Raw genomic sequence first — 56,423 nt, 5'->3', positions numbered from 1 at the left:
GCGGCAGCCCGGCCTCGACGTGCGTCGCGGTGACGTGCAGGACCCCGTCGAAACCCATCTCGAAGCCGACCCGCACCTCGGCGCCCTCGTCGTAGCCGGGCGGGATGCCGGTGATCTCGCCGGCGACCAGCACCTTCGCGTCCTCCGCCCGCGACGACTCGACCTGCCCCTGCTGCTCGACGACGGTGAGCGCGATGACGGACTGGTCGGCGCGCATCGTGCCGAAGCTGCGGCTGGTCCGGATCGGGAGGCGGTCGTTGCGGTGCACGAGCCAGGTCGGCTCCAGCCGCCCCGCGGCCGAGTTGACCGCGAGCACCCCGAACCCCCGGGACACCACGGTGTCGACGCGGACCTCCACCGCGCGCCGCACCTGAGCGAGCGGCACGGCGTAGGCGTCGGCCACGCGGCGGGCGGCGTCGTCGAGGTCGGCGGGGGCGGCGTCCTCCAGCGGGGCCCCGTCGCGCAGCCGCCCGCGCGTGCGCAGGTCGGCCGCCACCATCCGCTCCAGCTCCTTCTTCTCCCCGTACAGCGCGGCGCCGCGGGCGACGGCGAGGTCGGGGTCGTGCAGCCGCGCCTCCAGGTCGAGCTCGGTGAGCAACGCGTCGGCGACGGCGGGCATCCGGGACGACCCGCCGACCAGCAGGACCCGGTCGACGCGGGGCACGCCGCGGCGGGCGGCCTCGGCCAGGCACGAGCGGGTGAGGTCGACGGTGCGGCGCAGCAGCGACGCCGTCATCGCCTCCAGCTCGGCCCGGGTGAGGGTGACGGTGGCGCGGGCGCCGTCGTGGGTGACGACCACGTCGGTGCTGGTGGCGTCGGAGAGCCGGTGCTTCGCCCGCTCGGCCGCCAGCACGAGCGCCTGGGTGCCCGCGGCGTCGTCCATCGGGTCCTCGGCGTCGGGGTTCTGCTCGCAGAACCGCCGGGCCAGGTGCAGCGCGACGCGCTCGTCCCAGTCGGCCCCGCCGAGCTGGTGGTCGCCCTCCACGGCGAGCACCGAGATGCGCCGGTCGGCCAGCTCGATGACGGTGGCGTCGAACGTGCCGCCGCCCAGGTCGTAGACCAGGACGGTCTCGTGTCTCTGCTTGGAGAGGCCGGGCGAACCGTCGAGGCGGGCGAACCCGTAGGCCAGCGCGGCGGCGATCGGCTCGGAGAGCACGTCGACGACGTCGAGGCCGGCGTAGGTGCCGGCGAGCACGGTGGCGCGGCGCTCCTCGTCGCCGAACCAGGCGGGGACCGTGATCACCGCGGCGGTGGGGGTCTCGCCGGAGGCGAACGCCGCGTCGGCCACCAGCGACTTCAGGATCAGCGAGGACACCGCGGGCGCCGACCAGCCGGTGCCGTGCGCGACGAAGCGCCACTCCGCGTCACCCATCCGGCGTTTGACCAGCGCGCACACGTGCTCGGGGTCGAGCCGGGCCTCGCGCCGCGCCCCCTCCCCCACGACGTGCTCGGTGCCGGAGGCGAACAGCACCACCGACGGCGTCGTCGGCTCCCCGGCCATCCCGGCCAGCACCTCGGGCCGCCCGTCCGGGCCGGTCCGGGCGATGGCGGAGTTCGTGGTGCCGAGATCGATCCCGTGGACGGCCACGGCCGCGAGACTAGCGATACCGTCGGCCGGTGCCCACGGTGCAGGACCTCGCAGACAAGATCGATGACGTGACCCGGCTGCTGGCCCGCCAGTCCGCCGCGATCGCCGCCCTCGCCGACACCCCGGCCGCCTCCGGGCCGGACGTCGCGCTGCTCGTCGACCTGCACGCCCTGTACTGCGACGCCCGCGCCTGCGCCGCCACCGCCCGCTCCCGCCGCGAGCGCGCCGCCTTCACCGCCGTGGCCGCCGGACTGGAGCGGCTGGTCGTCGGGCGCGGGGGCGCGCTGGTGGCCCCGGAGCCCGGAACCGCGTTCCGCGGAACGCAGATGGAGGCGGTGGAGGTGATGCCCACCGACGACCCGGCGGCCGACCGCACGGTGGCCGCCCTGCTGGAGCCCGGCCTCGACGCCGCGGGCCGCTCCGTCCGCCCGGCCCGGGTGGCGGTCCACCGCATCCGCTGACCACCGGGTCGAGCGGAACACCATCGCTGCTCAGGTGCAGGTGACGAGCCCCGCCGCGACGGCGTCCGAACCACGGAACACCCACGGCCACCCCGTGACACCCATGAGCGGCAGGCTCTCGCACCCCGCCCGCCGCCCGTGCCCGTTTCGCCGAACTCGCCGAGGTGGGCTCAGCCCACCTCGGCCATCACGTCGTCGCTCACGTCGAAGTTCGCGTAGACGTTCTGCACCTCGTCGCTGTCCTCCAGCGCCTCGATGAGCCGGAACACCTTGCGGGCCCCCTCGGCGTCGAGCTCGATGGTCATCGACGGGACGAAGGTCGGGTCGGCGGAGTCGTAGTCGATCCCGGCGTCGACCAGCGCGGTGCGCACGGCGATCAGGTCGGTGGGCTCGGAGACCACCTCGAAGCTCTCGCCGAGGTCGTTGACCTCCTCGGCGCCCGCGTCGAGCACGGCCAGGAGCAGGTCGTCCTCGGACAGGTCGCCCTTGGGCACGATCACCACGCCCTTGCGGGTGAACAGGTAGGCCACCGAGCCCGGGTCGGCCATCGCGCCGCCGTTGCGCGTCATCGCCACGCGGACCTCGGTGGCGGCGCGGTTGCGGTTGTCGGACAGGCACTCGATCAGCAGCGCCACGCCGTTGGGGCCGTAGCCCTCGTAGGTGATCGACTGGTAGTCGGCCCCGCCCGCGTCCTGGCCCGAACCACGCTTGAGGGCGCGGTCGATGTTGTCGTTGGGCACCGAGCTCTTCTTCGCCTTCTGGACGGCGTCGTAGAGCGTGGGGTTGCCGTCGAGGTCACCGCCGCCGGTGCGCGCGGCCACCTCGATGTTCTTGATCAGCTTGGCGAACATCTTGCCGCGCCGGGCGTCGATGACGGCCTTCTTGTGCTTCGTCGTCGCCCACTTGGAGTGCCCACTCATCCACGAACCCCTTCCGGATCCCGACGATCCTATCCCCGCCGGTGGACGGGGATAGGATCCGCGGGGTGTCACCCGCTCGTCTGAGGCTGCGCCTGCTCGGGACCTTCGACGTCCAGGGCGACCTCGACGAGCCCCTTCCCGCCGGCCAGGCCCAGCGGCTGCTCAAGGTCCTGGCCACGCACGACGGGCGGTTCGTGCCCGTCGACGTGTTGATCGACGTCCTGTGGTCGCGCCCGCCGGGGCACGCCGAGCGCAACATCGCGGTGCTGGTCAGCCGATTGCGCCGCGCACTGGGGCGTGACCGCCTCGAGGGCGGACCCGCGGGCTACCGGCTCGTCGTCGACGAGCGCACCGGCGTCGACCTGTTCGAGGCGCGCGATCTCGTCGTCGACGCCGAGCACGAGCTCGCCGGCAGGCGCTGGGCCCGGGCGGCCGACGCGGCCGGTCGGGCCACCGCGCTGCTCACCGCGGGGCGCCCGCTCACCGAGGAGCGCGACGCGCCGTGGACGGCGGAGGTGCGGCTGCTCGCCGAGCACCTGCTGCGCCGCGCCCGCCGCTGCTGGTGGACCGCCGCACTGGAACTGGGCGAGCACCGCGCCGCGGTCGAGGCCGCCGACGCGGCCCTGCGCGCCGACCCGCTCGACGAGGAGGCGGCCCGGGCGGCGATGACGGCGCACCGGCGGGCCGGGGAGTCCGGGCGGGCGCTGCTGGTCTACCGGACGCTGCGCGCGGTGCTCGCCGAACAGCTCGGCGCCGACCCCTCCCCGGCCACCCAGGCGCTGTTCCTGTCCGTGCTGCGGGCCGGCAACGCCCCGCCGCGCCCGGTCGCCGCGGCCGACGAGCCCGCCCCGCTCGTCGGGCGCGACGCCGAGCTCGGCGCGCTGCTGGACCGCTGGGCCGACGCCCGGGCGGGCGGCGCCGGGCCCGTGCTGGTCACCGGCGAGGCGGGCATCGGCAAGAGCGCGCTGGTGGAGGCCCTCGCTGCGCACGCCCGCCGCGACGGCGCGCTGGTGCTCACCGGCTGGTGCCGGGAGGCGGAGCGCTCGCTCTACCTGCAGCCGCTGCTGGAGGCCGTCCGCGGTGGCGTCGCCGGGCTCGACGGCGACGAGCTGCGCGCCATGGCCGGTGAGTGGCTGGGCACCCTGATCGAGCTGGTCCCGGAGATCGCGGCGAGCACCGGGCCCGAGCCCTACGAGCGGGTCGGGTCCGAGCTGGAGCACCGGCGCAGCCTGGAGGCGCTCGCGATGCTGCTCGGCGGGCTCGCCGCGCGGGGGCCGGTGCTGCTGGTGATCGAGGACCTGCAGCACGCGGGCGCGTCCACCGTCGAGGCGCTGCACTTCCTCGCCACCCACCCGGGGCCGACCGGGCGCGGGCCCGGGCCGGTCCTCGTCGTCGTCACCGAGCGCACCGGGGAGGACCCGTCCGTCGCCGCCGCCCTGCGCGACGTCGCCGCGCTGCACGAGCTCGGCCCGCTCGCCGAACCCGCCGTCGCCGAGCTGGTGCGCGAGTCCGGGCTGGCCTACGACGTCGCGAAGCTCTACGCCTGGACGGGCGGCTCACCGCTGTTCGTGACCGAGCTGCTGCGCCACCCCGGCGCGGGCCCCGGCACGCTCGCCATCCCCGGCTCCCTGCACGAGGCCGTGGCGCAGCGGCTGGAGCACGCGGGCGAGGACGTCACGACGCTGCTCGCGCTCGGCTCGGTGCTGGGCGGGTCGTTCACCCTCGACGACGTGGCCGCGGTGAGCGGGCTCGACGTGGAGGACTGCGCCGCCCGCGCCGCCCGGGCCCTGCGCGCGGGACTGCTCGCCACCGACGGCGAGCGGTTCCGGTTCCCCAACGACATCGTCCGCACCGTCGCCTACGACTCCGTGCCCGAGCCGATCCGGGTCAGCAGGCACCGGCGCGCCGCCCGGCTGGCCGGTGGCCGGCCCGAGGCCGCGGCCCGGCACCTCGCCGCGGCGCACGACTGGGCGGAGGCCGCGCGGGCCTGGCAGCTCGCCGCGCACGCCGCACACCTGGCGTTCGCCAACGACGAGGCGCAGCGCCTGCTCACCGACGCCCTCGACGCGGCCGGGCGCAGCGGCGACCGCGCGCTGCGGGCCGTGGTGCACCTGCGCCGCGGGGAGGTCCGCACCGAGCTGGGCCGACACGACGAGGCGCGCGACGACCACGAGCACGCGCTCGTGCTGGCCCGCGAGCTCGACGACGAGGAGCTCGAAGCCCGGGTGCTGGAGCAGCTCGGCTGGACCGCGCTCTACGCCCGCGACGTGCTCGGTGCGGTCGACCTCGCCGAGCGCGCCACCCAGCTCGCCGAGTCGGCCGCGGCCGCCAAGGGCGCGCTGCCCAGCGCCACCCTGCTGCTGGGCCGGGTGCGGCACTGGGACGGCGACTACGCCGCGGCCGGCGCGGCCTACGAGCAGGTGCTGCGCGCGGCGCCCGAGGAGTCCGGCACCGCCACCACGGCGGTCGCGCTGGCCTACCGGGGCGCGCTGCTGCAGCACCAGGACCGCTTCACCGAGGCCCGTGCCGTGCTGGAACGGGCCGCGGTGCTGTGCCGGCGCACCGGGCAGTTCCGCCCGCTGCTGCAGACGCTGTTCTTCATCGGGCTGGCCCGCGGCGACGTCGGCGACTTCGCGGGCGCGCTGCGCTCACTGGACCGCGCCCGCGCCCTGATCGACGGCTACGGCGTGAGCTTCTACCGCGCCGGGATCGAGACCACCACGTCGTGGCTGTGGCAGGAGCTGGGTGACGTCGGTCGCGCCAGGGGGCACGCCGAGCTGGCCGTCGACCTGGCCCACCGCGGCGGCGGCGCCCTGGAGCTGGAGCAGGAGCTGCACGCGCTGCTGGCGCTGGCCGACTGCGACCTGCTCGCCGGGCGCACCGACGACGCCGGGGCCCGCGTGGAGGCGGCCGCGCCGATGCTGGAGCGCTCGCTGCCCTTCCGCCCGCGGGCGGCGATGCGGCTGCTGGAGATGCGGGCCCGGTTCGACCGCACCTGGGCCGAGGCGCTGTTCGAGGAGGCCCGCACCCACGACTCCCCCAAGTACCAGGCGCTCGCGCTCGCGCACCTGGGCCGCGAGGAGGCCGCGGCGCGCGTCGCCGGGCGGATCGGGTCGGACCTGCTGGTGGGCCGGCTCGGCACCCCGGTCGACCGGCGCGCGGCCCGCGCCCGCATCGCGCGGGCCCTGCCCGCCGGGATGCGGGAGTCCTACTCCCGGCTGCCCTGACCCGGGGGCGTCAGCGGGATCTCCATCCGGACGTGCGGGTGCCCGACGTAGTCGACGTCGGCGATCCGGGTCCAGCCCAGCCGCAGGAAGAACCGCTCGTTGGCCGCCTGGACGTAGGCGGTCATCCGCCGCCCGCCCGCCGCCCCGGCGGTGGCGACGGCGAAGCGCACCAGCGGCGCACCGAGCCCGGACGTGCGGTGCGCGGCGAGCACGGCGAGCCGGTCGCCCTTCCACATGCCGTCGCCGACCGGGTAGAGCCGCACGGTGCCGGCCGGTTCGCCGTCGACGAGCCCGAGCACGTGCCGCGTCGCCGGGTCGTCGTCGTGGGCGTCGCGGTCGGAGGTGTCGAAGATCCGCTGCTCGTCCACGAACACGGTGTGCCGGACGCGGTGGTGCGCGGCGCGGTCGCCGGCGTCACCGGCGAGCCGGCAGGACACCTGCGCACCGACGACGCTGGTCATCCCCGGAAGCCGATCTGCAGCAGCGGCTTGCCGCCGCTGAGCTCGTTCTGCAGCCCGTTGATGCCCGAGCACGCCTGGCAGCGGGCGCAGCCGGCGACCGCGGTGTCGGCCCCGATCCCGCGCTCCTCCAGGTAGCCCGCGACCTTGCGGTAGACCCGCTCGGTGTACTCCGCCGTCGGCGGCGCCACCTCCTCCATCAGCGAGCCCGCGACCGGTCGCAGCGGCACGACGAACGGGTACACCCCGATCTCGACGGCCCGCTTGCACGCGGCGATCGTCAGGTCCGGGTCCTCGCCCATGCCGAGGATGACGTACGTCGACACCCGGCCCGGGCCCCACAGCTCGACGGCCCGCTCCCAGGTGGCGAAGTAGGTCTCGATGCCGGTGCGGAACTTGCCGGGGGCGACGTGGGCGAGCACCTTCGGGTCGAAGGACTCCACGTGGATCCCGACGGCGTCGACACCCGAGCCGTGCACGCGGTCGAGCACGGCCAGGTCGTGCGGCGGCTCGAACTGCACCTCCACGGGCAGGCCGGAGGCCTCCTTCACCGCCCGGCCGCACTCGGCCACGTAGTACGCGCCGCGGTCGGGGGCCCGGGTGCTGCCGGTGGTGAGCGTGGCGTCGACGGCCCCGTCGAGGTCGCGGGCGGCGACGGCCACCTCGGCCAGCTGCGCGGGCGTCTTCTTCGCGATCGTGCGCCCGGAGTCGAGCGAGACGCCGATCCCGCAGAACCGGCACTGGTCGGAGTTGCCCCAGTAGTTGCAGGTCTGCAGCACGGTGCTGGCCAGCGAGTCCAGGTGCAGCAGCGCGATCTTCCAGTACGGCACGCCGTCGGCGGTGGTCATGTCGTAGAAGCGGGGCCGGTGGCTGTTCGCGACCGAGGCGAGCTTGACGCCGTCACGGTAGATGCCCTGGCCGTCGTCCTCCGCCTTGAGGACGTAGGGGGAGTCCCGGGAGTCGGTGGGGACGGTGGCGGCGACGCCCTCGATCCACAACATCCCCGAGTCCGACGGGCCCGCTCCCCCGCGGCGCGCCTCGACGGGCACCTCGACCCGCAGGCCGACGCTCTGCAGGTCGATGATCAGGGAGGTGACGTCCGGACGCCGCCCCGTGGACGAGGGTTCACTATAGGGAGCGGTCATGTCGTATAGGAGACCTTCCGTGCGGTGATTGGTCAAGAGGACTCGATCTCCTCACGCCGCCGGTCGCGCTCGGCGACCCATGCGGCCGCGTCGGCGAACCGGTGCTCCGGGCCCGGCCGGCCCTCCGGGTCGAACTCCTGCAGCAGGTAGGGCTCCCCGCCCGCGTACGGGTCGACGGCGGCGAGCAGGGTCCGGCCGGTGTCCAGGTGGGTGGCGACGGTCGAGCCGCCGTAGAGCTCCTCGATGCGTTCGGGACCCTGCAGCACCGCCCAGGCGCGGCCCTGCGACCGGGCGTCGGCGACCACCGCGGCCCGCCGCCGCGCCTCGTCCTCGGCCAGGACCTCCCGCGCCCGGGCCCCGCACGCCGCGGCGACCAGCAGGTCGGCGGGCAGCGCGGGGCCGCCCGCGGGCAGCGCGGCCAGCAGGGCGGCGGGATCGGCCTCCACCGCGACGAGGTCGTCGAGGGTGTGGGCGGTGCCGCGCAGGTGCGCGACGAGGTCGCGCACCGCCTCCAGCCCCCTGCGGTAGCCGTCGGGATCGCTCATCGCCACCGGGTAGAGGCGGTCCTCCGCGGCACGCCAGCGGGCCTGCGCCGCCGCCGCGCCGCCGTGGTCGGGCCCTGCCGTTGGGTGCACGCCGCTCCTCCGCTCGCTGGCTCGCCGCCAAGTCCGTCTACTATAGTTGATTGTCCATCATCATCCTGTACGGCTGGAGTGCGTAACATGCCGAGGACCGCGGTCGTCGCCCTCGGGGGCAATGCCATCATCCGGGCCGGTCAGGCCGGGACGCACGCCGAGCAGGCGGCCAACGCCCGGAGCATGGCCCGGGCCATCTGCGAGCTGCGCGACGCCGGCTGGGTGGTCGTCGTCGTGCACGGCAACGGCCCGCAGGTGGGCAACCTCGCGATCCAGCAGCACGAGGCGGCCGAGGAGGTGCCCGCGCTCCCGCTGTTCGTCCAGGGCGCGATGACGCAGGGACAGCTGGGCACGCTGCTCGTCGTCGCCCTGCACGAGGTCGTCAGCGAGTCCCCGCCGGTGGTCGCGATGGTCACCCACGTCGTGGTCGACGCCGCGGACCCCGCCTTCGGGCACCCCACCAAGCCGATCGGGCCGTTCTTCGAGGAGGACGAGGCGCGGCGGCTGGCCGCCGAGCGCGGCTGGACGATCGTCGAGGACTCCGGGCGCGGCTACCGCCAGATCGTGGCCTCCCCCGCCCCCCGGCGGATCCTGGAGATCGACGCCGTCCGCGCGCTGGTCGAGCGGGGCATGATCGTGATCACCTGCGGCGGCGGCGGCGTGCCCGTGGTCGAGCACCCGGACGGCTACCAGGGCGTCGACGGGGTGATCGACAAGGACCTCACCGCCCGGCTGGTCGCGACCGAGCTGGGCGCCGACGCACTGGTGCTGATCACCGACATCGACCGCGTGGCGCTGGACTTCGGCACCGACCGGCAGCGCGCCCTCACCGACGTCGGCGTGGAGGAGGCCCAGCGCCACCACGACGAGGGCCAGTTCCCGCCCGGCAGCATGGGCCCCAAGATGGCGGCCGCGATCGACTTCGTCCGCCGCGGCGGGCAGGTCGCGGTGATCACCGACGTGGCGCACGTCCGCGCCTCCCTCGACCCCGGGGACGACGGCGAGACCGGCACCCGGATCGTCGCGACCCCGATCGGAGCCGTCCTGTGAGTGCACGCAAGGTCACGCTGTTCCGCGACACCTATCTCGACTCCGTCGTCCAGCTCTCCGGCACCCGCACGATGCGCCAGGTCGACGGCGTCGAGTGGGCCTCGGCGGCGATGGCCACCCCGGCCAACCTCGACACCCTGGGCGCGGAGGGCTTCGACGCCGCCGAGTGGTCCGGCGCGGGGGCCGGCGACCTGTTCATCGCGGTGCGGGGGGAGTCCGACGACGCGGTGGCCGCGGGCACCGCGGCGGGCGAGGAGGCGCTGTTCACCCGCACCGCCTCGTCCGACGACGGGCCCGCGCGCAGCACCCGCACCGTCCGCGAGGCGACGCAGGTCGCACCCGCCAGCACGGTGGCCGTGGTCTCGGTGCCCGGTGACTACGCCGCGCTGGAGGCCCACCAGGCCCTCAGCGCGGGGCTGCACGTGCTGCTGTTCAGCGACAACGTGTCCGTCGACGACGAGGTGGCGCTCAAGGAACGCGCCGCCGGTCTGGGTCTGCTGGTCATGGGCCCGGGCGCGGGCACGGCGATGCTGGGCGGCACCTGCCTGGGCTTCTCCAACGTCGTGACGCCGGGACCGGTCGCCGTCGTCGCCGCGGCGGGCACCGGTGCGCAGGAGGCCATGACGCTGCTCGACCGCTGGGGCGTCGGCGTCTCGCACGTGATCGGGCTCGGCGGGCGCGACATGACCGCGGACGTCGGCGGCATCATGGCGCGCGAGGCGCTGGCCGCGCTGCGCGCCGACGACGCCACCGAGGTCATCCTCGTCGTCTCCAAGCCGCCGGACGCGGACGTCGCCCGCTCGGTGCTGGCCGCCGCGGCCGGGAAGCCGGTGGTCGCCTCGCTCATCGGGCTCGAACCGGGCGCGATCGAGGTGCCCGAGGGCGTCGTGCTCGCCGGGTCGCTGGAGACCGGCGTCGTGCGGGCGCTGGAGGCGCTGGGCCGCACCGCCCCCGACCCGGCCGAGGGGCTGCGCGGGTCCGTCGCCGCCGCGATCGCGGAGCTGCCCGCCGAGCGCACGCTGCTGCGCGGGCTCTACTCCGGCGGCACGCTCTGCTACGAGGCGCTGGTGATCCTGGCCGGCGCGCTCGGCGACGTGCACTCCAACACCCCCGTCGACAAGACGCTCGGCCTGCCCGCCCCCGCCGGGGCCCACACCTGTCTCGATCTCGGCGAGGAGGAGTACACCCGGGGCCGCCCGCACCCGATGATCGACCCGGAGGCCCGCATCGCGATGCTGCGCTCCGACGGCGCCGACCCCGAGGTCGCGGTGATCGTGCTCGACGTCGTGCTCGGCCACGGCGCGCACCCCGACCCGGCCGCCGAGCTGGCCCCCGTCTGCGCCGACATCATCGCCGGCGGCGGGCCGCGGGTCGTCGTGTACGTGCTCGGCTCCGACCAGGACCCCCAGGGCCTCGAGGCCCAGCGCCGCGCCTTCACCGAGGCCGGGTGCGTGGTCACCGCCACCGCCGCCCGGGCCGCACTGGCCGCGGCGGCGATCGTCGCGCGCGACCCGTCGATCGTCGGGCGGGCCGTGTGAGCGTCGCGCTGCTGACGTACTCGACCAAGCCGCGCGGCGGCGTCGTCCACACGCTGTGCCTGGCCGAGGAGCTGCACCGGCAGGGCTACCCGGTGCACGTGGTGACCCTCGGCGACCCCGACGTCGGCTTCTTCCGCCCCGTCGAGGTGCCGCACACGATCGTGCCGGTGCGCGAGCGCGCCGGCACGCTGGACGAGCGCGTGTTCGCCGCGATCGCGGCCCTCACCGAGGGGCTGCGCGGGATCGCGGGCGGGTTCGACATCCTGCACCCGCAGGACTGCATCTCCGCCCGCGCGGCGGTCGCGGTCCGCGACGAGGGATCGCCGGTCACCGTCGTGCGCACGGTGCACCACGTCGACGACTTCACCACCCCGGCCCTGGTCGAGTGCCAGGCGAAGGCCATCCACGAGCCCGACCGGGTGCTGGTCGTGTCCGAGCAGTGGCGCGGGATCCTGCGCGACGAGTACGGCGTGAGCGCCGAGATCGTGCCCAACGGCGTCGACACGACCCGGTTCCCGCCGGTGTCCGCGGCGCAGCGGGCGGCGCTGCGCGACCGGGTGGGCGCGCGGGACCGGTTCCTGCTGCTCGCCGTCGGCGGTGTGGAGCCGCGCAAGGGCACCCACCACCTGTTCGAGGCCCTCGGCGCGCTGCGCGGCGAGCGGCCGGTGCTCGCGGTCGTCGGGGGGCACTCGTTCCAGGACTACACCGCCTACCGCGACGCCGCGCTGGCCTCGCTGCCCGGTCTGGGCCTGGAGCTGGGCGTCGACGTCGTGCCGGTCGGCACGGTCGACGAGGCCGAGCTCGCCGGCTGGTACGCCACGGCCGACGCACTGGCGTTCCCGTCGGTCAAGGAGGGCTGGGGCCTGGTCGTGCTGGAGGCGCTGAGCATGGGGCTGCCGGTGGTCGCCAGCGACCTGCCGGTGTTCGGCGAGTACCTCACCGACGGCGTCGACGCCCTGCTCCCCGCGGTCGGCGACAGCGACGCGCTGGCCGCCGCGCTGCGCCGCATCCTCACCGACAAGGCGTTGCGGGAGCGGCTGCGCACCGGGGGGCACGCGGTGGCGCAGCGCTACACCTGGGCCGCGAGCGCGCAGCGGCACCGCGAGGTCTACGCCGACATCCGCACCGCCCGCCGCTGAGCCGACCCGGACGAACGGCACCCCCGCCCGACGTGGCTGGGCGGGAGTGCCGTTCGTCCGGGGCCTCGTTGCCCGCGTCGGTGGTCCGGGTCCTGGTCAGTGGCCGTGCCCGTGGCCGTGTCCGTGGCCCTCGGCGTGCTCGTGGTCGTGGCCCGCGGGACGCTGCGCCAGCGCCCCCGCCCGGTCGGCCACCTCGTCGGCGCCGACCAGGCCGCGCTCGGCCACGACCGACTCCAGCGCGTCGAGCCAGCAGCGGTAGTAGCTGTAGCACTCGCCCTCCGGGTGCGAGCGCTCCCAGTCGGCGATCCGGGCGACCAGGTGGTCGCGGAAGTCGTCCCAGGTGAACGAGCCGGCGTCGTGCAGCGTGACCGCCAGCCCGAACGCGCGGCTCTCCCACGGCTCGGCGAACACCAGCTCGCCGTTGTCGCGCGGCGGCGCCGCGGGCCCGTCGATCTCCAGGACCGGGGAGGTCACCGCGCCACACCCACCATCATGTCGCGGGTGACGTGGCCGGCCAGCTCCTCCTCCGAGGCGTCCTCGGTGCCCTCGGGGCGCAGCGGCAGCACCAGGTACCGCACCTCGCTGCTGGAGTCCCAGACCTTGACCTCGACGTCGTCGGGCAGCGTCAGCCCCATCTCGGCCAGCACCGCGCGCGGCTCGCGCACGATCCGGGCCCGGTAGGCGGGGTCCTTGTACCAGCCCGGCGGCAGCCCGAGCACCGGCCACGGGTAGCAGGAGCACAGCGTGCAGGTGACGACGTGGTGCACCGTGTCGGTGTTCTCCAGCACGACGATGTGCTCGCCCTGCGGCCCGGCGAAGCCGAGCTCCTTGATCGCGGAGGTGCCCTCGGCCAGCAGCCGCGCCCGGTACTCGGGGTCGGTCCACGCCTTCGCGACGACCTTGGCCCCGTTGAGCGGGCCCACGTCGTTCTCGTAGGTGCTGATGAACTTGTCCATCACCGCGGGGTCGACGAGGCCGCGCTCGGTGAGCAGCTGCTCCAGCGCCTCGGTGCGCAGCGCCGGGGAGAGGCGGTCGGGGTTGATCGAGGCACTCATGAGGCCGGCTCCAGGTAGCTGTCGAACAGGTCCGCGGTGAGGGTGAAGGACTCCGCGTCGGGACCCCACAGGTCCCGGGAGTCGAACTCCACCGCGTACACGTGCTGGGGGTTCTCGCCCAGGAAGTGCGCGTGGGTGTCGGGCAGCAGCGCGGCCGGCTGGACGATCGAGACGACGCCGGTGCGACCGCGCAGGTAGGCCACGAGCTGGGTGTGCCCGGAGGGGTCGACGTCCTTCGCCGTCACCCGGTCGCCGACGGCGAACCGCGGCGGCTCCTCGACGGTGCGCAGCGAACCGGCGGCGGTCGGCTTGTAGTCGGGCTTGGCGTCCTGTTCCGGAGCGGGCGGCTGCGCGACGTCCTCGCCCCGGTTGGCGCGGGCACGCGCGTCGACGGCGCCGGGGGCCAGGATCGCGCTCTCGGTGAGCATCAGCTCGGCGGCGTTGAGCCAGCGGCCGTAGTAGCCGTCGTCGAGGTAGGCGCCCCGGTCCAGGCTGCCCAGCGCGTGGCGGAACGCGTCGAGGTTGCGGCCGGAGATCCGGCCCATCGTCAGCAGGGTCAACGCGAACGCGCGGCCCTCCCACGGCTCGGCGAACACCGGCTCGTCCGGGGTCGGTGCCGTCGTGCGGCCCCAGCCCTCGGTGCCGCCGATGTTGGCGATGCTGCTCATCGTCTCCCTCTCCTCCAGGATGACCGGCGGGGCGGGCGTCCCACGGGCCGCCCGCCCCACGGGGGCCGAACGGTCAGAGCGTCCAGGTCTGGAGGACGAGGGCGCCCTCACGGCGGGCCGTGAGCGTCGCGTCCAGCACGTCGAGGGGGTGCATCGGCTTGACGCCCTCGATCAGGTCGGCCTCACGCATGCCGTAGAGGGCCGCCATGGCGAAGCGGCAGGCGTAGACCTTGCCGCCCTCCTTCATGAACGTCTTGAGCTGGTTGTTGAAGTTCATGTGGCCGGGGAAGGCCTCGGCCCCGACGGTGGGGAACCCGCGGGTGCCCGACGCCATCAGCACGCCCGGGCCGTAGAGCACCATCGAGGTGTCGAAGCCCTTGCGGTTGATCCGGGTGGCGGTGAGCATGTTGACGAAGCCGACCGAGCCCTCGTAGGGCACGGTGTGCATGAAGATGTAGGCCTTCTCACCCTCGTTGGCCTGGATGTCGTCGAAGAGCTTCTCGTCGTAGTCGACGATGATGTCGCCCTCGGCGGGACGCTCACCCTTGATTTGAGCCACGTGCTTCTCCTTCGTACGGGTGGATACCTGACGCGGTCAGACCGCGGGTCCTTGAGGTCGGGGTGGATCGGCCCACTGCTGACGGTGGCTCCCGGGCATCGCCCGCATGATCCGGCTGCGCAACGACCAGGGCAGCAGCGCGTAGGTGGGGGCGAAGACCTTCAGCCAGAAGATCTCCTTGGCGCCCTTGGGCGGGCGCGGGGCCGGGGCGCCCTGGGTCCGCGCCAGCTTCCGGTGGGCGGCGATGAGGAGGTAGTGCTCGGAGTTGCTGCGCAGCCAGCCGAAGAAGCCCGTTCCCGCCATGTCAGGCCTTCGGCTTCCGGGACTCGGCGACGCCGTTGGTGGCCGCCACCACGATGGGCTCGTTCAGCGCCCCGATGGCGGGCGAGTAGACGTTCTCCATCGTCGACAGGTCGTGCAGCGTCATCCCGAAGCGGATGGCCTGGGCGAGGAAGTCGGCCCGCTCCTTGATCCCCTCACCCCCACCGACCATCTGCGCCCCGATCAGCCGCAGCGTGCCCGGCTCGGCCAGCAGCTTGACCCGCACCGGCTGCACCCCGGGGTAGTAGCGGGCGCGGGAGATGCCCTGCGCCTCGCCCTTGACGTACGGGATGCCCAGCGCCGTCGCCGTCGCCTCGCCGAAGGACGCGCCGCCGATGACCCACTTGCCCGCGGGCGTACCCCACGGGACGAACACCGCCCGGTAGGCGCGGTCGCCGCCGCCTGCGTTGGTGCCCGCCGTCTTGCCCTGCGCGTAGGCGTGCGACCCGGTGAGCCCCTGCAGCGGGGTCCGGGTCAGGCCGTGCGGGATCTCCACGACGTCGCCGGCGGCCCACACGTCCGGGGCCGAGGTCTTCATGCGCTCGTCGACGATGATCGCCCCGGTGGAGCCGAGCTTGATGCCGGCCGCCTTCGCCAGGGTGTTCTCGGGCGTCTTGTGCGTGGAGATGACGACCAGGTCGGCCGCGATCTCGCCGCCGGAGGTCTGCACGGCGCGGACCTTGCCGTCGGCGTCGCCGAGGAAGGCCTCGAGCGTGGTGTTGAAGTGCAGGTGCACCCCGAGCTCGCGCCAGGAGTCCTCGACCGGCTTCATGATGTCGGCGTCGGCCATCATCGCGAGCGCGTAGGGGTTCGGGTCGATCAGGTGGGTCTCGACGCCGCGGTGCGCGAGCGCGGTGACCATCTCCAGCCCGAGCGGGCCGGCCTCGACGACCACCGCGCTCTTCGTCTCGGAGATGACCTTGTCCCACTCCATGGCCCGGCGGATGTTCTTGACGTAGTACAGCCCGCCCAGGTCGCCGCCCGGCACCCCGGGGTCGGCGTAGTTCCAGCCGGTGGCGATGATGAGCTGGTCGTAGGCGACCGCGCCCTCGCCGGTGACCGTCACCGTCTTCGCGGCGGTGTCGATCGCCGTGACCGCGGTCTCGTAGTGGACGTCGATGCCGGCGTCGACGTAGGCCTGCTTGCCCGCCAGGAACAACCGCTCGAAGTCGGGAATCTCACCGCCGTGGACGTAGGGGATGCCGCACGGGCTGTAGGCGACGTCCTCGTTCTCGGTATAGACGACGACGTCGGCACCCGGATCGGCCGCCTTGACCCCGCCCGCGGACCCGAGCCCGGCCGCGCCGCCGCCGATGATCACCGTCTTGCGAGGCAATGCAGAACCCGCTTCCGTTGGCTGTGACGGGAGGTGGACCGCTGTCTTTGTCCACCATAAGTAATGAGAAATCTACTATACTGAACGTGATCACCGTGTCAAGGAGGGTCGACATGACCGCAGCCCTGCCCGGGACCGACCGATCGGGCGACCCCGCGGCATGGGAGCCGATCGTCGGCGCGATCGGCCCGAAGGTGCGCGACCTGCGCCAGCAGCTCGCGCTGTCGCTCCAGCAGCTCGCCCAGCGTTCGGGCGTCTCGGCGGCCGCGATCCACAAGGTGGAGCGCGGTGAAATGGTCCCCACCATCACGACCCTGCTCAAGCTCGCGGCCGCCCTGGAGCGGCCGATCGGGCACTTCGTGGAGGGCGCGGACGCCGCCCCGGTGGCGTCCTACGTGCCGGCCGCGGCCCGTCCCGCCGTCCGCGCGGAGGCCGACGGGGTGGAGCTGGGCGGGATCAGCGGCCCGCCCGAACGGTTCCGTGCGGCCGGCGCCGTAGCCACGATCGCCGCGGGCGCCGGAGGTCGCGCCCGGCCGCGGCCCGGGGAGGAGCTGGTCCTCGTCCTGGAGGGCGCGCTCGAGTTCGAGGTGGCGGGTGAGCGCTACACGCTGCGCGACGGCGACTCCCTGCACTACCCCACCGACCGTCCCCACAGCTGGTCCGGCTCCGGGCCGGGGCCGACCCGCGCGGTCTGGATGTCGGTGCCCGACGCCTGACCGGCGCCCGTCCGCAGGCCGCGCACCAGCGCGGCGCCCGAGCTGGCCCCGACCGCCCGCAGCCGCCGCTCGGCGCGGAGGCGGGCGGCGCCGTCCGCGGCGGTGAGCCAGTCGTGCGCGGGCTCGATGCACTGCCCGCGCGCGGCCCACGCCAGGAACGCCGCCGCAGGCTCCGTCGTACGGACCGACGCGGCCACGGCCCGCAGCCCCGGCTCGGCCGCCGGGCCGCGGGCGGCGCGGACGGCCAGCAGCATCCCGGCGAGCACGTCGTCGCCCTCGGGGGTGAGCCCGGGCCCGCGGCCGCCCAGCCGGGCGGCCCACTCCCCCAGCTCGCACACGGGTCCGGGGGCCGGCACACAGGTCCGGCCTCGTGTGCGACCCCCGGGAGGTGTGTGCGGGCCGCCGGGGAGGGCGCCGGTCCAGGTGGGCGCGGCCAGGGACCGCGACCACCTCGTGCCGTGCAGCGTCGTGCCGTAGAGCGCCGTGCCGTCGGTGGTGACCCGCTCCCCCGGCCGCAGCGCGGGGAGCCCGGCCACGCGCAGGTGCAGCGGGCCGCGTGGGGCGAGCCCGCTGGTCAGGGCCACGAGCCCGGCCGGGAAGCGCAGGTAGGCCGCGACGCGGTAGGTACCGACCACGCGTCCCTCCGCCGGCGTCGAGAGCACCTCACGCGCCCCGAGCCCCACGTCGAGCGTGGTCGCCGGCCCCATCTCAGCCCGCCAGCTCCCGCAGCGCCGCCTCGAAGCAGGCCGCGGGCGCCGTCGCCACCCCGGCGCCGACCTGGCCGCTGCCGTCGCTGGCGTGCAGGATGCCCGTCGTGACCTGCGGGCGGATGCCCAGCTCGACGACCCGCCGGACGTCGACGCCCAGCGGCGTGCCGACGAACCCCATCGGCGGCAGCGTGAAGCGGCTGCTGCGCCCCGAGCTGATCCGGGCGAACCGGTCGGTGGCCTCCGCGGCGGCGGCCATCGTCCCCCCGAGGAACCCGGCGACGGCGGGCGAGCCGCCCGCCGCGGGCCCGCCGAGCCCGGTCAGCTCCAGCACGGCGCTGTCGCCGATGTCCGGGGCGGCGTCGTCGGGGCCCATGCCGGCGTTGTAGAGCGCGTCGCCGACCGGCGGGGAGTCGGTGACGTGCCAGGTGTCGGACCCGGCGAGCCGGATGCCGAAGTCGGTGCCGTTGCGGCTCATCGTGGTGACGATGCTCGACCCCGGCACCTGGCCGGCCCACGCCGTCAGCGACCGGGCCCCGGCCATGGCGATCGTCAGGAAGAACAGGTGGTTGCCGGCCAGGAAGCGCGCCACCTGCTCGCGCTCGGGCGAGGGCAGCGCCGCGAGCTGCGGCAGCCAGGTTCGGATCAGCAGGTTGGTGGTCGCCTGGGTGCGCATGTGCAGGTCGTCGCCCATCGCGACGCCCTGCTTGGCCAGGGCGAACACGTCCAGCGGACCCGCCTCGCCGACCACGCGGCCCAGCGCGGGCCCGGCGACGTCGCGCAGGAACCGCAGCCGCTCGATCGCGGCGGGGGTCTCCCGGCCGAACCAGGGCACCTCGCCCGGGCCCTGGTTGACCGGGGCGTACGCGCGGGTGCCGCCCTGGGGGCAGTCGACGACCCACACCGGGGTCGACGGCCCGACCGCGCTGGCCATCGGCACCACCGCGTCGTGCGCGTTGGCCGGGGCCAGGGTCACCGACCCGTCGGCGAGCAGCCGGCCGGCCGCCTCGACGTCGGACGCCCAGCCCTCGGCGACGACCGCGGCCCGCATCGAGCGGCGCAGCGGGTCGCACACCCGCTCCCAGGTGATCGAGGGCCCGCAGTGCAGCAGCGTGCGCTCGCCGAGGCCGGGCAGCACCTCGTCGACCCGGGACACCCCGACCAGGCTCGGCACCCCCTCGTCGAGGCGGCGGACGACCTCGGCGTTGGCGGCGTCGATCTCCGCCGCGCGCGGGCCGAAGACCGTCGTCAGCGCCGCGACCAGTGCGGGGTCGCCACCCGCGGGGGGCGACCAGTCCACCTGCTGGACGGGCACGCCCTGCTCGCGGACGGAGTCGGCGAACATCGGCAGCCCGACGTTGACGACGGCGACGTCGGTGGGCAGTGTCAGCACGGTTTGTCCTCCAGCACGGCTCGGGCGGTCTCCAGCAGCGCGTCCTCGACGCGGTCGAACCCGGCGGTGCGGGCGGCGGCCTCGGCGTCGAGGCCGTCCAGCGTCGTGCGCAGGGAGGCGATCATGGCGGCGACGGCGTCCGGCGCGGCGCCGCCCTGGGCCGCCCGGGACAGCACGATCCGCCACGGGTCGAGCACCTCGGACAGGTCGGCCCCGGCGAGGCCCCAGTCGCGGCCGGTGTGCTCGCGGGCGGCCTCGTCGATCATCTCGCCGGTGATCCCGCCGCCCGGGACGCCCGCCCTGCTCGCCGCGCGGACGGTGCGGCCGACCACGACGTAGGCGGTGCGGTAGTCGACGCCGACCCGCTGCACCAGGTGCTCGGCGAGGTCGGTGGCCTGGGTGTAGCCCCGCGCCAGCTCCTCGGCCATCCGGTCGGCGTTGACGCGCAGCGTCCGCACGACGCCGGTGAACAGCCGCGTGATCCGCAGCGTCAGGTCCAGCGCCCGCGGGACCTCGCCGTAGGCGAAGATCAGGTTGTCGCTGCGGGCCGACGGGCTCTTGGTCACCGCGAGGAAGCCCGAGAGCCGTCCGATGATCACGCCCGACGCGCCGCGGACGATCGCCAGCGCGTAGGGGTTGCGCTTGTTCGGCATGAGGACCGAGCTGCGGGTGAAGGAGTCGTCGAGGTCGACGAAGTCGAACTCGCTGGAGGAGAAGATCTCCAGGTCCTCGGCGAGCTTGGAGAAGTTCGACAGCAGGCTCGACGCCGTCGCCAGCACGTGGATGAGGCCGTCGACCTGCCACATCGCGTCGCGGGTGTGCTCGATGACGCCCTCGAACCCGAGCGAGGCCGCGATGAACGAGCGGTCCTCCAGCAGCCGGGTGCCGTTGACGCAGCCCGCGCCGCCGGGCGAGCAGTCGACCCAGTCGAGCTCGTCGAGCAGGCGGCGGGCGTCGCGGACGCAGGAGTAGACGAACGAGAGCAGGTAGTGCCCGAACGTCGAGGGCTGGGCCTGCTGCAGGTAGGTCTGGTCGGGCAGCAGCGTGTGGGCGTGCTCCTCGGCGCGGTCGCACGCCGTGCGCGCGAACGCCACCGCCTCGGTGACGAGCTCGGCCAGCTGGCGGCGCAGGTGCAGCCGCAGCGCGATCCGGGTGGCCTCGCGGCGGGGTCGACCGGCGTGCAGCCAGCCCGCGGCGTCACCGATCCGGCCGACGAAGTAGTGCTCGCGCGAGTTGTAGGCCTCGCCGAGCGCGGGGTCGTAGGGGAACTCCTCGGCCGGGATCTCGTGCACGTCGAGCAGCAGGGCGAGCAACTCGCGCTCGGCGTCGGGGGCGACGATGCCGCGGCGGGCGAGGTCGAGCACGTGGGAGATGTCGGCCAGGTTGAGGCCACGGTGCAGGAACGGTGCGTCGGCGTTCTCCAGGGCGAACCCGGACTCGACCAGCTCCGGTGCCGGGCCGCCCTGCGGCGGGCCGCCCTCGCGGGTGCGGGCCCTCACGCGGGACCCGCCCCGGCCGCGTCCTGCCGGGTGGCCGCGGTGTCGGAGCGCAGGCCCAGCCGCAGCGTCTCCACCGACAGCACGTCGGACAGCGCGACGTTGCCGAGGTTGACGTCGGGGCCGAAGCGGCGGACGAACCAGGCCTGCTGTGCCGACCGCGGCGCCTCGAACACGACCCGGTGCACGCCGACGGCCGCCGCGACGGCCTCCACGACGTCGGGGCGGACGCGGCCCGCGGCGTCGAAGGTGCCGACGGTGCCGCTCTGGCGCCCCTCGGTGACGACCAGGCTCGCGCCGGCGTCGAGGTCGGCCCGGGCCTCGGCGGGCCAGGTGCGGGCGGCGAGCTGCTCCCCCGGCGACTTCGCCCCGACCTCGGCGAGCACCGTGAACCGGCCGACCGCCGAGCCGATGAGGGCCCGCTTCTCCGCGGGCGTCATGTCGACGGTGCCGCGGGACACCTCGACCATGGCGAAACCCGCGTCGTGCGCCCAGGCCAGGCACTCCCGGGCGCGGCCCTGGGCGAACGCGATCTCGAGCAGGGTCCCGCCGAGGCAGGCCGGCACGCCGTGCCCGGCGAGCAGCTCGAGCTTGGCGGGCAGCGCCGCGTCGACGTAGGCGGTGCCCCAGCCGACCTTCCAGATGTCGACGTGTGCCGCGGCGGAGGCCAGCAGGTCGGCGGCGGCGCCCGGCGGGACGCCGGGGTCGAGCACGTGCGTGAGCCCGGTGCTGCGGGGCTTGGCCGCTCGCGCGGGGAGATCCAGGAAGGACGGGTCGGCCACGTTCGGATCCTAGGTTAGTGGAGGTCCATCTACTATAGGAGACGTGCTCGCTCCCCGAACCGACCAGGCCGCGCTCGAGGATCTCGTCGAGCGGCTCCGTGCCCATCCCGGGCTCCGCGGCAAGGCCGCGATCGGGCTCGTCTCCGAGGTGCTCGGCGCCAGCGACTGGCTCGGCGGGCCGGGTGACGACGGGGCCGTCGTCGAGGCGTTCGGCGGGTCGGTCGTGGCGTGCGGCGAGGCGATGTGGCCGCCGTTCGTGCGGGCCGACCCGTTCGGCGCCGGGTTCGCCGCGGTGCTCACCAACGTCAACGACCTGGCGGCTATGGGCGCGGTGCCGCTCGGCATCGTCGACACGATCGTCGCCGACGCCGCGACGGCCCGCCGGGTGCTGGAGGGCATGCGACGGGCGTGTGCGCTGCTGCGCGTGCCGGTGGTCGGCGGGCACCTCACCGAGCACGACGGCGAGCCCGCGGTGTCGGCGTTCGGCGTCGGCGCGGCCACGCACCCGTTGTCGGTGACGCGGATGGCGGCCGGGCAGGTGCTCGTCGCCGCCTACGCCCTGGACGGGACCATGCGCCCGGACTTCCCGTTCTTCCCCGCCTTCGACGCCCGCGGGGAGCGCTGCGCCGGTGACGTCCGGCTGCTCGCGGAGGTGGCCGCCGCCGGGTCGTGCGTGGCCGCGAAGGACATCAGCATGGCCGGGTTCGCCGGGTCGCTGGCGATGCTGCTCGAACAGGGGCGGTTCGGCGTCACCGTGGACCTCGGCGCACTGCCCGTCCCCGACGGCGTCGACCTGGCGGCCTGGCTCACCTGCTTCCCCAGCTTCGGTTTCCTGCTCTGCGCCCCGGCGGGCCGCGAGGACGAGCTCGTCGCGGCGTTCACCGGGCGCGGGCTGCACGCGGCCGCCCTCGGCGTCCTGGACGACTCCGGGCGCCTGGACCTGCGGCTCGGGCAGGCGAGGGCCACCGTGTTCGACGTCGGCGCCGACGCGGTGACCGGGCTGGCCCGGTGAGCGGCTACGCCGCGACCCCCTGGATCCGCAGCGGCGCCACCGAGCGCGCGGCGACGTCGGCGGCGAGGGAGAAGATCCGCTCGGCCCGGGCGGGGTCGACCCAGAGGTGGGTGGCCGCGAACTCGACCCAGCGGTCGGGCCCGACCAGCGGCTCGTCGGCGTACTCCAGCTCGCCCCAGGTGACCGCGAGCTCCATCAGCTCGATCAGCTCGTCGGCGTCGTGCTCGACGGCGAGCAGGCGGTCGTGGTGCCCGCGCAGCGCGGGCTCGACGGTGCAGCCGTCGGTGCAGGCGGCTCGGGTCGCGGTCGCACCGGCACACGTCATGATCGTCATGGACAGCTCCCTCGTGCGGGCCCGTGGGCGGGCCGGTCGGGTGGGGCGCCACGTTTCCAGTCGTTCGTTGCAGGTGTGTTGCACGTCCCACTACCGGAGGTACTCGTGACAGAGCGCACGGTCAGCTCGCGTTGGGACGGTGGCCTGCGCGCCGTCGTCGACGCCGGGGGGTTCGAGCTCGTCGTCGACGAACCGGAGTCCGTCGACGGCGGCACCGGGCGGGGCCCGCAGCCGACCGAGGTGCTGCTCGCCTCGGTGGCCTCGTGCATGACGCTCGCGGTGGCCTGGTCGGCGCGTAAGCGGGATGTGGCCCTCGCCGGGCTGAACGTCGAGGTCACCGGCACCTACGACGGCCCGCAGTTCTCCGACCTGCGGGTCACGGTCACCGCCGAGTCCCCGACGGGCGCCGAGCTCGACCGGCTCGTCGCCTCAGCCGAGCGGGTCTGCTACGTCACCCGCACGCTGCGGCTCGGGCCCACCATCACCGTCGTCGCGGGCCCGGCGGGCGACCTCCCGCAGGGGTAGCCCCAGCGCCGCGGCCGCCGCGGCGACGTCGTCGTGCTCGGGCTTGGACCCCCACGGCCCGTGTTTCACCCGGACGGGGTGCCCGCCCACCTGCACGGTCGTGGTGCGGCGGGGCAGCGCGACCCGCTCGACCGGGCTGCGCCGCAGGCCGAGGCTGCCGGTCTCGGCGAGCACGATCCGCTCGCAGCCCGCGGCCCGCTCCGGCGCGGCGAGCACGTGCACGGTGTGCGCCGGGCGGCCCTTCTTCATGACGATCGGGGTGGTCCAGGCGTCGGCGGCCCCGGCGTCGAGCAGCCGGGCGACCAGGTGGCCGAGCACCTCGCCGGTGACGTCGTCGACGTTGGTCTCCAGCAGGACCATCTCCGCGACCGTCCCCTGCGGCTCCCCCAGCAGCGCCTGCAGGACGTTGGGCCGGTCCGGGTCGTCGCGGCCGCCCGCCCCGTAGCCGACGGCGGTCAGCCGCATGGGCGGGACGGGTCCGAAGACGGCGCCGCTGAGCAGGGCGGCACCCGTGGGGGTCACCGTCTCGCCCTCCCCCGCGCCGGTCACCGGCGCACCCGCCGCGGCCAGCAGCGCGGCCGTGGCCGGTGCCGGGAGCGGCAGCACGCCGTGCCGGGTGGTGACGGTGCCGTGGCCCAGCGGCAGGGGGCCGCAGTGCAGGGCGCCGACGCCGAGCAGGTCGCAGGCCGCGGCGACCCCCACCGTGTCGACGACGGTGTCGAGCCCGCCGATCTCGTGCAGGTGCACCCGGGCCGGGTCGATGCCGTGGATGCGGCCCTCCACCTCGGCGATCGCGCGGACCGCCCGCGCCGCCATGGGCCACGCCGCGACCCGTTCCAGCAGCTCGGCGGCCCGGCGCTCGGTCGCGGCGTCCTCGACGGTGACGAGCGCGCGGGTCGCGGTGAGCGCGCCGCGGGTGACGCGCTCGGCGTCGAGGGTGAAGCCCCGCAGGCCGGTGGCCGCGACCGCGGCGCGGACGCCGTCGAGCGGGGCGCCGAGGTCGAGCAGGGCGCCGAGCAGCATGTCGCCGGAGATGCCGCCCACCGGGTTGAGCCAGCAGATCACCGGCGCGCCGCCCGCGCCAGGCGGTGCGCGGCCATCGCGGCGCCGAACCCCGAGTCGATGTTGACGACCACGACCCCGGCCGCGCACGAGGACAGCATCGCGAGCAGCGCCGTGACCCCGTCCAGGGACGCGCCGTAGCCCACCGACGTGGGCACCGCGACGACCGGGCAGCCCACCAGGCCCCCGATCACGCTGGCCAGCGCGCCCTCCATCCCGGCCACGCAGACGACGGTGTCGGCGGCGTCGAGCGCCGCGCGCTCGGCGAGCAGCCGGTGCAGCCCGGCCACGCCGACGTCGCGGATCTCGTGCACGTCCAGGCCCACCGCCGCCGCGACGGCCGCCGCCTCGGCCGCGACCGGGGCGTCGGAGGTGCCGGCGGAGGCCACCACGACCCGGAACCCCCGCGACGGCGCCGGGCGCCACACGAGCAGCCGGGCCGCGGCGTCGTAGCGGCCCCCGGGGACGTCGACGGCGGCCGCCGCGTCGGCGTCGACGCGGGTGACCAGCACCGGCCCGGTGTTGCCGGCCAGCAGCTCGCGCACCACCCCGGCGATCGCCGCGGGGGTCTTGCCCGGGCCGTAGACGACCTCCGGCAGGCCCTGCCGTCGCTCGCGGTCGAGGTCGGGCCGTGAGTGGCCGAGATCGGAGAACCCGCTCACCGCGGGGCCGGCAGCCCGAGCAGCACGTTCATCCGGCCGCTGGCGAAGCCGTGCAGGTCGAGCGCGGAGAAGGCGAACCCGGCCGCGCGGACCACCCCGTCCAGCTCGGCGCGCAGCCCGGCCGCCCGCGGCACGTCGTCGGCGGGGACCTCGATCCGGGCCACGGACCCGTCGCCGTGCGAGCGCACCCGGCACACCGGGAAGCCGAGCGCGCGCACGGCGTCCTCGGCCCGCTCGATGCGCCCGAGCACCTCGGCGGTGACCCGTTCGCCGTAGGCGACCCGCGACGACAGGCACGCCGCGGCGGGCTTGGCGGCGGTCTCCAGGCCGAGCTCGGCGCTGATCCGGCGGACGTCGGCCTTGGCCAGCCCGGCGTCGACGAGCGGGGCGACCGCTCCCCGGGCCGCCGCGGCGCGCTGCCCGGGGCGATGGTCGCCGAGGTCGTCGAGCGTGGTGCCCAGCGCGATCCGGGCGCCGCTCAGCGCGGCGAGCGGGGCCAGGACGTCGAGCAGGGCCGACTTGCAGTGGAAGCAGCGGTCGCCGTCGTTGGCCACGTACTCCGGGCGGTCGAGCTCGTCGGTGCACACCTCGACGTGGGCGATGCCGTGCTCCCGGGCGAACGCCGCCGCGGCGGCCCGCTCGGTGCGCGGCAGGCTCGCCGACACCGCCGTCACGGCGACGGCCCGCTCCCCCAGCTCCTGGGCGGCGACCGCGGCCAGCAGCGCGGAGTCGACACCGCCGGAGTAGGCGACCAGCAGGCGTCCCGCGGCCCGGACCTGCGCCCGCAGGGCCGTCTCGGGTGCGGATCCGCGGGTCATGCGCACCTCCGGGGACGGACCGAACAGCTCCCACTCTAGGCCCTGCCGACCGGGCGGTACGCTCCGCGAGTCGATAACGGTTTCCGTTGGGAGTCCCTCATGGCGAGCAGGCCCCCGCCCCCGGAGCCGCCACCGGGCACGGGCACTCCCACTGAGCATGCCCACGGTCGTCTCCGACGCCGCCGGACGGGTCCGGTTCGCGACCCCCGGGCTGCGGCACTCCCCCGCGCTCGCGGTCGCCGTCGAGGACGCCGTCGACGCGGTCGCGGGCGTCCGCCAGGTGCACGCCTACCCGCGCACCGGCAACGTGGTCGTCTGGTTCGACCCGGCGCGCTGCGACCGCGGCGAGCTGGTCGAGGCCGTCGGCAAGGGGCTCGGCGCCGACCCGGAGGCCACCTCGGCCCGGACACCGCGCTCGGCCGACGTCAGCAACGGCGACCTGGTCCGGCTGGTCGTCGGCGGGGCCGCGCTCGCCGCGCTCGGGGTGCGCCGCGGGCTCGGGCGACCGCCGCTGCTCGGGCCCACCAGCCGCACTGTCGCCACTGGCGTCACGATCTTCACCGGCTACCCGTTCCTCAAGGGGGCGTTCGGTGCGCTCGCCGGCGGGCGCGGGGCGGGCACCGACGCGCTCGTGTCAGCGGCGACGGTGGCCTCGCTGCTGCTGCGCGAGAACGTCGTCGCGCTGACGGTGCTGTGGCTGCTCAACATCGGCGAGTACGTCGCCGACCTCACCCTGCGCCGCTCCCGGCGCGCGATCTCCGAGCTGCTGACGGGCACGCAGACCCGCACGTGGTCGCGGCTGGCGGACGGCACCGAGGTCGAGGTCGACATCGACCACCTGGTGATCGGCGACGAGGTCGTGGTGCACGAGCACGTGGTGCTGCCCGTCGACGGGGTGGTGGTGCAGGGCGAGGGCGTCGTCGACCAGGCGGCGATCACCGGGGAGACGCTGCCCGTGGCCGTCGAGCCGGGGGCGACGCTGCACGCGGGCTCGGTGCTGCTGCGCGGGCGGCTGGTCGTCCGCGCGTCGGCGGTGGGGCGCGACACCGCGATCGGGCGGATCATCGCCCGCGTCGAGGAGGCGCAGTCCGACCGGGCCCCGATCCAGACCGTCGGCGAGAACTTCTCGCGCCGCTTCGTCCCCACCTCGTTCGCGTTCGCCGCGCTGACGCTGCTGGTCACCCGCGACGTCCGGCGCGCGATGACGATGCTGCTCATCGCCTGCCCGTGCGCGGTCGGGCTGGCCACCCCGACCGCCATCAGCGCGGCCATCGGCAACGGGGCCCGGCGCGGCATCCTGATCAAGGGCGGGGCGCACCTGGAGGCGGCCGGACGCGTCGACGCGGTGGTGTTCGACAAGACCGGCACGCTGACGCAGGGCCGCCCGGTCGTCACCAACGTCGTGTCCTTCGACGACGACTGGTCCCCCGAGCAGGTGCTCGCCTACTCGGCAAGCTCCGAGATCCACTCCCGGCACCCGTTGGCGCAGGCCGTGATCCGCTCCACCGAGGAGCGGCACATCGCGATCCCGCCGCACGAGGAGTGCGAGGTGCTGCTCAGTCAGGGCATGCGCGTCCAGAGCGACGGGCGGGTGCTGCTCATCGGCTCGCGCGAGCTGCTGCGCGCCCAGCATGTGCCGGTCTCCCGCCGGGCCCAGGACTGGGTGCGGCGGCTGCAGCGGGCCGCGGAGACCCCGCTGCTGCTCGCCGTCGACGGGCGCCTGGTGGGTCTGGTCTCGTTGCGCGACACCGTGCGACCCGAGTCCCGCGAGGTGCTCGACGCGCTGCGCGCCGACGGCGTCACCCGGATCGTCATGCTCACCGGCGACCACCCCGTCACCGCCGCCGCGGTCGCCGAGGAGCTCGGGATCACCGAGTTCCGCGCGCAGGTGATGCCCGAGGAGAAGCAGGACCTGGTCCGCGCGCTGCAGGCCGGCGGCCACACCGTCGCCATGGTGGGCGACGGCACCAACGACGCACCCGCACTGGCCCTTGCCGACATCGGCATCGCCATGGGCGTCGGGGGCACCGACGTGGCGGTGGAGACCGCCGACGTCGCACTGGCCGGTGACGACCTGCGCGCCCTGCTCGCCCTGCGCGACCTGGGCCGGCGCAGCATCGGGCTGATCCGGCAGAACTACGGCATGTCCATCGCGGTCAACGCCGCGGGCCTGCTGGTCGGTGCGGGCGGTGCCCTCAGCCCGGTGGTCGCGGCGATCCTGCACAACGCCTCGTCGGTGGCGGTGGTGGGCAACAGCAGCCGCCTGATCCGCTACCGCCTCACCCCCTGACCCACCACCCGCCCCACCCGCCCCGCCGCCGCACCCGACCCCGCCGCCCCGCCCCGACCGGTTGCAGTGGTGTGGCTTTACTGCAACGGGGTTGGAGTGAAGCCACCCCACTGCAACCGGGTGTGCGGCGGGTGCGCCCGAGTTGGGGCGAAACGCCTCGCCAGGACGGGGGGCTCCCGCATCATCGCTGCGTGACGCGCGGCCGTGGACCCGACCGAGACACCATCCTGGCCGCGTCGCGGGGCGGGGTGATCACCGCCCGCACCCTCGTCGCACTGGGCGTGCCGGAGTCGACGGTGTACCACCGCTGCCGCGACGGCGGCCCGTGGCAGCGGCTCGCACCCGGCGTCGTGCTGCTGTGCACGGGGCAGCCGACGGCGGATCAGCTCGTGATCGCGGCGCTGTTGCACGGGGGCGAGCAGGCGGTGCTCACCGGGTTGGAGGCCTGTCGCCGCCACCGGATCCGGCGCGGTCCGACGGCCGGCGGATCGCTGCAGCTGCTCGTGCCGCACACCAGGCAGGTGCGCAACACCTGGTTCCTCCGTGTCGACCGGACGAGGCGGTTGCCGCACCCGGTGTCGCGCGGCGGGATCCCGCTGGCCCCGGTGCAACGCGCCGTCGCCGATGCGGTGCGGCTGCTGCGGTCGGAGCGGGAGATCGCGGAGCTCGTCTCCGACGCCGTGCAGCAGAACCTGTGCACCGTCGCGCAACTCGTGACGGAGCTCGACGCGGGCGGGCAGCACGGGTCCGCCACTCCGCGTCGCGTGCTACGGGACGTCCGTGACGGCATCCGCTCGGCCGCCGAGCTGGACGCGAGACGGCTCTGGCGCCGGTCCGGGCTGCCCGAGCCGTGGTGGAACGCCCCGGTGTACGACGCCGCGGGCCGGTTCCTCGGCATCGCCGACGCCTGGTGGGACGACGTCGCGCTGGCCTGGGAGATCAACTCCTACCAGTGGCACCTCGCGCCGGAGGACTACGCCCGGGAGCAGGAGAAGCGGGCGAGGTTCACCGCCGTGGGCGCGGCGGTGCTGCCGACCCTCCCCACCCGGCTGCGCCGACAGCCCCGTGACGTGCTGGCGGAGCTGCGGTCCTCGTACACCGCGGCGGCCGCACGCCCCCGCCCCGCGGTGCGCGCCGACCACCCCGCCGCTCCCACGCCGTCGCAGCAGGGTGGCTCCACTCCCGTCTGGTTGCAGTAGAGCCACCCCATTGCGACCCGGCCCGGCCCGGGCCGGGGCCACGCCACCCATTGCAGTGGGGTGGCTTCACTCCAGCCACGTTGCAGTAAAGCCACCCCACTGCAACCCGGGGGTGGGGGGCTGGGCGGGCGGGCGGGCGGGCGGGCGGGGGGCGGGGCGGGGGTGGGTCAGCGGAGCATCTGCACGAACAGGTCGTGGATGCGCAGGTCGCCGGTCAGTTCGGGGTGGAAGGCCGTCGCGAGCACCTGGCCCTGGCGCACCGCCACCGGCCGGCCCGCCGCCTCCCCGGTGCCGGCCCCGGTCACCGTGCGGTCGGGCACCGTGGCCAGGATCTCGACGTCGCCGCCCGCCTTCTCCACCCACGGGGCGCGGATGAACACGGCGCGGACCGGGTCGCCCACCACTCCGTCGACGTCGAGGTCGGTCTCGAACGAGTCGACCTGGCGGCCGAACGCGTTGCGGCGCACCACGACGTCGAGGCCGCCGAGCTGTTCCTGGTCGGGACGGCCGTCGAGGACCTCGCGGGCCAGCAGGATCATCCCGGCGCACGAACCGTAGGCCGGCATCCCCTCGGCGATGCGGGCCCGCAGCGGTTCGAGCAGCTCGAAGGTGACCAGCAGCCGGCTCATCGTCGTCGACTCCCCGCCGGGCAGCACCACCGCGTCGACGGCGGCGAGCTCGGCCGGGCGACGGACCGGCACCGCCCGCGCGCCGCACGCGGCCAGAGCGGCCAGGTGCTCGCGGACGTCGCCCTGCAGGGCCAGTACTCCGATCACGGGAACCACGTCGTCGAGGGTAGTCGCGCACGGATCCGCCGATTCGGTCGCACGGATGTCCCGACTCGTGGGGTCAGGTGGGGGCGACGTCCTTCTTGGCCGTGGCCTGCCGGACCGCCTCGGCGACCGCGGGCGCCACCGCCGCGTCGAACACGCTCGGCACGATGAAGCTGGCGTTGGGCTCGGGTACCACGTCGGCGATGGCGGCGGACGCGGCGAGCAGCATGGCGTCGGTGATGTCGCGGGCGTGGGCGTCGAGCAGGCCGCGGAACACCCCGGGGAAGGCGAGCACGTTGTTGATCTGGTTCGGGTAGTCCGACCGCCCGGTCGCCACGACGGCCGCGTGCTGCAGGGCGAGCGGGGGGTCGACCTCCGGGTCGGGGTTGGCCAGGGCGAACACGATCGCGTCGGGGGCCATGGTGGCGAGCTCGTCGGCGCCGAACAGGTCGGGCGCGGAGACCCCGATGAACACGTCGGCACCGACGAGGGCGTCGGCCAGCGTGCCGGAGGTGCCGGAGGGGTTGGTCATGGCGGCGATGGAGGCGAGGTTGTCGTCGAGGCCGGGACGCCCGGTGTGCACGATCCCGTCGATGTCGACGGCGAGCACCTCCCCCGGCGCGCCCGACTGCAGCAGCCGGATGATCGCCGAGCCCGCCGCGCCGACGCCGCACACGACGACCCGGCAGTCGGAGAGCTTCTTGTCCACGACGCGCAGCGCGTTGCGCAGCGCGCCGAGCACCACCACCGCGGTGCCGTGCTGGTCGTCGTGGAAGACCGGGATGTCGAGCAGCTCGCGCAGCCGGGCCTCGATCTCGAAGCACCGGGGCGCGGCGATGTCCTCGAGGTTGATGCCCCCGTAGGCCGGGGCGAGGATCTGGACGGTCCGGATGATCTCCTCGGTGTCCTGGGTGTCGAGGGCGACCGGCCAGGCGTCGACGCCCGCGAACCGCTTGAACAGCGCCGCCTTGCCCTCCATCACCGGCATCGCGGCGGCCGCGCCGAGGTTGCCCAGGCCGAGCACCGCCGACCCGTCGGTGACGACGGCGACGGTGTTGCGCTTGATCGTCAGGCGCCGGGCGTCGGCGGGGTTGGCCGCGATCGCCTGGCAGACCCGGGCGACGCCGGGGGTGTAGGCGCGCGAGAGGTCGTCGCGGTTGCGCAGGCCGACCTTGGACTCCACCGAGAGCTTGCCGCCCAGGTGCAGCAGGAACGTCCGGTCGGAGACCTTGCGGACGCGCACGCCGGGCAGCGCCTCCAGCGCCGCGGTGATCTCCTGCGCGTGCCCCTCGTTCAGCGCGTTGCAGGAGATGTCGACGACGAGCGTGGCGGTAGCCGCCTCGACCACGTCGAACGCGGTGACGACACCCCCCACGCGGCCGACGGCCATCGTGAGGTCGCCGGCCGCGCTCGCGGACGACGGGACCTCGACACGGGCGGTGATCGCGTAACCGGGACCGGGGACTGCCACGGCGCGACCCTACCGGCGAGCGCCAGCGGGCCCGGGTTCTGACCGTTCTGGTCTTGTCCCGAGCCGGTCGGAGGTGTGAGATGGCGCACACGTCGACGGGGACGAGGTGGTCACCATGGCCGGCAGAGCGACGAGCGAGCGGACGCGGACCACGAGGGCCGCCGTCTCGCCCACCGACATCCGGAACGTGGTCCTGGTCGGGCCGTCCGGGTCGGGCAAGACGACGCTGGTGGAGGCGCTGCTCGCGCACACCGGGACGATCCCGCGGGCGGGCTCGGTCACCGAGGGCACCACCGTCGGCGACCACGACCCGGCCGCGGTCCGCCAGCAGCGCTCGGTCGCGCTGTCCGTGGCGTCCGTCCTGCACGACGGCATCAAGATCAACCTGATCGACACCCCCGGCTACGGCGACTTCGTCGGCGAGCTGCGGGCCGGGCTGCGCGCCGCGGACGCCGCGCTGTTCGTCGTCGCCGCCGACGAGGGGCGCGAGGGCCGGATCAACCCGGCGACGGTGGCGCAGTGGGAGGAGTGCGCGGCGGTCGGGATGCCGCGGGCGGTGGTCGTCGCCCGCTGCGACGGGCCGCGCGCCGACCTGGAGGCGACGATCGCCGCCTGCCGGGAGTCCTTCGGCGCCGGCGTCGCCCCGCTCTACCTGCCGATCCGCATCGGCGAGCGCCTCACCGGCATCTACGGCCTGCTCTCCCGCACCCCCCCGGGCCAGGCGCCGCCGGGGGCGCGCGAGGCCCGGGCCGAGCTCATCGAGGGGATCATCGAGCAGTCCGAGGACGAGTCGCTCATGGAGCGCTACCTCGAGGGCGAGGACATCGAGTTCGCCACGCTGGTCGCCGACCTGGAGACCGCGGTCGCGCGCGGGTCGTTCCACCCCGTCGTGCCGGTCTGCGCGATGGGCGGGATCGGCCTGGACGCCCTGCTGGAGGTGCTCGCGGGCGGGTTCCCCTCCCCGCTGGAGCACCCGCTGCCGCCGGTCTGCAACATCGACGGCAGCCCGCGCGAGTCCCTGTCCGCCGACCCGGACGGCCCGCTGGCCGCCGAGGTCGTCCGCACCTCCGCCGACGCCTACGTGGGACGGGTGTCGCTGGTGCGCGTGTTCTCCGGGACGCTGCGGCCCGACTCCGTCGTGCACGTCAGCGGGCACCCCGCCTGGGGGCAGACGGCGATCCCGCGCCAGCGCGGCGCCGACCACTCCCACGACGACGACGAGCGCCTCGCCCACGTCCACGTCCCGCTGGGGGCCACGCTGCACGAGGTCGACGCCGTCGTGGCGGGCGACATCGCGGCGCTGACCCGCCTCGGCTCGGCCGAGACGGGCGACACCGTGTCCGCCGCCGACGACCCGCTGCTGCTGTCCTGCTGGGACCTGCCCGAGCCGCTGCTGCCGATCGCCGTCACCGCCCGTACCCGTGGCGACGAGGACGGCCTGGTCAAGGCGCTGGGCAAGATCGTCGCCGCCGATCCCACGCTGGTGCTGGAGCGCAACGCCGAGACCCACCAGACCGTGCTGTGGTGCATGGGCGAGGCCCACGCCGACGTCGTGCTGTCACGGCTGCGCTCGGGCGGGGCCGCGGGCTCGGGGATCGGGGTCGACACCGAGCCGGTGCGGGTCCCGCTGCGGGTCACCCTCGCCGCGCCCGGGCGCGTCACCGGCCGGCACGTCAAGCAGAGCGGCGGGCACGGCCAGTACGCGGTCTGCCACGTCGAGTTCGAGCCGCTCCCGCGCGGGTCGGGGTTCGAGTTCGTCTCCGCGGTGGTGGGCGGCTCGGTGCCGACGCAGTTCGTCCCGAGCGTGGAGAAGGGCATCCGGGCGCAGCTGCAGCGCGGGCTCGACGACGACCACCACCCCGTCGTCGACGTCCGGGCCACGCTGGTCGACGGCAAGGCCCACTCCGTCGACTCCTCCGACGCCGCGTTCCAGACCGCGGGGGCGCTCGCGCTGCGGGAGGCGGCCGCGGTCTGCGGGACGCTGCTGCTGGAGCCCTTCGACGAGGTGTGCGTCCGGATCCCCGACGAGCACCTCGGCGCCGTGCTCGGCGACCTGTCCGGGCGGCGCGGCCGGGTGCTGGGCACCGAGGCCGACACCCCCGGGCGTACCCTGGTGCGCGCCGAGGTGCCGTGCACCGAGCTGCTGCGCTACGCCGTCGACACCCGCGCGATGACCTCCGGCACGGCCACCTTCACCCGTCGCTTCGCCCGGTACGACGTGGCGCCCGCGGGGTAGCGTCGCCGGGTGCACCGTCGCGCCGTCGCCGCTCTCTGGACCGCCGTCTTCGTGGTCGCGTTCGGCACCAACGTGCCCACCCCGCTGCTGCTGGTCTACCGCGACCTGCTCGGCCTGTCCTCGGACGCGCTGACCGGCGCGTTCGGCGTCTACGCCGCGGGGCTGGTCCCGGCGCTGCTGCTGGCCGGGCCCGCGTCGGACCGGTTCGGGCGCCGCCGCGTCGTCGTGCCGTTCGTGGTGCTCTCGATCCTCACCTCGCTGCTGTTCCTCGGGGCGTCGGGCTCGGTGGCGCTGCTGTTCCTCGGCCGGTTCCTGCAGGGCGCGGTGTCGGGCGTGGTGTTCAGCGTCGGCACCGCGTGGCTGGGCGAGCTGGTCGGCGACCCGGCCCGCGCCGCCCGGCTGACCACGGCGGCGCTGGGCGGCGGCTGGGCGATCGGGCCACTGGTGTCGGGGCTGATGGCGCAGTGGCTGCCGCTGCCCACGGTGCTGCCCTACCTCGTGCACGTGGCGCTGATGCTCGTCGGGCTGGCCCTGCTGCCGAGGGTGCCGGAGACCCTCGCGCCCGCCGACCGCCGCGCCGGCCCGTGGGTGAACCTCGGCGTGCCCCCGGGGGCGCGCATCCCGTTCCTGGTCGTGGTGCTGCCCGTCGCGATCGGGGTGTTCACCTTCCCGTCCACCGCGGTGACGGTGCTGCCGCTGCTGCTGACGCCGTCGATGCCGCAGATCGCGGTGGCCATCACCGGACTGGTGGCAGGGGTGACCCTGCTCACCGGGGTGTTCGCGCAGCCGCTGGGGAAGCGCATCGGTTACGTCGCCGCCGGGCCGACGGGGCTCGGCGTCGGCGCGGCCGGGTTCGGGCTCGCGCTGGTCGGCGTGGCCACGGGCGCGTGGCCGCTGCTCGTGCCCGTGGCGCTGCTGCTCGGCGTCGGCTACGGGCTGTGTCTGGCCGCCGGGTTGACGATGGTGGGCGAGCTGGCCGCGCCCACCGCCCGCGGCGCCCTGACCGGCACCTTCTACGCCTGCGCCTACCTCGGCTTCGGCGTGCCGCTGCTGCTGTCGGTCGCCGGGGGTGACGCCGGGTTCACCGTTCCGCTCGGCGTGCTCGCCGTCGTCATCGCGGTCTACGCCGCGCTGCTGGCCCTGCCCGCGGCGCGGCGGCTGGTCAGCGGACGGGTCGCCGTGTGACGCGGCCCGCGGCCACCCCGGCGATCGTGCGCGCCATGACGGCGAACACGAAGTCGTGCGCGGGCAGCTGGGCGTACCAGTAGGCGAAGCCGGACAGGCCGTCGGGCCGGAACGTGACGCGCTGGACGTAGCGGCTGCGCCCGTCGTCGACCGGCTCGGCCCGCAGCTCCAGGAACACCGTGCCGGGGGTCTTCGTCTCCGCGCGCAGCAGCAGCGAGCGGCCCTCGACGACCTCCTCCACGCGCCACCAGTCCAGCTCCGCCCCCTCGACGAGCCGCGCGGGCCTGCTGCGCCGGGCGCCGACGCCGCCGAGCAGCCGGTCGAGCCCGCCGCGCAGCGCCCACACCCCGGGCACGGTGTACCAGCCGTTCTCGCCGCCGACGCCGCTGATCACCTCCCACAGCACCGCGGCGGGCGCGGCGACGTCCTCGACGTGCTCGCTGTGCAGCTCCGGTTCGGGCAGGTCCGTGGGCACGCGGCCGGCCGCGCCCTCCTCGGCGAGCGCGCGGCGCACCGCCTCCGCGTAGCCGGTGGGGCCGCCGGGCGGGGGGCCGTTCGGCGGGTCGTCGCGGACGATCAGGTCGTGGGCCATCGACTCCAGCAGGGGGCCGGCCAGATGACGGTCGACGGGCGTCAGGGCCTGGACGGCGCGGGCGAGCATCCGCGGCGCCGACACCGGCACCGGCACCGTGACCGGGCGGACCCGGCCCGCGACCGCGGCGAACCCCGTCATCAGCTCGCGGAAGGACAGGACCTCCGCGCCGCCGATGTCGAAGGTGCGGTTGACGTCGTCGGGGAGGTCGAGGCAGGCGGTGAGGTGGTGCAGCACGTCGTCGATGCCGATGGGCTGCACGGCGTTCCAGGCGCGGTCGGGCAGCGGCAGCACCGGCGAGAGCGTGGCGAGGTGCCGGATCATCTCGAAGCTGGCCGACCCCGCCCCGACGACGATCCCGGCCTGCAGCACCGCGGCGGGCACCGGGCCCGCGAGCAGGGCGTCACCGGTCTCGCGGCGCGACGCGAGGTGCGCGGAGTTCTCCGATCCCGCAGGCTGCAGCCCGCCCAGGTAGACCACCCGCCGCACGCCCGCGGCCCCCGCGGCGGCGGCGAGCCGCTCGGCGGCCTCGCGGTCGCGGCGGGCGTACCCCGGGCCGTCCATGGAGTGCACCAGGTAGAACACCGCGTCGACGCCCGCGCAGGCGCGGTCGGCCGCGGCCGCGACGTCGCCGACGACCCGGTCGACGTCGCTCGCCCACGGGAGGCGGTCGAGCTTGGCCTCGTCACGGACGAGCACGCGGACGGCGTGCCCGGCGGAACGCAGATGGGGCACGAGGCGGGCGCCGACGTAGCCGGTCGCCCCGATCACCAGACAGTGCACGTGCCCGAGCCTTCCCTACCGGCCCGCTCACGGCACCCCGAGGAGGCGCAACCCCGCGGTCGTGGCGGCGGCCAGCACCACCACCAGCACGAACGGCACCCGGCGCCAGGCGGCGAGCGCCCCGGCCGCGACGCCCCCGGTGCGGGCCCACCCGGCGAACCCGCCGTCCTGGGTGAGCGCGGCGGTGGCCAGCAGCGCGACGAGCAGGGCGGTGGCCCCGAGGTCGAGCAGCCGCTCCACCCGTGGCGACAGCGCCATCCGGTCCCGCAGCACCAGCCCGGACAGGCGCATCAGGTAGGTGCCGGCGGCCAGGGCCAGCACGGCGGGCCAGTTCACCGCTCCCCCCGCCCGGCGACGGCCAGGCCGAGCAGGCCGATCAGCACCGGGAGGCCCGGCGGCAGGAACGGGGTGGCGACGAGCGCGGCCGCGGCGGCCGCGAGCCCGACGCGGCGGGTGTCGGCGGCGCGCAGGCCGGGCAGCAGCAGCGCGAGCAGCGCGGCGGGGAACGCGGCGTCGATGCCGAACGCGTCGGGGTCGGGCACCGCCGACCCGCCCAGCAGGCCCACCACCGTGCCGAGGTTCCAGAACACGAACAGGGCGACGCCGCTGGTCCAGAACGCGCGGCGGGCGTCGCCGGGGCGGGAGCGGGCGTAGGCGGTCGACTCGTCGATCAGGATGTGCGCGCCGAACAGCCGCGCCGGCCACGAGCGGCCCACGGCCGGGGCGACGGCGAGGCCGAACGGCAGGTGCCGGGCGTTGATCAGCAGCCCGGCGACGACCGCGGCCAGCGGGCTCCCGCCCGCCGCGACCACGCTCACCACCAGGAACTGCGATCCCCCGGCGAACACGAGCAGCGACATCCCGACCGTCAGCGCGGGCGAGAGCCCGGCCGCGGCGGCCAGTGCCCCGAACGAGGCGCCGACCACCCCGACCGCGGAGGCGAGCGCGAGGACGTCACGCAGGCCGTCCGTTCGATTGAGCGAACGCATGTCCACTAGACTGAACAACCTCGCCAGCGTTCGTCAAGCCGAACAGGGAGTCCGATGGAACGAACAGCGCCGCTCGCCGCCATCGCCGCCGCCCTGCGCCGCGAACGCGAGCGGATGGGCATCTCGCTCGCCGAGCTGGCCCGGCGGGCCGGGATCGCGAAGTCGACGCTGTCGCAGCTGGAGTCGGGGTCGGGCAACCCGAGCGTGGAGACGCTGTGGGCCATCGCGGTCGTGCTCGACGTCCCGTTCAGCCGGCTCGTCGACCCCGTCGAATCACCGGTGCGGGTGATCCGCGCCGGGGAGGGCCTGGCGCTGGCGTCGGAGCACTCCCCGTTCACCGGCACGCTGCTCGCGGCCTGCCCGCCCGGCGCCCGGCGGGACCTGCACGTGATCACCGCCGAGCCCGGTGCGGCCCGCGAGGCCCACGCCCACATCCCCGGCACGACCGAGCACCTGCTGGTCACGGCGGGGCGGTGGCGGGCGGGGCCGGTGGGCGGGGAGGTGGAGCTCGGTGTGGGCGACTACGCCCGCTTCCCCGGCGACCGCCCGCACACCTACCAGGCGGTGGTCGCCGGGTGTGCCGCGGTGCTGGTGATGGAGTACGTCTGAGGGCTCCCGGTGTGAGCAGGTCGGTCAGCTGCCGCCGAGCGGGCGGGGCACCGGGCCCTCGCGGACGGGGAGGTCCGGGGCCCCCTCGGCGAGGCGGGCCGTGGGGGCGCCCTCGGTGACGTCGGCGGGCCCGACCCGGTCGCCGGGCTCACCGGCGGCGGTGTCCGGGAGGGCGTACTGGCGGACCCAGTCGACCTGCATCGACGACTCCCGCACCTCCCCCTCGCCGGTCGGGAACCAGTCCAGCTGCAGGCACAGGTGCATCGGGCCGGACGGGATCACGGCCGGGTCGTCGACGCGCCACCACTGCGCGCCGTCGAGGTAGGTCGTGACCGACGTCGGCGTCCACTCGACCGCCCAGGTGTGCCACGCGGTGCCGTCGACCTCGACCTCGGCGCCCGCGGGGGCCGCACCGGCCCCGGGATGGACGAACGCGCCGGTGGTCCCGCGGCCGGGGTCGGACACCTCCATGAAGTCGATCTGCGGTCCGGCCGCCGCGGGGTCGTCGGGCCACAGCAGGGCGACCGCGTGGTAGGACGGGTCACCCTCGGGGATCCGCACCCGCGCCTCCCAGCGCCCGTACTCCTGGCCCTGCGACCACGCCATGCCCCCGGTGGCCCCCGCCGGATCGCCGGTGATCGTCAGGACGCCGTCGTCGACGCGCAGCGCCTCCGCGGTCCGGGTGCCCTGCCCGTCGAAGCCGGTCCCGGAGTAGACGCGCCAGTCACCGCCGAGCGGGCCGTCGAACTCGTCGGCCAGGGTGGGCTCGCCCCAGCCGAGCGTCTCCGCGGCGGTGGCGCACGCCTCCTCCGTCGACGCGTCGTCCGCCGGCCCGGACGCCGGGTCCTCGACGGTCGACGGGTCATCGCCGGTGGTCGGGTCGTCGCCCGTGGCCGCGTCGTCGCCGGTGGTCGGGTCGTCCGCGGTGGAGGAGTCCTCCCCGGGGGCAGGGTCGTCTGCGGGGTCGGCGTCCTGTCCACCGGCCTCGTCCACGTCGTCGTCCGAGGGCGGGTCGTCCGACGCGGTGTCGTCGGAACCGGTGTCACCGGCATCGGGCTCATCGGCGCCCGGCTCGTCCCCGCCGCCGCCGTCCGAGTCGTCCGGGTCCTCGTCCGACCCGCCGTCCTCGTCGCCGCCGTCGTCGTCCCCGCCGCCGTCCCCGTCGTCGCCGTCCCCGTCGTCGCCGTCCCCGTCGTCGCCGTCCCCGTCGTCGCCGTCCCCGTCGTCGTCCCCGCCGCCGTCCCCGTCGTCGTCGGGTTCGTCGTCGCCGTCGTCGGGTTCGTCGTCCCCGGCGGCCCGGGGAGCCGGGACGAGACCTTCGGCCGCCCCGTCGGCGGGCGGGCCCGCGGCGGCCGGGGCGCACTCGGCCGGTGCGGGCTGGGCGGCGTAGGCCACCACCGACCCACTCAGCAGGGCGAGGGCCACGAGGCCACCCACCGTCACCTGTCGCCTCATGCGTCTCCCCCGTCGCTCGCGTCCCGGTGTTCCCTCGCGTCACAGCACATCGCCGGGGACACTAGGCGCGATCCGTGACCACGACCGGTCGCGTCACCCCATCGGGACGGGTGATGCACCGGGTCGAAGGACGCACCGTGACGACGACGCCCGCCCGGTCGCGGTGACCGGGCGGGCGTCGTCGACGAGCGGGGGCTGCGCCCCGGACGGGTGGGGCTACCAGCCCCGGGAGGCGTAGCGCTGGGCCTCGGGCAGGTCGGAGACGTTGATCCCGACCATCGCCTCGCCCAGACCGCGGGAGACCTTGGCGATCACGTCGGGGTCGTCGTAGAACGTGGTGGCCTTGACGATCGCCTCGGCCCGCTGCGCCGGGTCGCCGGACTTGAAGATCCCGGAGCCCACGAAGACGCCCTCGGCCCCGAGCTGCATCATCATCGCGGCGTCGGCGGGGGTGGCGATGCCGCCCGCGGTGAACAGCACGACCGGGAGCTTGCCGGCGGCCGCGACCTCCCGGACCAGCTCGACCGGCGCCCGCAGCTCCTTGGCCGCGACCCACAGCTCCGCCTCGTCGAGCCCGGCCAGCCTGCGGATCTCGCCGCGGATGGAGCGCATGTGCCGGGTGGCCTCGACGACGTTGCCGGTGCCGGCCTCGCCCTTGGACCGGATCATCGCCGCGCCCTCGGAGATGCGCCGCAGCGCCTCGCCCAGGTTGGTGGCACCGCACACGAACGGCGCGGTGAACGCCCACTTGTCGATGTGGTGCGCCTCGTCGGCCGGGGTGAGCACCTCGGACTCGTCGATGTAGTCGACGCCGAGGCTCTGCAGCACCTGGGCCTCGACGAAGTGCCCGATGCGGGCCTTGGCCATGACCGGGATGGAGACGGCGTCGACGATGCCCTGGATCATGTCCGGGTCGCTCATCCGGGCGACGCCGCCCTGCGCGCGGATGTCGGCGGGCACCCGCTCCAGCGCCATGACGGCCACGGCGCCCGCGTCCTCGGCGATCTTCGCCTGCGCGGCGTCGACGACGTCCATGATCACGCCGCCCTTCAGCATCTCGGCCATCCCGCGCTTGACGCGCGCGGTACCCAGCTGGGGGGAGCCGGCGCTGACGGACTCGGTGGCTGCGGACTGCTCGGGCGACGACACGGTGGTACCTCTCGACGTGCGGGGTCAGGAAGGGCGGTCGTCCGATCGTACGTCAGGCCCCGGGGCACCGCGCCCGGCCGCGGCGGGGATCACGGCGATCTCGAAGTAGGCGGGCAGCGGGGCCGCCCCGGCCAGCCGGAACCAGCGGACGAGCCGGCGTGAGCGCAGGTCGAGGGTGTCGCGGACGGCGTCGTTGTGGACGCTGCGGGCGAGCTCGACGGCCCGCTCCGCCTCGGCCAGCGCGGTGCGCAGCGGGGCGGGCAGCGCCGCGCGGTCGACACCGGCCAGGTGCCGCCCGAGGGTGTTCTCGACGCCCTCGCGCGCGCCGTCGACGTCCCGGGCCGCGAGCGCCGCCGACGCCGCGGCCGCCAGAACCGCCGTCCGCGACGGTCCGCGCGCGTTCGCGGGTCCCGCCCGGCCCCGGGGACGCGCGGGACCCGGCACCGCGCGCGCCAGCGCGGGCTGCGGTGGACCCGCCGGTTCGGACGGCGGGAGCCGGGCGATCTCCCGTGCCACCCCGGCCCGCGCGCGCAGGGCGGCGTCGAGCCCGGCGCGGGCCCCGTCGACGCGGACGTGCAGCCGGTGCAGCCGCCGGACCCTCCCCACCTCCCGCGCGAGGAGCCCGGCCAGCGTCAGGAACACCGCGACGGCGACGGCGGAGGTCATCCGGCGCGCTGCCGGGGGGCCGCGGCCAGCGCGGCCCGGTAGACGCGCACGACGTCGGCGGCGACGACCGACCAGTCGAAGGCGGCCGCCCGCTCCCGCCCGGCGGCGGCCAGCGCCGCACGGCGGGGGGCGTCGTCGAGCAGCGCGGCCAGCGAGCGGGCCAGTGCCGGGGCGTCCCCCGCGGGGAACAGCGCGCCGGCGGGGCCCAGCACGGCGCGGAACGCGTCGAGGTCGGCGGCCAGCACCGGCGCACCCGCGGCCATCGCCTCGGTGAGCACCATGCCGAAGCTCTCCCCGCGCAGGTGCGGCGCGCACAGCACCCGCACCGAGCGCAGCGCCGCGGCCTTCGTCGCGTCGTCGACGGGGCCCAGGACGTCGAGCCGGTCGGCCCACGGCCCGGCGGCCCGCCGCAGCGCCGCGGCGTCCCCGCGCCCGACCACGAGCAGCCGCAGCCCGGGGCGGGCCGGGGCGAGCCCGCACAGGGCGTCGAGCAGCAGGGGCATGCCCTTGCGCGGCTCGTCGAACCGCCCGACGAAGCCGACGGTCTCCCCCGGCACGTCCAGCACCGGGCCCTGTGCGAACCGGGCCACGTCGACCCCGTTGGGGATCTCCACCGCGTCGCCGCCGAGGTGACGGACCTGCACCGCCCGCGCCGTCGGCGACACCGCGATCCGCGCCGTCACCTTCTCCATCAGCGGCCGCAGCACCCCGCCCATCGCGCTCAGCGCGCGGGAGCGGTCGGTCGCGGTGTGGAAGGTCGCGACGATCGGGCCCCGCGCGACCAGCAGCGTCAGCACCGAGAGGCTGACGGTCGTGGGCTCGTGCAGGTGCAGGACGTCGAACTCGTGGGTGTCGAGCCAGCGGCGCGCCCGCGTCCAGGACACCGGCCCGAACCGCACCCGGGCCACCGATCCGTTGTAGGGCACCGACAGCGCCCGCCCGGCGCGGGTCACGAACGGCGGCACGGGGGTGTCCGGCCCGGCGGGGGCGAGCACCTCGACCGCGTGCCCGGCGGAACGCAGTGCGCGAGCGAGGTCGAGGACGTGGGCCTGTACCCCGCCGGGCGCGTCCAGCGAGTAGGGGCAGACCATCCCGATCCTCATGGGCCGATCCTCATGACCGATCAGCGGTCCAGACCGGTTGCAGCATGTGCCAGTCGGCGGGCACCCGGGCGAGCAGCGCGCCCAGCGCGTCGGCGACGCCCTGGGTCGCCTTGGGCACGGCGGCGCGGTCGGGCACCGGGACCGGCGCGGCGATGTCGAGCGCCCACCCGTCGGGGGTGAACGACGGGACGGCGGGGAGCAGCAGCGCTCCGGTGGCCGCGGCCAGCCGCGCGGCCCCGCCGGGGATCCGGGCGGGCTCGCCGCACAGCTCGACGTCGACGCCGGAGCGGCTCAGGTCGAGATCGGAGACCAGGCAGACGACCCCGCCCCCGCGCAGCCGCCGCGTCAGCGCGCGGTAGGCGCGCGACCCGTCCTCGGCCGCGACGACCTCGAACCCCAGCGACTCCCGGTAGGCCACGAACCGCCGGTAGAGCGACTCCGGCTCCAGCTTCGCCGCGACGGTGGTGAACGCGGGCTCCCGGCCCAGCGCGCGCAGCGTCTCGACGAGCCAGACGCCCGCGACGTCCCAGTTGCCGCTGTGGGTGAGCGCGAAGACGACACCGCGGCCCTGGGCCTGCGCCTCGAGGAACGGCTGCGCGCCCCGCACGTGCGGGTCCATCCGACGGTGCACGTCGGCGAGGTCCATCGACGGGAGCCGGAACACCTCGCACCAGTAGCGGGCGTAGCTGCGCAGGCCCGCGCGGACGAGAGCGTCGAGGTCGGCGCCCGGGGCCAGCCGGGCCAGGTTCGCGCGCAGCTGCGGGGACCCGCGGCGGGCCGCGCGGTCGGCGCCCATCCGGAACATCCCCTGCGCAACGGGCCCGGGCAGCATCCGCACCCCTCGCCAGCCCGCCGCGTAGGCGGCGTCGACGAGGCGGGCGCGCGTGCTCACGCCTGGGCCGGGGCGGCGCTGCGGTGGACCGCGACGAGTCGCTGCCCGAACGTCCACACCGACGCCGCGGCGAGCAGCCACATCGCCACGGCCAGGGCGTAGGGCACCCCCAGGCCCTCCAGCCCGGAACCGACGAGCGCGATGATCAACCGCTCGGCCCGCTCGACCAGGCCCCCGTCGGCCGACAGCCCGGCACCCTCCGCGCGCGCCTTCACGTACGACACGAGCGAGCCCGCGACGAGGCAGACCAGCGCCGCGAGCCCGACCAGCCGCTGCTCCCCCACCCCGAGGGCCCACCAGGCGAGCGCGGCGAACAGGGCACCGTCGGCGAGGCGGTCGCAGGTGGAGTCGAGGACCGCGCCGAACGGGGTGCTGTGGCCGCGGGCGCGTGCCATCGCGCCGTCGATCATGTCGAACATCACGAAGAACCAGATGACGAGGGTGCCCACGAACAGCTCGCCGCGGGGCAGGAACCAGACCGCCGCCGCGACGGTGCCGATCGTGCCGATCACGGTGACCGCGTTCGGCGTGACCCCACGGGCGACCAGCCAGCGTCCGAAGGGCTCGACGACGCGGTTGACGTGGACACGGGCGAAGAGGTTGAGCATCGTGCTCCTGCTGGTGGGGACTCCAGACTATCCGCGCGGCTCCCACGCCGAGGCCAGCAGGTCACGGGTCTCGCCGAGCAGCTGCGGGATGACCTTGGTCTGCCCGACGACGGCGATGAAGTTGGCGTCGCCGCCCCACCGCGGGACGACGTGCTGGTGCAGGTGGTCGGCCAGCGACCCGCCCGCCACGGTGCCCAGGTTCAGCCCGACGTTGAACGCGTGCGGCGCCGCGACCCGCTTCATCGCCCGCACCGCCTCCTGCGTGAACGCCATCAGCTCCCCCACCTCACCGGGGGTGAGGTCCTCCAGCTCCGCGACGTGGCGGTAGGGGAGCACCATGAGGTGCCCGGGGTTGTAGGGGTGCAGGTTGAGCACCGCGTAGACGGCGTCGCCGCGCGCCACCACGAGTCCCTCGTCGTCGGGCAGCGACGGGATGCGGCAGAACGGGCAGCCCGTGCCCCCGGTGTCCTTGATGTAGGCCATCCGGTGGGGCGTCCACAGCCTGCGGAAACCGTCCGGCGTGCCGATGCCGTCACGGGGCTCCAGCTCCGGGTCGACGGCGTCGGTCATGGGGCCCGATCCTAGGCGCGGCGGGGCCGGGGTCAGGGGGTGAGGGCGTCGGCGGTCGGGTGGGTGTTGTTCCGGCTCGCCACCCACGCCGCGATCCGCTCGACAGCGTCGGCCACCGGCACGCCGTTGACCTGCGTGCCGTCGCGGAAGCGGAAGCTGACCGCGCCCGCCTCGACGTCACGGGCGCCGGCCAGCAGCAGGAACGGCACCTTGGCCAGGGTGTGGGTGCGGATCTTCTTCTGCATCCGGTCGTCGCCCGCGTCGACGTCGACCCGGATGCCGCGCGACCGCAGCGCCGCCGCGATCTCGCGGACCGCGGGCACCTGCTCGTCGGTGACCGGGATCGCGACGACCTGCACCGGGGCCAGCCACGCCGGGAACGCGCCCGCGTAGTGCTCCAGCAGGACGCCGAAGAACCGCTCGATCGACCCGAACAGCGCGCGGTGGATCATGATCGGCTCCTCGCGGGAGCCGTCGGAGGCGGTGTACTCCAGGTCGAACAGGCCGGGCTCCATGAGGTCGACCTGGATCGTCGACAGCTGCCAGGTGCGCCCGATCGCGTCCTTGGCCTGCACGCTGATCTTCGGGGCGTAGAAGGCGGCGCCGCCCGGGTCGAGCACGAGGTCGAGCCCGCTGGCCTGGGCGGCCTCGCGCAGGGCCTCGGTGGCCAGCTCCCAGTCCTCGTCGCTGCCGATCGACTTCTCCGGGTCGCGGGTGGACAGCTCGAGGTAGAAGTCGTCGAGGCCGTAGTCGCGCAGCAGGTCCAGCACGAACGTCAGCAGCGAGCGGATCTCGTCCTGCATCTGGTCGCGGGTGCAGTAGATGTGTGCGTCGTCCTGGGTGAAGCCGCGGGCGCGGGTCAGGCCGTGCACCACACCGGACTTCTCGTAGCGGTACACCGACCCGAACTCGAACAGCCGCAGCGGCAGCTCCCGGTAGGACCGCCCGCGCGACCGGTAGATCAGGTTGTGCATCGGGCAGTTCATCGGCTTGAGGTAGTAGTCCTGCCCGGGCTTGCGCACGGTGCCGTCGGCGTTGAACTCGGCGTCGACCTGCATGGGCGGGTACATGCCCTCGGCGTACCAGGCCAGGTGCCCCGAGGTCTCGAACAGCTGCCCCTTGGTGATGTGCGGGGTGTTGACGAACTCGTAGCCCGCCTCCTCGTGGCGCCGGCGCGCGTAGTCCTCCATCTCCCGGCGGACGATGCCGCCCTTGGGGTGGAAGACCGGCAGCCCGGACCCGATCTCGTCGGGGAAGGAGAACAGGTCGAGCTCGGAGCCCAGCCGCCGGTGGTCGCGCTTCTCGGCCTCCAGCAGGCGGTCCAGGTGCAGGTCCAGCGCCTCGGTGGACTCCCACGCCGTGCCGTAGATGCGCTGCAGCATCGGGTTCTTCTCGCTGCCCCGCCAGTACGCCGCCGCGCTGCGCATCAGCTTGAAGGCGGGGATGAACTTCGTGGTGGGCACGTGCGGGCCGCGGCACAGGTCCGACCACACCACCTCGCCGGTGTGGGCGTGCACGTTGTCGTACGCGGTGAGCTCGCCGCTGCCGTCGACCTCCACCACGTCGTCGGTGATCTCCCCGCCCGCCCCGCCCTTGAGGTCGATCAGCTCCAGCTTGTACGGCTCGTCGGCGAGCTCCTTGCGGGCCTCGTCGAGGGAGTCGTAGCGACGGCGGGCGAACCGCTGCCCCGCCTTGACGATCTTCTTCATGGACGCTTCGAGCTTCTGCAGGTCGTCCGGGGTGAACGGCTCGGCGACGTCGAAGTCGTAGTAGAAGCCGTCGACGACGGGCGGGCCGATGCCCAGCTTGGCGTCCGGGCGCAGCTGCTGGACGGCCTGGGCGAGCACGTGCGCGGCGGAGTGCCGGATGACGGCGCGGCCGTCGGGGGTGTCGGCGCCGACCGCCTCGACCTCGGTGTCGCGCTCCGGGGCCCAGGCCAGGTCGCGCAGCTGCCCCGGCCCGTCGCCGTCGGACGGGTCGCGGACGACGACGACGGCGCTCGGCCCGCTCGTCGGCAGGCCCGCCGCGCGCACCGCGGCACCCGCGGTCGTCCCGGCCGGCACCCGGACGGCAGCGGGGACGGGGCTGGGTGCGGGCGCGGACACGGGAGGCCTCCAGGGCGTCGGGCGGGGGGTGGTGCGGACGTCCCGCCGATGCTAGAGGGCCGGGGCGACGGGGTTCCGCCGCGGCTCCCCTCAGCCCGGACGGCCTCAGCCCAGACGGCGCAGCCCGTCGGCCACGCGCCGCAGGGTCCGCAGGTCGCCCGACCACAGCGGCTCGGGCAGGCCCGTCGTGGAACCGGCGACCCGCGCGGCGGGGATCGACCACACCCCGGCGCCGGACCGGCGCCGGGGCAGGACGACCGGTGCGGCGTCCGGCCCGCTCAGCGCGGCCAGCGCCGCGACGGCCCGCGCACCGTCCCCGGTGCGGGCCCGTCCGGTGGCCAGGACCGCCAGCGCCGGCTGCCGGAGCGGGGCCGTCTGCCGGGGCGGCGCCGCTCGCCGGGACGGGTCGGCAGAGGGGTTCGGTGCCCCGAGGGCCCGCCGCACGGCGTCCTGCAGACCCGGATCCGCGAGGGCGGAGCGGGCGCGGGCGGGGTCGGCTCCCGGATCGAGCTGCAGGTGCACGAACACCCCGGCGACCGGGCCGGTGCGCAGCACGTGCACCCCGCGGTCGGTGACGAGCGTGACGTCGTCGGCCCCGGCCGCGGGACGCGGCGCGTCGCGCAGCAGGGCCGCCACCGCGGCGGGGCCGTCGGACCCCGACGCCGCGTCACCCGCCGTGCCGACGACGTCCCCGGTGCGCCCGTCGACGACCCGGACGGTGCGTCCGCCCGTCCGCGCCAGCAGGCCCGCCAGCACCTCGGCGACACGGGAGGCGGGGACGGCCATCGCGAGATCCTCCCGCACGGGACAGGGGTGCAGCGGCTTCCGCCCGTGCGGGCGGACGGGGCTGCGCCGTCCGGCGCACCGGACGGCGCCGTCCGGGGTCAGTCCCGCGGGGGCGGGTCCCGCCGCGGACCGGGGGCGAGCGCGGAGATCGGGGCGCGGGGCCGGTCGACCCAGGCACCCTGCGGCGCCCCGGGCCGCGGTACCGCACGCAGCACCGGTGGCCCCGGCGGCGCGGCCGGGCCCAGGGACTCCAGGGCCGCCGCGGCGCGGGTCCCGTCCCGGCGCGGGGCGCCACCCAGCGAGAGCAGGGCCGCGTCACCGCGGGGCGCGGGCTCCGCGCGGCGCGGCGCACCGGCCGGCGCGTCGGCGTCCGCCCGGGGCGGGCCGACGCTCCACGGGACGCGGGCGACCTCCGCCGGGGGCGGGACGGCCGGGGCCGCCGGGGGCGGGACGGAGCCCGGCGCCAGCCACCCGCCGTCGCCGGGGCGGCGGGAGACCGTGGGGCCGGCGGTCAGTGCCGCGGCCGACACGACCCGCAGCCGCCGCCGCACCCGTTCGAGCACCCACCGGCCACCGGTGACGGCGACGGCCAGCGCGAGCCGGTCGCCGTGCGGGTCCGGCACGGTGCGCACGACCTGGTGCCACCGGCCGCCCTGGCTCACGACCACCTCGCAGGCGCCGGGGGCCTCCCCGCCCGCCTGCGGGTCGTCGGCCGCCACCCGCACCAGCTCGGCGTGCCGCGCCCCCAGGGACTCCAGCTCGGCGCCCCCGAGGTGCGACGACCAGGCGTCGAGCACCATGCCGCTGTCGACGTCGACCAGCACGGCGGTGACGACCCGCCGGTCGCGCAGGAGCGGGCCGAGCACGGCCTGCAGGCCGTCCGCCCGGACGTTCACGGTGTGGCGGTGCCGCGACATCAGGACCTCACCAGCCGCCGCCACACCCTGCGCGGACCGCTCAGCGCCCGGCGTTGGCCGGGAAGAACGCCTGGCTGTCGCCGCCGGGGCTGGGGCGGCCCGACTTCACACCGGGGGCGGCCATGTAGAACTGCTGCTCGATGACGCGCAGGTCGCGCCGGGCCATGGCCAGGTTGGCCTGGGCCCGGTTGAGCACGAGGTAGAAGAACAGCTTCTCCTCGTTGTTGCCGCGGATCGGGCGGATGAGGTGGTACTGCGTGTCGAGGGTGATGAGGATGTCCTCGATCCCCTCCCGCAGGCCCAGCTTCTCCATGACCTCGAACTTGGTGCGGACGACCTCGCTGTTGCCGGGGGCGGCGACGTCGAGGTCGAACTCCGGGCTGCCGCCGCGGGAGCCGAGGCTCATACCGCTGTCGTAGTCGACGATGGCCGCCGCGAAGGCACCCTTGATGTTCGCGACCATGTCGAGTGAGTGTTCGATGTTCATTGTCGAGCCTCCAGAGGCACGTTTACCGGGAGCCTGCACGGTAGCCCCCCGACCATTTCCCGGTGCGTCCGGGACCCCTTTCCGTGCATTTCGTGGATCACTCGCGCAGGGACCGGAGCCCCGCGAGCAGGCGGCGCATGGTCCCGATGTCGTCGGCCCAGCCGGTCGCCGGGGGCGCCGCCCCCGCCGCGGCTGCGGGCGGGGCGTCGGGCACCGCGGCGGCCGTGCGCGGGGCGGGGACGACGGACCCGCCGTACCCGGCCGTCGCCAGCACCCCCGGCCGGCTGCGCGACGGCCACCGCGACGCGCGGACCGGCGGGACCCACGGCGCGGCGGGCGGGATCGCGGCGGGCACCCGGCGGGGCAGCGGGGCCCACGTCGCCGGCGCCGCCTGTTCCGGAATCACCGCAGGTGGAGGGGCATGCACGGGCTCGGGTTCGAGCCGGGACCGGGACAGCTCCCGGCGGGCCACGGCGAGGTTCGCGCGGTTCCGGTCCAGGCACACGTGCAGCAACAGCGGGCCGAGCTCGCCCCCGTCGAGCAGGCGGACGAGCCGGTAGGACCGGCGTGAGGTGATCATCAGGTCGTCGAGGTCGTCGTCGTCGGCCGCGAGGAGATCCGCGGCCGACCGTGCCCAGCGCACGACGGCGGCCGGGTCGGCCGGCGCGGAGCCGGCCTGCGCCACCATCTCACCGCTCGCCCGAACGGCGGCACAGGAATACGTCGCCCCCGGGAGTCGCAACAACTCCCGGAGGACGTCATGGATCGTCGACAACGGCCGCCCGCCTTCCTCGCGAAGAATTGTTTCACACGCCGTCGGAGCAACTGTTTTCCGCGCCGCCGGTCCAATCATTACGACCGAACGACCTATTGCCGGCAGGGCCGTTGGACGGCGATGTCGGTGCCGGTGCATGGGCCGGTCGAGCAGGTCCGCAGGTCACGGACCGCAACCACTCGTGCACACCCCGCCCACGGCCCTCGGCGGGGCCGCTGGGCCGAATGCGCGCCCGGGGAAGAAGGACCGCCCACGGCCGGTTGCACTCCCACGTGGTGCCACTCTCCGTGCTCGATCTCGTCCCCGTCGGCTCCGGCTCGACCCCCACCGAGGCGCTGCGCGCCAGCACCGCCCTCGTGCGGCGCGTCGAGGAGCTCGGCTTCCGGCGCTACTGGGTGGCCGAGCACCACGGCATGCCGGGCATCGCGAGCTCGTCGCCGGCCGTGCTCATCGCCCACCTGGCCGGGGCGAGCTCGACGATCCGGGTCGGCTCCGGCGGGGTGATGCTGCCCAACCACCAGCCACTGGTGGTCGCCGAGCAGTTCGGCACCCTCGACGCCCTGCACCCGGGCCGCATCGACCTGGGCATCGGCCGCGCCCCCGGCACCGACCCGCGCACCGCGCAGGCGCTGCGCCGCGGCACCGGGTCGCTGGGGGCCGACGACTTCCTCCAGCAGCTCGACGAGCTCGCCGCCTACTTCCGCGGCGAGGGCCCGGTCGCCGCGGTGCCCGCGCACGGGCAGCGGCCGGACATGTGGCTGCTGGGCTCCAGCGGCTACAGCGCGCAGGTGGCGGGCCTGCTCGGGCTGCCGTTCGCCTTCGCCCACCACTTCAGCGGCGAGAACACCGACGCCGCGCTGGCCCTGTACCGCGACACGTTCCGGCCGGGCACGCTGCAGGAGCCCTACGCGATGATCGCCGCGTCGGTGCTGGCCGCCGAGACCGACGCCGAGGCGCAGCGGCTCGCCCTGCCCGGCGCGCTGCAGTTCCTGCGGCTGCGCCAGGGCAACCCGGGTCTCGTCCCGACCCCGGAGGAGGCCGCCGCCTACCCGTACTCGGCGCAGGAGCAGGCCTTCGTCGACGACCGCCTCGCCGGGCAGGTGATCGGCTCGCCCGACACCGTCCGCGACGGTGTGCGCGCACTGGTCGAGCGCACCGGCGTCGACGAGCTGATGGTCGTCACCGGCGCCCACGACGGCGCCGACCGGATCCGCTCCTACGAGCTGCTGGCGGGGGCGTTCGCCCCGGCGGGCACGATGACGCGGTGACCGACTCCCCCTTCTCCGCCTTCCGGGACGCCGTGCACGCCGGCGACGTCGACGCGGCCGTGGCGCTGTTCGCCCCCGACGCCGTCTTCCACTCCCCCGTCGTGCACCGGCCCTACGTCGGCCGGGAGGCGCTGCACGCCATCCTGACCGCGGTGGTCTCGGTGTTCGAGGACTTCACCTACACCGACTCCGTCGGCGGGGGCGACACGTGTGTGCTCGTCTTCACCGCGCGCGTCGGCGACCGCGTGCTCCAGGGCGTCGACATCCTGCGGGCCGTCGACGGCGTGCTCACCGAGCTGACGGTGATGGTGCGGCCGTACTCGGCCGCCACCGCCCTGCGCGAGCGGATGGCCGCACTGCTGACCTGAGGCGTAGCGACGGACGGGGGCGATCCGGTGCGCTGCACCGGCAGCAGCACCGTGGGCGCGTCGGGGCGGTTCGCCCGCCGGATCACCGCGGCGATCAGCGCCGCCAGGCCCGCGGCGGACACCATCCACGCGACGAGCCCGCCGACGACCCAAGCCAGCACGTCGTGCCCCCCGCCCCCGGTCCCGCCCCTCGCGGCGCCCGTGGTGCGGGGCCGCCCGGACCAGCATGAACGGTCGACCGGCGGGGCGCCATAGGCCGTTGCGGGTACCGGTCGTCACCCCACCGGGGCAGGCCGGCGGGCGTGGACGGCGGCGAGGAACCGGTGCACCGCACGGACGTGGTTCCCGGTGCGGGCGGTGGGGAAGGCGTCGAAGCCGTGCTGGGCCCGCGGCAGCTCCGCGTGGTGCACCTCGTTGCCCAGCTCCCGCATGCGGGCGACGAAGCGCCGCGACTGCCCGGCGGAGACGATCGTGTCGGCGCTGCCGTGCACGACCAGGAACGGCGGCGCCCCCTGACGGGCCCGGTGCAGGGGCGAGGCGGCCAGCCAGGTGTCCCGGTCGGCGGCGAACGTGGTGCCGGTCAGCGCGTGCTCCACCGTGTGGTGCAGGCCGTGCTCGTCGACGGAGAAGTCGTGCACGCCGTACACCGGAACGGCCGCGACGACGGAGGTGTCGGCGTCCTCGAAACCCGGCTGGAAGGCCGGGTCCCCCGCCGTGACCGCCGCCAGCGACGCCAGGTGCCCGCCCGCCGACCCCCCGCTGACCGCCACGGAGCCCGGGTCGCCGCCGTACTCCGCGACGTGCCCGTGCACCCACGCCAGTGCCCGCTTGACGTCGACGATCTGGGCCGGCCAGCGCTCGTGCGGGCCCAGCCGGTAGTTCACGGTGACGCACACCCACCCGGCGCCGACGAGGTGGGCGAGCAGCGGCGACGCCGACACCGCCTTGTCGCCACCGGTCCAGCCGCCGCCGTGCACCTGCACCAGCACCGGCGCGCCCGACACCGGCTCCGCGGGCCCCCACACGTCCAGGCGCTGGGCCGGGTGCGGTCCGCAGGCGACGTCGCCGGCGCGCAGGAGGCTCCGGCGGGCGGCGCGCCCCGCCCGCAGGCGCCCCGCGACGGGGGGCGGGCCGGGCAGCCCGGCGAGCGCGGCGTCGAGGACGGCGGCCGATCGCGCCGCGTCACCGCGCAGGTCGTGCAGCGCCGCCACCGCGACACCGTTCAGCACCGCGGCGGCGCGGCCGGCGCGGCCACCCGCCACCGCGGAGGCGACCCCCAGGACACCGCACAGCACCGTCATCGCCCCCGGCGCCTCCGATGCGGGCAGGCACGGCGCCGCCTGCACGATCGACGCGGGCCAGCGCCGGATCACCGGCCTGCGCGCCCCGGCGGCCCCGAGCCCGCCGAGCACCCCCGACGCGACCCCCGCGCCCACCACCGCCCGCCGCCACGACACGTCCGCACCTCCCGCGCGGCCCGCGCGGACCGCCTCCACGGCGCCGACGCTACGCGCTGCGCCGAACGGCCCAACCCGACCACGGAGCGTCGCGTCCGGCGGAGGCGTCACCGGGACGGGTCGCGCCGGGCTTCCTCTCATCGGGTGATCTCCGCGCTGCCGCCACACCGCGCGGGGGGGGCGACCCGTTGGAGTCATGGACCCCTCCGGCGCCCCGGAGCGGCGCGTCGAGCGGGAGGTGACCGGTGTCGGGAGCACACACCGTCGCCTCGTCGCGGCGTCCACCGGTCGGGTCACGACAGCACGGGTCCCCGCAGGGCGGGTCGCAGCAGGGCGGGTCCCGGCAGGGCGGGGCACAGCAGGGCGGGCGGCGCCGGGCGACGGCGGGCGACGTCGGCTGGTGGCAGCCCCCGACGCGGCGCCGCGGCGGACCGGCCCCGGAGACCCCGCGCTCGGAGGCCGGTGGCCGCAGGCGCGCCGCCCCCGGCCGGTCGCTGCTCGCGCGGCTGCGCGGCGGCGGGTCGCAGCACCGCAGGCCGGCCACCCCCGCGGAGCGCCGCATCCGGCGGCTGCGCCTGGTCCGCAACGCCGCGCTGGCCGGGCTCGCGGCCGTGCTGCTCGGCCCGCTGGTGGCGTTCGGGCTGGGCTGGTTGTTCTTCTCCGTCCCCACCCCCACCGACTCGGTGACCAACCAGGTGGCGCTGGTCTCCTACGCCGACGGTAGCCAACTGACGCGCCTGGTGCCCGAGGAGGGCAACCGGGTGGCGGTGGAGATCGAGGACGTGCCGCCGCACGTCCGGGACGCAGTGCTCGCCGCGGAGGACCGCACGTTCTACTCCAACCCCGGCTTCGACCTCACCGGCATCCTGCGCGCGGTCTGGAACCAGCTGCAGGGCGGCTCGGGCGGCGGGTCGACGATCACGCAGCAGTACGTCAAGAACGCCCTGGTCGGCGACGAGTACTCGCTGTGGCGCAAGTACAAGGAGGTGGTGCTCGCCGTCAAGATCTCGCAGGAGCGGGAGAAGGACGAGATCCTCGGCGACTACCTCAACGCCATCTACTTCGGCCGCGGCGCCTACGGCATCCAGTCGGCCAGCCAGGCCTACTTCGGCAAGCCCGTGCAGCTGCTGGACCCCAGCGAGGGCGCGCTGCTGGCCGGGCTGATCCAGGCGCCGTCGCGCTGGGACCCGGCGCGCAACCCCGACCGGGCCCTGGAGCGCTGGAACTTCGTCCTCGACGGCATGGTCGCGCAGGGCTGGCTGACCGCGCCCGAGCGGGCGGCCGCGCAGTTCCCCGCGACCGTCGAGCCGCGCCGGGCCGCGGCCGGGGTGCCCGCCGACTCCAGCGGCCACATCGTCACCGCCGTCACCGCCGAGCTGGACGCGCTCGGGATCACCGCGGAGGACCTGGCCCAGGAGGGGCTGCGGATCACCACGACGATCGACCCGGTGCGCCAGCAGCAGGCCGTCGACGCCGCGCAGGCCGCGCTGGAGGGGCAGCCCGACGACCTGCGGTCGGCGATGGTGGCGATCGACCCGCAGACCGGCGGGATCCTCGCCTACTACGGCGGCGACAACGGCCTGGGCCTGGACTACGCCCGCGTGCAGCGCCTGGCCGGGTCGACGTTCAAGCCGTTCGTGGTGCTGGCCGGCCTGCAGCAGGACCCCCCGGTCGGGCTCGGGGAGACCTTCGACGGCGAGGAGGTGCCCGGGCTGCGCAACGCCGAGGGCGCCGACTGCGACCGCTGCGACCTCAAGCAGGCCATGACGGTGTCCAACAACGTCGTGTTCAACACCCTCGCCAAGCAGGTCGGGCCGGAGAACGTCGCCGCCGCCGCGCGCGCCGCCGGGATCACCGCCCCGCTCGACGACCCGAACGAGGGCATCGCGCTGGGCAACAAGGAGGTCAGCACGCTCGAGCTGGCCTCGGCCTACGCCACGATCGCCGGCGGCGGGGTCTGGCACCAGCCGCACCTGGTGAGCGAGGTCGTCACCGCCGACGGCCGGGTGCTGTTCGCCGCGCAGTCCGAGGGCGAGCGCCGCTTCCCCGAGCGGGTCGCGCGCAACGTCGTCGAGTCGATGCTCGAGGTGGCCGCCGCCGACGACCTGGCGCTGCCCGACGGGCGACCGGTCGCGGCGAAGACGGGCACGGTGCAGTCGCGCTTCGACGGCGAGAACAACGACGCCTGGATGGCCGGGTTCACCCCGACGCTGTCCACCTCGGTGTGGATCGGCACCGACATGAACTCCCCGATCCGCACCGCGAGCGGCGCCCCGATCAGCGGCAAGACGCTGCCCGGCGAGGTGTGGCGGGAGTTCATGGGCGAGGCGCTGGAGGCCGAGCCGGTGGAGACGTTCGCGCCGTACCGGCCGATCGGCGAGGCGGCCTCCGACGCGCCTCCCGGCGTCGACCCGGACGCGACGCCGACGCCCACCCCGGAACCGACCCCGGCGCCGTCCGCCCCACCCACCCCGGACGGCGGCGTGCCGCCCCCACCGCCGCCGGCCGAGGACCCGGCGACCACGCCGGGCGGCCCGGGCACGGACACCTCCCCGCCCTCCCGCGACTCGCTGCTGTTCGGCGACGGCGGGGGTGGCACCGGGGACGCCCCCGCCCAGCAGGACTGCTCGGTCACCCCCTGCGGCTGAGACGGTGCGCGGGCCGTGTCGCGGGGCCCGCGGCGGGGCTACCGTGGCGGGGTGGACGCCGGGTCGCAGGTGCGCACGTTCGAGGTGCTGGCGTGGCCGTCGGACCGCCGGATCGTCCTCTACGTCCCGGAGATCGAGGCCGCCACCACCGTGTCGACGATGGTGGGCGCCGAGGACGCCGCCCGCTCGCTGATCGCCGACCTCACCGGTCTCGCGCCGGAGGAGATCGGCTGCCGGATCGGCGCCGGTCGGCCCCGCCCCTGACCGGTAGCATCCGCGCGATGACCTCCGAGGACCCCACCCGGGACCCTGCCCGGGACCTTGCCTCGCGCAGCGCCGGGGCCGCCGCCGCGTGGCTCGACTCCCTGGACCCCGACCAGCGCCGGGTCGCGACCGGCGCGGTCCCCGGCTCCGGGGACGACGCGGAGCGGCTGCGCTGGTTCTACACGCCCACCGACCACGGCGGGCTCACCGTGCACGCGCAGCGGCCCGCCCAGCAGCGGCTGGCGATGGCGCTGGTCGCGAGCGCGCTGTCGGAGGCCGGCTACGTCACGGCGGCCACCGTCATGGGCCTGGAGAACGTGCTCGACCGCACGGAGGGCTTCGGCGTCTCCTTCGACCGCGAGCGCGGGCGCGACCCCGGCCTGTACTACCTGCGCGTCTTCGGCGAGCCCGGCGGAGCCGCGCCGTGGGCGTGGCGCTTCGGCGGCCATCACGTGTCGGTCAACGTGCTCGTCGTCGACGGGCGGGTGGTGGCCACGACACCGCTGTTCCTGGGCGCCGACCCGGCCTCCTCGCCGCTGCTCGGCGGTGCGCGGCTGCGCCCGCTGGGCGCCGTGGAGGACCTGGCCCGGGACCTGGTCCGCTCACTGCCCGCCGACCTCGCCGCCGCCGCGGTGCTGCTGCCGCGGGCGCCGTCGGACATCGTCACCGCCAACCGCAGCCGGGTGTCGCCGGGCGACCGGGTGGTCCCGCTGGCCGGGGTGTGGCGCGGCCCCTTCGACGACCCGGCCGAGCAGGCGAAGCTGCAGGCGCTCAGCGACGCCATCGACGACCGGGCCGGCCTCGACGCCGCCGACCACCGCGCCGTCGAGCTCACCGCGGAGCCCAAGGGGGTGCCCGCCTCCGCCATGGACGCCGGGCAGCGCGAGCGGCTGCGCGCGCTGCTGGGCTGCTATCTCGACCGCGTCCCCGAGGCCGTCTCGCCGCTGCCCCGCTACGCCGACGAGGCCGCGCTCGACGCCGTGCACCTGGCCTGGGCGGGCTCCACCGCGCCGGGCGAGCCGCACTACTACCGGCTTCAGGGCCCGCGCCTGCTGCTGGAGTGGGACAACACCCAGCGCGAGGTCAACCACGCCCACTCGGTGTGGCGCGACCCGGAGGCCGACTTCGGCGTCGACGTCCTCGCCGGGCACCGGGCCGCCCACCACTAGGG

Annotated in this window: 55 protein-coding genes (1 of these 55 running past the window's edge); 18 read left to right on the top strand and 37 right to left on the bottom strand. The window is 75.6% G+C overall.

Annotation, left to right across the window (positions count from 1 at the left end; genetic code table 11):
• Positions 1-1,588, bottom strand: partial view of an Hsp70 family protein gene (locus PHY01_RS00270; RefSeq protein ID WP_141276131.1) — the 5' portion only. It extends 92 nt beyond the left edge of the window; only the first 1,588 of its 1,680 coding nucleotides appear in the window; its start codon is at positions 1,586-1,588; the stop codon falls past the left edge of the window.
• Positions 1,589-1,617: 29 nt separating this feature from the next.
• Between PHY01_RS00270 and PHY01_RS00265 the strand changes: the two genes are divergently transcribed.
• Positions 1,618-2,049, top strand: a complete 432-nt coding sequence (locus PHY01_RS00265; RefSeq protein ID WP_141276130.1) for a nucleotide exchange factor GrpE — start codon at positions 1,618-1,620, stop codon at positions 2,047-2,049.
• 170 nt (positions 2,050-2,219) lie between these two features.
• On the opposite strand, the gene PHY01_RS00260 is transcribed toward PHY01_RS00265, so the two are convergent.
• Entirely contained in the window at positions 2,220-2,969 is a 750-nt protein-coding gene (locus PHY01_RS00260; RefSeq protein ID WP_141276129.1) for a YebC/PmpR family DNA-binding transcriptional regulator, read from the bottom strand.
• A gap of 65 nt (positions 2,970-3,034) precedes the next feature.
• Between PHY01_RS00260 and PHY01_RS00255 the strand changes: the two genes are divergently transcribed.
• Positions 3,035-6,196 carry an ATP-binding protein gene (locus PHY01_RS00255; RefSeq protein WP_141276128.1) on the top strand — a complete coding sequence of 1,054 codons (3,162 nt, stop codon included), beginning with the start codon at positions 3,035-3,037 and terminating at the stop codon, positions 6,194-6,196.
• On the opposite strand, the gene PHY01_RS00250 is transcribed toward PHY01_RS00255, so the two are convergent.
• From PHY01_RS00250 to PHY01_RS00240, 3 genes are read right to left on the bottom strand one after another with little or no spacing between them, the layout of a single operon-like run.
• Positions 6,178-6,657 carry an MSMEG_0567/Sll0786 family nitrogen starvation N-acetyltransferase gene (locus PHY01_RS00250; RefSeq protein WP_141276127.1) on the bottom strand — a complete coding sequence of 160 codons (480 nt, stop codon included), beginning with the start codon at positions 6,655-6,657 and terminating at the stop codon, positions 6,178-6,180. The genes PHY01_RS00255 and PHY01_RS00250 overlap by 19 nt on opposite strands.
• Positions 6,654-7,799, bottom strand: a complete 1,146-nt coding sequence (locus PHY01_RS00245; RefSeq protein ID WP_141276126.1) for an MSMEG_0568 family radical SAM protein — start codon at positions 7,797-7,799, stop codon at positions 6,654-6,656. Before PHY01_RS00245 ends, PHY01_RS00250 begins: the two co-directional genes overlap by 4 nt.
• Before the next feature lie 32 nt (positions 7,800-7,831).
• On the bottom strand, positions 7,832-8,434 hold the full coding sequence (locus tag PHY01_RS00240; RefSeq protein ID WP_141276125.1) for a hypothetical protein: 603 nt from the start codon (positions 8,432-8,434) through the stop codon (positions 7,832-7,834).
• Positions 8,435-8,521: 87 nt separating this feature from the next.
• Here PHY01_RS00240 and PHY01_RS00235 point away from each other — a divergent pair, with 87 nt between their 5' ends.
• From PHY01_RS00235 to PHY01_RS00225, 3 genes are read left to right on the top strand one after another with little or no spacing between them, the layout of a single operon-like run.
• Complete coding sequence (locus PHY01_RS00235; protein ID WP_141276124.1) at positions 8,522-9,484, top strand: carbamate kinase; 963 nt, start codon at positions 8,522-8,524, stop codon at positions 9,482-9,484.
• Positions 9,481-11,022: an AllF/FdrA family protein gene (locus PHY01_RS00230; protein WP_141276123.1), complete on the top strand. Its 1,542-nt coding sequence runs from the start codon at positions 9,481-9,483 to the stop codon at positions 11,020-11,022. The genes PHY01_RS00235 and PHY01_RS00230 overlap by 4 nt, the downstream gene beginning before the upstream one ends.
• Complete coding sequence (locus tag PHY01_RS00225) at positions 11,019-12,161, top strand: MSMEG_0565 family glycosyltransferase (RefSeq protein WP_218029948.1); 1,143 nt, start codon at positions 11,019-11,021, stop codon at positions 12,159-12,161. The genes PHY01_RS00230 and PHY01_RS00225 overlap by 4 nt, the downstream gene beginning before the upstream one ends.
• A 96-nt stretch (positions 12,162-12,257) precedes the next feature.
• On the opposite strand, the gene PHY01_RS00220 is transcribed toward PHY01_RS00225, so the two are convergent.
• From PHY01_RS00220 to PHY01_RS00195, 6 genes are all read right to left on the bottom strand, one after another.
• On the bottom strand, positions 12,258-12,635 hold the full coding sequence (locus tag PHY01_RS00220) for a nitrile hydratase accessory protein (RefSeq protein ID WP_141276121.1): 378 nt from the start codon (positions 12,633-12,635) through the stop codon (positions 12,258-12,260).
• On the bottom strand, positions 12,632-13,216 hold the full coding sequence (nthA, locus tag PHY01_RS00215) for a nitrile hydratase subunit alpha (RefSeq protein ID WP_141276120.1): 585 nt from the start codon (positions 13,214-13,216) through the stop codon (positions 12,632-12,634). The genes PHY01_RS00220 and nthA overlap by 4 nt, the downstream gene beginning before the upstream one ends.
• Positions 13,213-13,884: a nitrile hydratase subunit beta gene (nthB, locus tag PHY01_RS00210; protein ID WP_141276119.1), complete on the bottom strand. Its 672-nt coding sequence runs from the start codon at positions 13,882-13,884 to the stop codon at positions 13,213-13,215. The genes nthA and nthB overlap by 4 nt, the downstream gene beginning before the upstream one ends.
• A 73-nt stretch (positions 13,885-13,957) precedes the next feature.
• Positions 13,958-14,443 carry an MSMEG_0572/Sll0783 family nitrogen starvation response protein gene (locus tag PHY01_RS00205; protein ID WP_141276118.1) on the bottom strand — a complete coding sequence of 162 codons (486 nt, stop codon included), beginning with the start codon at positions 14,441-14,443 and terminating at the stop codon, positions 13,958-13,960.
• A gap of 36 nt (positions 14,444-14,479) precedes the next feature.
• Entirely contained in the window at positions 14,480-14,746 is a 267-nt protein-coding gene (locus tag PHY01_RS00200) for a hypothetical protein (RefSeq protein ID WP_141276117.1), read from the bottom strand.
• 1 nt (position 14,747) lies between these two features.
• Positions 14,748-16,100, bottom strand: a complete 1,353-nt coding sequence (locus PHY01_RS00195; protein WP_141276116.1) for an FAD-dependent oxidoreductase — start codon at positions 16,098-16,100, stop codon at positions 14,748-14,750.
• A gap of 113 nt (positions 16,101-16,213) precedes the next feature.
• Here PHY01_RS00195 and PHY01_RS00190 point away from each other — a divergent pair, with 113 nt between their 5' ends.
• Positions 16,214-16,816, top strand: coding sequence for a helix-turn-helix domain-containing protein (locus PHY01_RS00190; RefSeq protein ID WP_141276115.1), 603 nt, complete (start codon positions 16,214-16,216; stop codon positions 16,814-16,816).
• Here PHY01_RS00190 and PHY01_RS00185 read toward each other — a convergent pair.
• From PHY01_RS00185 to PHY01_RS00170, 4 genes are read right to left on the bottom strand one after another with little or no spacing between them, the layout of a single operon-like run.
• Entirely contained in the window at positions 16,732-17,523 is a 792-nt protein-coding gene (locus PHY01_RS00185; protein WP_141276114.1) for an oxamate carbamoyltransferase subunit AllH family protein, read from the bottom strand. The genes PHY01_RS00190 and PHY01_RS00185 overlap by 85 nt on opposite strands.
• A gap of 1 nt (position 17,524) precedes the next feature.
• Positions 17,525-18,916 (bottom strand): YlbE family protein, encoded by a 1,392-nt coding sequence (locus tag PHY01_RS00180; protein WP_246085579.1) that lies wholly within the window; start codon positions 18,914-18,916, stop codon positions 17,525-17,527.
• Positions 18,910-20,415 (bottom strand): argininosuccinate lyase, encoded by a 1,506-nt coding sequence (gene argH / locus PHY01_RS00175; protein ID WP_141276113.1) that lies wholly within the window; start codon positions 20,413-20,415, stop codon positions 18,910-18,912. The genes PHY01_RS00180 and argH overlap by 7 nt, the downstream gene beginning before the upstream one ends.
• Positions 20,412-21,194 (bottom strand): phosphosulfolactate synthase, encoded by a 783-nt coding sequence (locus tag PHY01_RS00170; RefSeq protein WP_141276112.1) that lies wholly within the window; start codon positions 21,192-21,194, stop codon positions 20,412-20,414. Before PHY01_RS00170 ends, argH begins: the two co-directional genes overlap by 4 nt.
• A 43-nt stretch (positions 21,195-21,237) precedes the next feature.
• Here PHY01_RS00170 and PHY01_RS00165 point away from each other — a divergent pair, with 43 nt between their 5' ends.
• Entirely contained in the window at positions 21,238-22,206 is a 969-nt protein-coding gene (locus PHY01_RS00165) for an AIR synthase related protein (RefSeq protein ID WP_141276111.1), read from the top strand.
• Between the two features lie 4 nt (positions 22,207-22,210).
• On the opposite strand, the gene PHY01_RS26110 is transcribed toward PHY01_RS00165, so the two are convergent.
• On the bottom strand, positions 22,211-22,540 hold the full coding sequence (locus tag PHY01_RS26110) for a hypothetical protein (RefSeq protein WP_170183583.1): 330 nt from the start codon (positions 22,538-22,540) through the stop codon (positions 22,211-22,213).
• A gap of 105 nt (positions 22,541-22,645) precedes the next feature.
• On the opposite strand from PHY01_RS26110, the gene PHY01_RS26105 reads away from it, so the two are divergent.
• Positions 22,646-23,065, top strand: coding sequence for an OsmC family protein (locus PHY01_RS26105; protein ID WP_170183582.1), 420 nt, complete (start codon positions 22,646-22,648; stop codon positions 23,063-23,065).
• On the opposite strand, the gene larC is transcribed toward PHY01_RS26105, so the two are convergent.
• From larC to larE, 3 genes are read right to left on the bottom strand one after another with little or no spacing between them, the layout of a single operon-like run.
• Complete coding sequence (gene larC / locus PHY01_RS00155; protein WP_141276109.1) at positions 22,970-24,130, bottom strand: nickel pincer cofactor biosynthesis protein LarC; 1,161 nt, start codon at positions 24,128-24,130, stop codon at positions 22,970-22,972. The genes PHY01_RS26105 and larC overlap by 96 nt on opposite strands.
• Entirely contained in the window at positions 24,127-24,789 is a 663-nt protein-coding gene (gene larB, locus PHY01_RS00150) for a nickel pincer cofactor biosynthesis protein LarB (RefSeq protein WP_141276108.1), read from the bottom strand. Before larB ends, larC begins: the two co-directional genes overlap by 4 nt.
• Complete coding sequence (gene larE, locus PHY01_RS00145) at positions 24,786-25,607, bottom strand: ATP-dependent sacrificial sulfur transferase LarE (RefSeq protein ID WP_141276107.1); 822 nt, start codon at positions 25,605-25,607, stop codon at positions 24,786-24,788. Before larE ends, larB begins: the two co-directional genes overlap by 4 nt.
• A 157-nt stretch (positions 25,608-25,764) precedes the next feature.
• Between larE and PHY01_RS00140 the strand changes: the two genes are divergently transcribed.
• Positions 25,765-27,897 carry a heavy metal translocating P-type ATPase gene (locus PHY01_RS00140; RefSeq protein ID WP_141276106.1) on the top strand — a complete coding sequence of 711 codons (2,133 nt, stop codon included), beginning with the start codon at positions 25,765-25,767 and terminating at the stop codon, positions 27,895-27,897.
• A 191-nt stretch (positions 27,898-28,088) separates the two neighbouring features.
• Complete coding sequence (locus PHY01_RS00135; RefSeq protein WP_174824064.1) at positions 28,089-29,096, top strand: hypothetical protein; 1,008 nt, start codon at positions 28,089-28,091, stop codon at positions 29,094-29,096.
• 167 nt (positions 29,097-29,263) lie between these two features.
• Here the strand turns inward: PHY01_RS00135 and pdxT are convergent, their stop codons facing one another.
• Together pdxT and PHY01_RS00125 are read right to left on the bottom strand one after the other, a co-directional pair.
• Complete coding sequence (gene pdxT / locus PHY01_RS00130) at positions 29,264-29,881, bottom strand: pyridoxal 5'-phosphate synthase glutaminase subunit PdxT (RefSeq protein WP_141276105.1); 618 nt, start codon at positions 29,879-29,881, stop codon at positions 29,264-29,266.
• Between the two features lie 64 nt (positions 29,882-29,945).
• On the bottom strand, positions 29,946-31,340 hold the full coding sequence (locus PHY01_RS00125) for an NAD-dependent malic enzyme (protein WP_141276104.1): 1,395 nt from the start codon (positions 31,338-31,340) through the stop codon (positions 29,946-29,948).
• Positions 31,341-31,455: 115 nt separating this feature from the next.
• Between PHY01_RS00125 and PHY01_RS00120 the strand changes: the two genes are divergently transcribed.
• Together PHY01_RS00120 and PHY01_RS00115 are read left to right on the top strand one after the other, a co-directional pair.
• Entirely contained in the window at positions 31,456-33,576 is a 2,121-nt protein-coding gene (locus PHY01_RS00120) for an elongation factor G-like protein EF-G2 (protein WP_141276103.1), read from the top strand.
• A gap of 9 nt (positions 33,577-33,585) precedes the next feature.
• Positions 33,586-34,761, top strand: a complete 1,176-nt coding sequence (locus PHY01_RS00115) for an MFS transporter (RefSeq protein ID WP_141276102.1) — start codon at positions 33,586-33,588, stop codon at positions 34,759-34,761.
• On the opposite strand, the gene PHY01_RS00110 is transcribed toward PHY01_RS00115, so the two are convergent.
• The 3 genes from PHY01_RS00110 to PHY01_RS00100 are packed head-to-tail and all read right to left on the bottom strand — an operon-like array spanning position 34,739 to position 37,125.
• Positions 34,739-36,136, bottom strand: coding sequence for a DUF2867 domain-containing protein (locus tag PHY01_RS00110; RefSeq protein WP_141276101.1), 1,398 nt, complete (start codon positions 36,134-36,136; stop codon positions 34,739-34,741). The two genes, PHY01_RS00115 and PHY01_RS00110, sit on opposite strands and share 23 nt — an antisense overlap.
• 27 nt (positions 36,137-36,163) lie before the next feature.
• Positions 36,164-36,472 carry an AzlD domain-containing protein gene (locus PHY01_RS00105; RefSeq protein WP_141276100.1) on the bottom strand — a complete coding sequence of 103 codons (309 nt, stop codon included), beginning with the start codon at positions 36,470-36,472 and terminating at the stop codon, positions 36,164-36,166.
• Complete coding sequence (locus PHY01_RS00100; protein WP_141276099.1) at positions 36,469-37,125, bottom strand: AzlC family ABC transporter permease; 657 nt, start codon at positions 37,123-37,125, stop codon at positions 36,469-36,471. The genes PHY01_RS00105 and PHY01_RS00100 overlap by 4 nt, the downstream gene beginning before the upstream one ends.
• Positions 37,126-37,179: 54 nt before the next feature.
• On the opposite strand from PHY01_RS00100, the gene PHY01_RS00095 reads away from it, so the two are divergent.
• Positions 37,180-37,734 (top strand): helix-turn-helix domain-containing protein, encoded by a 555-nt coding sequence (locus tag PHY01_RS00095; protein WP_141276098.1) that lies wholly within the window; start codon positions 37,180-37,182, stop codon positions 37,732-37,734.
• A gap of 24 nt (positions 37,735-37,758) precedes the next feature.
• On the opposite strand, the gene PHY01_RS00090 is transcribed toward PHY01_RS00095, so the two are convergent.
• From PHY01_RS00090 to PHY01_RS00035, 12 genes are all read right to left on the bottom strand, one after another.
• Positions 37,759-39,189 carry a glycoside hydrolase family 16 protein gene (locus tag PHY01_RS00090; protein WP_141276097.1) on the bottom strand — a complete coding sequence of 477 codons (1,431 nt, stop codon included), beginning with the start codon at positions 39,187-39,189 and terminating at the stop codon, positions 37,759-37,761.
• A 216-nt stretch (positions 39,190-39,405) separates the two neighbouring features.
• The gene (gene pdxS, locus PHY01_RS00085; protein ID WP_141276096.1) at positions 39,406-40,338 is read right to left on the bottom strand and encodes a pyridoxal 5'-phosphate synthase lyase subunit PdxS; all 933 of its coding nucleotides are present in this window, start codon (positions 40,336-40,338) and stop codon (positions 39,406-39,408) included.
• A 24-nt stretch (positions 40,339-40,362) separates the two neighbouring features.
• Complete coding sequence (locus PHY01_RS00080; protein WP_174824063.1) at positions 40,363-41,004, bottom strand: NUDIX hydrolase; 642 nt, start codon at positions 41,002-41,004, stop codon at positions 40,363-40,365.
• Complete coding sequence (locus PHY01_RS00075; protein ID WP_141276095.1) at positions 41,001-42,107, bottom strand: glycosyltransferase family 4 protein; 1,107 nt, start codon at positions 42,105-42,107, stop codon at positions 41,001-41,003. Before PHY01_RS00075 ends, PHY01_RS00080 begins: the two co-directional genes overlap by 4 nt.
• A gap of 10 nt (positions 42,108-42,117) precedes the next feature.
• On the bottom strand, positions 42,118-42,999 hold the full coding sequence (locus PHY01_RS00070; protein WP_141276094.1) for a phosphatidylinositol mannoside acyltransferase: 882 nt from the start codon (positions 42,997-42,999) through the stop codon (positions 42,118-42,120).
• Positions 42,996-43,607, bottom strand: coding sequence for a phosphatidylinositol phosphate synthase (gene pgsA, locus PHY01_RS00065; RefSeq protein ID WP_141276093.1), 612 nt, complete (start codon positions 43,605-43,607; stop codon positions 42,996-42,998). The genes PHY01_RS00070 and pgsA overlap by 4 nt, the downstream gene beginning before the upstream one ends.
• Before the next feature lie 27 nt (positions 43,608-43,634).
• Complete coding sequence (locus tag PHY01_RS00060; RefSeq protein WP_141276092.1) at positions 43,635-44,177, bottom strand: HIT family protein; 543 nt, start codon at positions 44,175-44,177, stop codon at positions 43,635-43,637.
• 32 nt (positions 44,178-44,209) lie between these two features.
• Positions 44,210-46,282 (bottom strand): threonine--tRNA ligase, encoded by a 2,073-nt coding sequence (thrS, locus tag PHY01_RS00055; protein ID WP_141276091.1) that lies wholly within the window; start codon positions 46,280-46,282, stop codon positions 44,210-44,212.
• A gap of 105 nt (positions 46,283-46,387) precedes the next feature.
• Positions 46,388-47,068, bottom strand: coding sequence for a hypothetical protein (locus tag PHY01_RS00050; RefSeq protein WP_141276090.1), 681 nt, complete (start codon positions 47,066-47,068; stop codon positions 46,388-46,390).
• 98 nt (positions 47,069-47,166) lie between these two features.
• Positions 47,167-47,964, bottom strand: a complete 798-nt coding sequence (locus tag PHY01_RS00045) for a hypothetical protein (RefSeq protein WP_141276089.1) — start codon at positions 47,962-47,964, stop codon at positions 47,167-47,169.
• A gap of 61 nt (positions 47,965-48,025) precedes the next feature.
• On the bottom strand, positions 48,026-48,472 hold the full coding sequence (locus tag PHY01_RS00040) for a hypothetical protein (protein ID WP_141276088.1): 447 nt from the start codon (positions 48,470-48,472) through the stop codon (positions 48,026-48,028).
• Positions 48,473-48,569: 97 nt separating this feature from the next.
• A complete protein-coding gene (locus PHY01_RS00035; RefSeq protein ID WP_141276087.1) occupies positions 48,570-49,160 on the bottom strand; it encodes a hypothetical protein in 591 nt (196 codons plus the stop codon).
• A 311-nt stretch (positions 49,161-49,471) separates the two neighbouring features.
• Between PHY01_RS00035 and PHY01_RS00030 the strand changes: the two genes are divergently transcribed.
• Together PHY01_RS00030 and PHY01_RS00025 are read left to right on the top strand one after the other, a co-directional pair.
• A complete protein-coding gene (locus tag PHY01_RS00030) occupies positions 49,472-50,515 on the top strand; it encodes an LLM class flavin-dependent oxidoreductase (RefSeq protein WP_141276086.1) in 1,044 nt (347 codons plus the stop codon).
• Entirely contained in the window at positions 50,512-50,883 is a 372-nt protein-coding gene (locus tag PHY01_RS00025) for a nuclear transport factor 2 family protein (protein ID WP_141276085.1), read from the top strand. Before PHY01_RS00030 ends, PHY01_RS00025 begins: the two co-directional genes overlap by 4 nt.
• Positions 50,884-51,158: 275 nt before the next feature.
• Here the strand turns inward: PHY01_RS00025 and PHY01_RS00020 are convergent, their stop codons facing one another.
• On the bottom strand, positions 51,159-52,379 hold the full coding sequence (locus tag PHY01_RS00020; RefSeq protein ID WP_141276084.1) for an alpha/beta hydrolase: 1,221 nt from the start codon (positions 52,377-52,379) through the stop codon (positions 51,159-51,161).
• A 206-nt stretch (positions 52,380-52,585) separates the two neighbouring features.
• Here PHY01_RS00020 and PHY01_RS00015 point away from each other — a divergent pair, with 206 nt between their 5' ends.
• From PHY01_RS00015 to PHY01_RS00005, 3 genes are read left to right on the top strand one after another with little or no spacing between them, the layout of a single operon-like run.
• Positions 52,586-54,988: a transglycosylase domain-containing protein gene (locus tag PHY01_RS00015; RefSeq protein WP_246085578.1), complete on the top strand. Its 2,403-nt coding sequence runs from the start codon at positions 52,586-52,588 to the stop codon at positions 54,986-54,988.
• Between the two features lie 51 nt (positions 54,989-55,039).
• Positions 55,040-55,252, top strand: a complete 213-nt coding sequence (locus PHY01_RS00010) for a hypothetical protein (protein ID WP_141276083.1) — start codon at positions 55,040-55,042, stop codon at positions 55,250-55,252.
• 17 nt (positions 55,253-55,269) lie between these two features.
• A complete protein-coding gene (locus PHY01_RS00005; protein ID WP_141276082.1) occupies positions 55,270-56,421 on the top strand; it encodes a DUF3500 domain-containing protein in 1,152 nt (383 codons plus the stop codon).
• The last annotated feature ends 2 nt before the right edge of the window (positions 56,422-56,423 follow it).

Source organism: Pseudonocardia hydrocarbonoxydans, assembly GCF_006539565.1.
Classification (GTDB): Bacteria; Actinomycetota; Actinomycetes; order Mycobacteriales; family Pseudonocardiaceae; genus Pseudonocardia; species Pseudonocardia hydrocarbonoxydans.
The sequence above is the reverse complement of the archived record's forward strand: the minus strand, read 5'-3'. Positions and strand labels throughout refer to the sequence as shown.

Coding starts and splice junctions, on each gene's coding strand:
- PHY01_RS00095 (WP_141276098.1), top strand. CDS start 37,180: ATGGAACGAACAGCGCCGCTCGCCGCCATCGCCGCCGCCCTGCGCCGC.
- PHY01_RS00060 (WP_141276092.1), bottom strand. CDS start 44,177: ATGACCGACGCCGTCGACCCGGAGCTGGAGCCCCGTGACGGCATCGGC.
- PHY01_RS00235 (WP_141276124.1), top strand. CDS start 8,522: ATGCCGAGGACCGCGGTCGTCGCCCTCGGGGGCAATGCCATCATCCGG.
- larE (WP_141276107.1), bottom strand. CDS start 25,607: ATGACCCGCGGATCCGCACCCGAGACGGCCCTGCGGGCGCAGGTCCGG.
- PHY01_RS00050 (WP_141276090.1), bottom strand. CDS start 47,068: ATGGCCGTCCCCGCCTCCCGTGTCGCCGAGGTGCTGGCGGGCCTGCTG.
- PHY01_RS00190 (WP_141276115.1), top strand. CDS start 16,214: ATGACCGCAGCCCTGCCCGGGACCGACCGATCGGGCGACCCCGCGGCA.
- PHY01_RS00200 (WP_141276117.1), bottom strand. CDS start 14,746: ATGGCGGGAACGGGCTTCTTCGGCTGGCTGCGCAGCAACTCCGAGCAC.
- PHY01_RS00040 (WP_141276088.1), bottom strand. CDS start 48,472: ATGAACATCGAACACTCACTCGACATGGTCGCGAACATCAAGGGTGCC.
- PHY01_RS00035 (WP_141276087.1), bottom strand. CDS start 49,160: ATGGTGGCGCAGGCCGGCTCCGCGCCGGCCGACCCGGCCGCCGTCGTG.
- PHY01_RS00250 (WP_141276127.1), bottom strand. CDS start 6,657: ATGACCAGCGTCGTCGGTGCGCAGGTGTCCTGCCGGCTCGCCGGTGAC.
- PHY01_RS00080 (WP_174824063.1), bottom strand. CDS start 41,004: ATGACCTCCGCCGTCGCCGTCGCGGTGTTCCTGACGCTGGCCGGGCTC.
- PHY01_RS00245 (WP_141276126.1), bottom strand. CDS start 7,799: ATGACCGCTCCCTATAGTGAACCCTCGTCCACGGGGCGGCGTCCGGAC.
- PHY01_RS00090 (WP_141276097.1), bottom strand. CDS start 39,189: ATGAGGCGACAGGTGACGGTGGGTGGCCTCGTGGCCCTCGCCCTGCTG.
- PHY01_RS26110 (WP_170183583.1), bottom strand. CDS start 22,540: ATGACGATCATGACGTGTGCCGGTGCGACCGCGACCCGAGCCGCCTGC.
- PHY01_RS00075 (WP_141276095.1), bottom strand. CDS start 42,107: ATGAGGATCGGGATGGTCTGCCCCTACTCGCTGGACGCGCCCGGCGGG.
- nthB (WP_141276119.1), bottom strand. CDS start 13,884: ATGAGCAGCATCGCCAACATCGGCGGCACCGAGGGCTGGGGCCGCACG.
- nthA (WP_141276120.1), bottom strand. CDS start 13,216: ATGAGTGCCTCGATCAACCCCGACCGCCTCTCCCCGGCGCTGCGCACC.
- PHY01_RS00260 (WP_141276129.1), bottom strand. CDS start 2,969: ATGAGTGGGCACTCCAAGTGGGCGACGACGAAGCACAAGAAGGCCGTC.
- PHY01_RS00030 (WP_141276086.1), top strand. CDS start 49,472: ATGCGCGCCCGGGGAAGAAGGACCGCCCACGGCCGGTTGCACTCCCAC.
- PHY01_RS00120 (WP_141276103.1), top strand. CDS start 31,456: ATGGCCGGCAGAGCGACGAGCGAGCGGACGCGGACCACGAGGGCCGCC.
- PHY01_RS00140 (WP_141276106.1), top strand. CDS start 25,765: ATGCCCACGGTCGTCTCCGACGCCGCCGGACGGGTCCGGTTCGCGACC.
- PHY01_RS00100 (WP_141276099.1), bottom strand. CDS start 37,125: ATGCGTTCGCTCAATCGAACGGACGGCCTGCGTGACGTCCTCGCGCTC.
- PHY01_RS00185 (WP_141276114.1), bottom strand. CDS start 17,523: ATGGGGCCGGCGACCACGCTCGACGTGGGGCTCGGGGCGCGTGAGGTG.
- PHY01_RS00005 (WP_141276082.1), top strand. CDS start 55,270: ATGACCTCCGAGGACCCCACCCGGGACCCTGCCCGGGACCTTGCCTCG.
- pgsA (WP_141276093.1), bottom strand. CDS start 43,607: ATGCTCAACCTCTTCGCCCGTGTCCACGTCAACCGCGTCGTCGAGCCC.